56 protein-coding genes and 1 tRNA gene (2 of these 57 cut by a window edge) are annotated in these 55,208 nt (G+C 74.5%); 20 read left to right on the plus strand and 37 right to left on the minus strand.

Annotation, left to right across the window (positions count from 1 at the left end; translation table 11 throughout):
- A protein-coding gene (locus tag ABT048_RS14310) for an NAD-dependent epimerase/dehydratase family protein (RefSeq protein ID WP_350521657.1) crosses the window boundary here: on the plus strand, positions 1-348 show its end. The gene continues 693 nt to the left of window position 1, outside the view; the window shows 348 of its 1,041 coding nt (coding positions 694-1,041); the start codon falls outside the window, past its left edge; it ends in the stop codon at positions 346-348.
- 198 nt (positions 349-546) lie between these two features.
- Here ABT048_RS14310 and ABT048_RS14315 read toward each other — a convergent pair whose 3' ends face one another.
- From ABT048_RS14315 to ABT048_RS14350, 8 genes are all read right to left on the minus strand, one after another.
- The gene (locus ABT048_RS14315) at positions 547-1,596 is read right to left on the minus strand and encodes a family 2 encapsulin nanocompartment cargo protein polyprenyl transferase (RefSeq protein WP_350521658.1); all 1,050 of its coding nucleotides are present in this window, start codon (positions 1,594-1,596) and stop codon (positions 547-549) included.
- 330 nt (positions 1,597-1,926) lie between these two features.
- The gene (locus ABT048_RS14320) at positions 1,927-3,348 is read right to left on the minus strand and encodes a family 2B encapsulin nanocompartment shell protein (protein WP_350521659.1); all 1,422 of its coding nucleotides are present in this window, start codon (positions 3,346-3,348) and stop codon (positions 1,927-1,929) included.
- A gap of 328 nt (positions 3,349-3,676) precedes the next feature.
- The gene (locus ABT048_RS14325) at positions 3,677-4,222 is read right to left on the minus strand and encodes a methylated-DNA--[protein]-cysteine S-methyltransferase (protein ID WP_350521660.1); all 546 of its coding nucleotides are present in this window, start codon (positions 4,220-4,222) and stop codon (positions 3,677-3,679) included.
- Between the two features lie 152 nt (positions 4,223-4,374).
- Positions 4,375-4,608: a hypothetical protein gene (locus tag ABT048_RS14330; RefSeq protein ID WP_350521661.1), complete on the minus strand. Its 234-nt coding sequence runs from the start codon at positions 4,606-4,608 to the stop codon at positions 4,375-4,377.
- Between the two features lie 184 nt (positions 4,609-4,792).
- Entirely contained in the window at positions 4,793-5,023 is a 231-nt protein-coding gene (locus ABT048_RS14335) for a hypothetical protein (protein ID WP_350521662.1), read from the minus strand.
- Between the two features lie 29 nt (positions 5,024-5,052).
- Positions 5,053-5,910, minus strand: coding sequence for a serine/threonine-protein kinase (locus tag ABT048_RS14340; protein ID WP_350521663.1), 858 nt, complete (start codon positions 5,908-5,910; stop codon positions 5,053-5,055).
- Entirely contained in the window at positions 5,907-7,760 is a 1,854-nt protein-coding gene (locus ABT048_RS14345; RefSeq protein ID WP_350521664.1) for an ABC transporter ATP-binding protein, read from the minus strand. The genes ABT048_RS14340 and ABT048_RS14345 overlap by 4 nt, the downstream gene beginning before the upstream one ends.
- 69 nt (positions 7,761-7,829) lie before the next feature.
- Entirely contained in the window at positions 7,830-7,964 is a 135-nt protein-coding gene (locus tag ABT048_RS14350; RefSeq protein ID WP_350521665.1) for a hypothetical protein, read from the minus strand.
- 385 nt (positions 7,965-8,349) lie between these two features.
- Between ABT048_RS14350 and ABT048_RS14355 the strand changes: the two genes are divergently transcribed.
- The 5 genes from ABT048_RS14355 to ABT048_RS14375 all read left to right on the plus strand — a co-directional run bounded on the left by ABT048_RS14355 (position 8,350) and on the right by ABT048_RS14375 (position 12,805).
- Entirely contained in the window at positions 8,350-8,811 is a 462-nt protein-coding gene (locus ABT048_RS14355) for a hypothetical protein (protein ID WP_350521666.1), read from the plus strand.
- A 364-nt stretch (positions 8,812-9,175) separates the two neighbouring features.
- Entirely contained in the window at positions 9,176-9,769 is a 594-nt protein-coding gene (locus ABT048_RS14360; RefSeq protein WP_350521667.1) for a class F sortase, read from the plus strand.
- A 170-nt stretch (positions 9,770-9,939) separates the two neighbouring features.
- Entirely contained in the window at positions 9,940-10,809 is an 870-nt protein-coding gene (locus ABT048_RS14365) for a hypothetical protein (RefSeq protein ID WP_350521668.1), read from the plus strand.
- Positions 10,806-11,603, plus strand: a complete 798-nt coding sequence (locus ABT048_RS14370; protein ID WP_350521669.1) for a response regulator — start codon at positions 10,806-10,808, stop codon at positions 11,601-11,603. The genes ABT048_RS14365 and ABT048_RS14370 overlap by 4 nt, the downstream gene beginning before the upstream one ends.
- Entirely contained in the window at positions 11,600-12,805 is a 1,206-nt protein-coding gene (locus ABT048_RS14375; protein ID WP_350521670.1) for a sensor histidine kinase, read from the plus strand. The genes ABT048_RS14370 and ABT048_RS14375 overlap by 4 nt, the downstream gene beginning before the upstream one ends.
- 65 nt (positions 12,806-12,870) lie before the next feature.
- On the opposite strand, the gene ABT048_RS14380 is transcribed toward ABT048_RS14375, so the two are convergent.
- Positions 12,871-12,944: transfer RNA gene (locus ABT048_RS14380), tRNA-Thr, on the minus strand.
- A gap of 281 nt (positions 12,945-13,225) precedes the next feature.
- Here ABT048_RS14380 and ABT048_RS14385 point away from each other — a divergent pair.
- The 3 genes from ABT048_RS14385 to ABT048_RS14395 all read left to right on the plus strand — a co-directional run bounded on the left by ABT048_RS14385 (position 13,226) and on the right by ABT048_RS14395 (position 15,980).
- A complete protein-coding gene (locus ABT048_RS14385) occupies positions 13,226-14,323 on the plus strand; it encodes an ABC transporter ATP-binding protein (RefSeq protein ID WP_350521671.1) in 1,098 nt (365 codons plus the stop codon).
- A gap of 248 nt (positions 14,324-14,571) precedes the next feature.
- Positions 14,572-15,027: a hypothetical protein gene (locus ABT048_RS14390; RefSeq protein WP_350521672.1), complete on the plus strand. Its 456-nt coding sequence runs from the start codon at positions 14,572-14,574 to the stop codon at positions 15,025-15,027.
- 44 nt (positions 15,028-15,071) lie between these two features.
- Positions 15,072-15,980, plus strand: coding sequence for a nucleotidyltransferase family protein (locus ABT048_RS14395; protein WP_350521673.1), 909 nt, complete (start codon positions 15,072-15,074; stop codon positions 15,978-15,980).
- A 139-nt stretch (positions 15,981-16,119) separates the two neighbouring features.
- Here ABT048_RS14395 and ABT048_RS14400 read toward each other — a convergent pair whose 3' ends face one another.
- From ABT048_RS14400 to ABT048_RS14430, 7 genes are all read right to left on the minus strand, one after another.
- Positions 16,120-17,709: a DoxX family protein gene (locus tag ABT048_RS14400; RefSeq protein ID WP_350521674.1), complete on the minus strand. Its 1,590-nt coding sequence runs from the start codon at positions 17,707-17,709 to the stop codon at positions 16,120-16,122.
- Positions 17,710-18,069: 360 nt separating this feature from the next.
- Positions 18,070-19,062, minus strand: a complete 993-nt coding sequence (gene rlmB / locus ABT048_RS14405) for a 23S rRNA (guanosine(2251)-2'-O)-methyltransferase RlmB (protein WP_350521675.1) — start codon at positions 19,060-19,062, stop codon at positions 18,070-18,072.
- A gap of 137 nt (positions 19,063-19,199) precedes the next feature.
- A complete protein-coding gene (gene cysS, locus ABT048_RS14410; protein ID WP_350521676.1) occupies positions 19,200-20,594 on the minus strand; it encodes a cysteine--tRNA ligase in 1,395 nt (464 codons plus the stop codon).
- A gap of 96 nt (positions 20,595-20,690) precedes the next feature.
- On the minus strand, positions 20,691-21,086 hold the full coding sequence (locus tag ABT048_RS14415) for a PPOX class F420-dependent oxidoreductase (RefSeq protein ID WP_350521677.1): 396 nt from the start codon (positions 21,084-21,086) through the stop codon (positions 20,691-20,693).
- Positions 21,087-21,278: 192 nt separating this feature from the next.
- Positions 21,279-21,752, minus strand: a complete 474-nt coding sequence (ispF, locus tag ABT048_RS14420) for a 2-C-methyl-D-erythritol 2,4-cyclodiphosphate synthase (protein ID WP_350521740.1) — start codon at positions 21,750-21,752, stop codon at positions 21,279-21,281.
- 61 nt (positions 21,753-21,813) lie between these two features.
- Positions 21,814-22,539, minus strand: coding sequence for a 2-C-methyl-D-erythritol 4-phosphate cytidylyltransferase (gene ispD / locus ABT048_RS14425; protein WP_350521678.1), 726 nt, complete (start codon positions 22,537-22,539; stop codon positions 21,814-21,816).
- A 360-nt stretch (positions 22,540-22,899) separates the two neighbouring features.
- On the minus strand, positions 22,900-23,382 hold the full coding sequence (locus tag ABT048_RS14430) for a CarD family transcriptional regulator (RefSeq protein ID WP_014136563.1): 483 nt from the start codon (positions 23,380-23,382) through the stop codon (positions 22,900-22,902).
- Positions 23,383-23,809: 427 nt separating this feature from the next.
- Here ABT048_RS14430 and ABT048_RS14435 point away from each other — a divergent pair, with 427 nt between their 5' ends.
- Positions 23,810-24,499 (plus strand): copper chaperone PCu(A)C domain-containing protein, encoded by a 690-nt coding sequence (locus ABT048_RS14435; RefSeq protein WP_350521679.1) that lies wholly within the window; start codon positions 23,810-23,812, stop codon positions 24,497-24,499.
- 117 nt (positions 24,500-24,616) lie between these two features.
- Here the strand turns inward: ABT048_RS14435 and phoP are convergent, their stop codons facing one another.
- Positions 24,617-25,312 carry a two-component system response regulator PhoP gene (gene phoP / locus ABT048_RS14440; protein ID WP_031069385.1) on the minus strand — a complete coding sequence of 232 codons (696 nt, stop codon included), beginning with the start codon at positions 25,310-25,312 and terminating at the stop codon, positions 24,617-24,619.
- Between the two features lie 2 nt (positions 25,313-25,314).
- Positions 25,315-26,880, minus strand: a complete 1,566-nt coding sequence (locus ABT048_RS14445; RefSeq protein WP_350521680.1) for a sensor histidine kinase — start codon at positions 26,878-26,880, stop codon at positions 25,315-25,317.
- A 306-nt stretch (positions 26,881-27,186) separates the two neighbouring features.
- Here ABT048_RS14445 and phoU point away from each other — a divergent pair, with 306 nt between their 5' ends.
- Entirely contained in the window at positions 27,187-27,876 is a 690-nt protein-coding gene (gene phoU, locus ABT048_RS14450; protein ID WP_350521681.1) for a phosphate signaling complex protein PhoU, read from the plus strand.
- A 176-nt stretch (positions 27,877-28,052) separates the two neighbouring features.
- On the plus strand, positions 28,053-28,232 hold the full coding sequence (locus ABT048_RS14455) for a hypothetical protein (protein WP_350521682.1): 180 nt from the start codon (positions 28,053-28,055) through the stop codon (positions 28,230-28,232).
- A gap of 78 nt (positions 28,233-28,310) precedes the next feature.
- Here the strand turns inward: ABT048_RS14455 and ABT048_RS14460 are convergent, their stop codons facing one another.
- Entirely contained in the window at positions 28,311-28,901 is a 591-nt protein-coding gene (locus ABT048_RS14460) for a lytic polysaccharide monooxygenase auxiliary activity family 9 protein (protein WP_350521683.1), read from the minus strand.
- 266 nt (positions 28,902-29,167) lie between these two features.
- Positions 29,168-29,926, minus strand: a complete 759-nt coding sequence (locus ABT048_RS14465; protein WP_350521684.1) for a phosphoglyceromutase — start codon at positions 29,924-29,926, stop codon at positions 29,168-29,170.
- 150 nt (positions 29,927-30,076) lie between these two features.
- Here ABT048_RS14465 and ABT048_RS14470 point away from each other — a divergent pair, with 150 nt between their 5' ends.
- Complete coding sequence (locus ABT048_RS14470) at positions 30,077-31,399, plus strand: MDR family MFS transporter (protein ID WP_350521685.1); 1,323 nt, start codon at positions 30,077-30,079, stop codon at positions 31,397-31,399.
- A 21-nt stretch (positions 31,400-31,420) separates the two neighbouring features.
- On the opposite strand, the gene ABT048_RS14475 is transcribed toward ABT048_RS14470, so the two are convergent.
- Both ABT048_RS14475 and mshA read right to left on the minus strand, forming a co-directional pair.
- Positions 31,421-31,966, minus strand: a complete 546-nt coding sequence (locus tag ABT048_RS14475) for a type III secretion system chaperone family protein (RefSeq protein ID WP_350521686.1) — start codon at positions 31,964-31,966, stop codon at positions 31,421-31,423.
- A gap of 69 nt (positions 31,967-32,035) precedes the next feature.
- Positions 32,036-33,406, minus strand: a complete 1,371-nt coding sequence (gene mshA, locus ABT048_RS14480) for a D-inositol-3-phosphate glycosyltransferase (protein WP_396545225.1) — start codon at positions 33,404-33,406, stop codon at positions 32,036-32,038.
- A 237-nt stretch (positions 33,407-33,643) separates the two neighbouring features.
- On the opposite strand from mshA, the gene ABT048_RS14485 reads away from it, so the two are divergent.
- On the plus strand, positions 33,644-34,477 hold the full coding sequence (locus ABT048_RS14485; protein WP_350521687.1) for a class I SAM-dependent methyltransferase: 834 nt from the start codon (positions 33,644-33,646) through the stop codon (positions 34,475-34,477).
- A 233-nt stretch (positions 34,478-34,710) separates the two neighbouring features.
- Here ABT048_RS14485 and ABT048_RS14490 read toward each other — a convergent pair whose 3' ends face one another.
- Positions 34,711-35,271 (minus strand): O-acetyl-ADP-ribose deacetylase, encoded by a 561-nt coding sequence (locus ABT048_RS14490; protein WP_350521688.1) that lies wholly within the window; start codon positions 35,269-35,271, stop codon positions 34,711-34,713.
- A gap of 239 nt (positions 35,272-35,510) precedes the next feature.
- Between ABT048_RS14490 and ABT048_RS14495 the strand changes: the two genes are divergently transcribed.
- Positions 35,511-37,016 (plus strand): PP2C family protein-serine/threonine phosphatase, encoded by a 1,506-nt coding sequence (locus tag ABT048_RS14495; protein ID WP_350521689.1) that lies wholly within the window; start codon positions 35,511-35,513, stop codon positions 37,014-37,016.
- Between the two features lie 128 nt (positions 37,017-37,144).
- Here the strand turns inward: ABT048_RS14495 and ABT048_RS14500 are convergent, their stop codons facing one another.
- The 8 genes from ABT048_RS14500 to ABT048_RS14535 form a co-directional block, all read right to left on the minus strand.
- A complete protein-coding gene (locus ABT048_RS14500; RefSeq protein WP_350521690.1) occupies positions 37,145-37,495 on the minus strand; it encodes a DUF2516 family protein in 351 nt (116 codons plus the stop codon).
- A 121-nt stretch (positions 37,496-37,616) separates the two neighbouring features.
- A complete protein-coding gene (locus ABT048_RS14505) occupies positions 37,617-38,144 on the minus strand; it encodes a hypothetical protein (protein ID WP_350521691.1) in 528 nt (175 codons plus the stop codon).
- Between the two features lie 2 nt (positions 38,145-38,146).
- On the minus strand, positions 38,147-38,554 hold the full coding sequence (locus ABT048_RS14510; protein ID WP_350521692.1) for a helix-turn-helix domain-containing protein: 408 nt from the start codon (positions 38,552-38,554) through the stop codon (positions 38,147-38,149).
- A gap of 78 nt (positions 38,555-38,632) precedes the next feature.
- On the minus strand, positions 38,633-39,436 hold the full coding sequence (locus tag ABT048_RS14515; RefSeq protein ID WP_350521693.1) for an alpha/beta fold hydrolase: 804 nt from the start codon (positions 39,434-39,436) through the stop codon (positions 38,633-38,635).
- A gap of 96 nt (positions 39,437-39,532) precedes the next feature.
- Positions 39,533-40,675: a DNA polymerase III subunit beta family protein gene (locus ABT048_RS14520; RefSeq protein ID WP_350521694.1), complete on the minus strand. Its 1,143-nt coding sequence runs from the start codon at positions 40,673-40,675 to the stop codon at positions 39,533-39,535.
- 34 nt (positions 40,676-40,709) lie between these two features.
- Complete coding sequence (locus ABT048_RS14525) at positions 40,710-41,648, minus strand: RNA polymerase sigma-70 factor (protein ID WP_502894009.1); 939 nt, start codon at positions 41,646-41,648, stop codon at positions 40,710-40,712.
- 33 nt (positions 41,649-41,681) lie between these two features.
- Positions 41,682-41,882 (minus strand): hypothetical protein, encoded by a 201-nt coding sequence (locus tag ABT048_RS14530; protein WP_350521695.1) that lies wholly within the window; start codon positions 41,880-41,882, stop codon positions 41,682-41,684.
- Positions 41,879-45,184 (minus strand): SNF2-related protein, encoded by a 3,306-nt coding sequence (locus tag ABT048_RS14535; RefSeq protein ID WP_350521696.1) that lies wholly within the window; start codon positions 45,182-45,184, stop codon positions 41,879-41,881. Before ABT048_RS14535 ends, ABT048_RS14530 begins: the two co-directional genes overlap by 4 nt.
- Before the next feature lie 194 nt (positions 45,185-45,378).
- Between ABT048_RS14535 and ABT048_RS14540 the strand changes: the two genes are divergently transcribed.
- Positions 45,379-45,993, plus strand: a complete 615-nt coding sequence (locus ABT048_RS14540) for a YceI family protein (protein WP_350521697.1) — start codon at positions 45,379-45,381, stop codon at positions 45,991-45,993.
- A 192-nt stretch (positions 45,994-46,185) separates the two neighbouring features.
- Here the strand turns inward: ABT048_RS14540 and ABT048_RS14545 are convergent, their stop codons facing one another.
- On the minus strand, positions 46,186-47,166 hold the full coding sequence (locus tag ABT048_RS14545; protein WP_350521698.1) for a LysR family transcriptional regulator: 981 nt from the start codon (positions 47,164-47,166) through the stop codon (positions 46,186-46,188).
- 115 nt (positions 47,167-47,281) lie between these two features.
- Here ABT048_RS14545 and ABT048_RS14550 point away from each other — a divergent pair, with 115 nt between their 5' ends.
- Complete coding sequence (locus tag ABT048_RS14550) at positions 47,282-48,640, plus strand: MFS transporter (RefSeq protein ID WP_350521699.1); 1,359 nt, start codon at positions 47,282-47,284, stop codon at positions 48,638-48,640.
- A gap of 9 nt (positions 48,641-48,649) precedes the next feature.
- Entirely contained in the window at positions 48,650-49,129 is a 480-nt protein-coding gene (locus ABT048_RS14555; protein ID WP_350521700.1) for a macro domain-containing protein, read from the plus strand.
- A gap of 79 nt (positions 49,130-49,208) precedes the next feature.
- Here ABT048_RS14555 and ABT048_RS14560 read toward each other — a convergent pair whose 3' ends face one another.
- Positions 49,209-49,748, minus strand: a complete 540-nt coding sequence (locus ABT048_RS14560) for a GNAT family N-acetyltransferase (RefSeq protein ID WP_350521701.1) — start codon at positions 49,746-49,748, stop codon at positions 49,209-49,211.
- 183 nt (positions 49,749-49,931) lie between these two features.
- Between ABT048_RS14560 and ABT048_RS14565 the strand changes: the two genes are divergently transcribed.
- A complete protein-coding gene (locus ABT048_RS14565) occupies positions 49,932-50,732 on the plus strand; it encodes a TetR/AcrR family transcriptional regulator (RefSeq protein ID WP_350521702.1) in 801 nt (266 codons plus the stop codon).
- Positions 50,733-50,853: 121 nt separating this feature from the next.
- Here ABT048_RS14565 and ABT048_RS14570 read toward each other — a convergent pair whose 3' ends face one another.
- Positions 50,854-52,134, minus strand: coding sequence for a GNAT family N-acetyltransferase (locus ABT048_RS14570; RefSeq protein WP_350521703.1), 1,281 nt, complete (start codon positions 52,132-52,134; stop codon positions 50,854-50,856).
- Positions 52,135-52,174: 40 nt separating this feature from the next.
- Positions 52,175-52,696, minus strand: a complete 522-nt coding sequence (locus tag ABT048_RS14575; protein WP_350521704.1) for a GNAT family N-acetyltransferase — start codon at positions 52,694-52,696, stop codon at positions 52,175-52,177.
- Positions 52,697-52,825: 129 nt separating this feature from the next.
- On the opposite strand from ABT048_RS14575, the gene ABT048_RS14580 reads away from it, so the two are divergent.
- Complete coding sequence (locus ABT048_RS14580) at positions 52,826-53,149, plus strand: hypothetical protein (RefSeq protein WP_350521705.1); 324 nt, start codon at positions 52,826-52,828, stop codon at positions 53,147-53,149.
- A 51-nt stretch (positions 53,150-53,200) separates the two neighbouring features.
- On the opposite strand, the gene ABT048_RS14585 is transcribed toward ABT048_RS14580, so the two are convergent.
- On the minus strand, positions 53,201-54,592 hold the full coding sequence (locus ABT048_RS14585) for a C40 family peptidase (RefSeq protein ID WP_350521706.1): 1,392 nt from the start codon (positions 54,590-54,592) through the stop codon (positions 53,201-53,203).
- Positions 54,593-54,831: 239 nt separating this feature from the next.
- Positions 54,832-55,208, minus strand: the final stretch of a protein-coding gene (locus tag ABT048_RS14590; RefSeq protein ID WP_350521707.1) for a hypothetical protein. 697 nt of this gene lie beyond the right edge of the window; 377 of the gene's 1,074 nt are visible here — the last part of the coding sequence; the start codon falls outside the window, past its right edge; the stop codon is at positions 54,832-54,834.

Below are 55,208 nucleotides of genomic sequence, written 5' to 3' on the forward strand. Positions count from 1 at the left end.
TGCCGGGCGGTCGCGGGCGCCGTGGACACCGAGTTGGTCTGGGTCCCGGACGCGAAGCTGCTCGCCGATGGGCCGGACCGGGTCGAGCCGTGGAGCGAACTCCCGCTCTGGGCCCCGGACCTGCCCGAGCTGACCGGCATCTGGCTCGCCGACACGAACCGGGCGGAGGCCGCCGGGCTGCGCTGCCGGCCGTTCGCCGAGACGGCCCGGGACACCTGGGAGTGGCTGCGGGAACGCGGGCCCGCCGAGGACACCGACGCCGACGGGCGCAAGGGCCGGCCGGGCGCAGCCGTGCGGCAGGGCATCGAACCCGCCAAGGAGCGCAGGCTGTTGGCCGCGCTGGGGTAGGCCGACGGTCGGCCCGGGGCCGGTGCGTGGGAAGTCGGCCCGGCCGACTTACCAACCCCCACCCGCGCCCCCCCGCCGGAGCCACCCGCAACCCCCCCCCGACGGCCACCCCCTCGACCACCCCCGGGGCGTTCACGAGAGCAACTCCGCAACGAGCTGCGAGCCCGGAGCGGGGCTTCCCACGCACCGACGGCGCCCTCAGTGCGTCCGGCGCGTGACCAGCTCGGCGAGCGCCAGCAGTTCGTCCGCCGCGGACGGCTCCGGTACGGCGGCGGCCAGCTGCGCCATCGCCGCGGCCATCCGCTCGCAGGACTGCCCCTGCGCCCACCCGCGCCCACCGGCCCCCTCGACGGCCGCCGCACACTGCGCCAACTCTTCCTGGCTCAGCGGCCGTTCGAGCGCGTACAGCTCGGCCAGCCGCGCACCGTCGACGGTCCCGGAACCCAGCGCGGCGACCACCGGCAGCGACTTCTTCCGGGCGACCAGGTCCGCGCCGACCGGCTTGCCGGTCACCGCAGGGTCCCCCCAGATGCCGATCAGGTCGTCGATCAGCTGGAACGCCAGGCCGATCTCCCGGCCGAAGCCGTCCATCGCCTGCGCCGCCTCCTCGGACGCGCCGCCGTACAGGGCGCCGATCGCGCAGGCGGCGCCGAGCAGGGCACCGGTCTTGGCCTCCGCCATCGCCAGGCACTCGGGCAGCGAGACGTCGTTTCGCTGTTCGAAGGCGCAGTCGATCTGCTGGCCCTCGCAGAGCTCGACCACGCAGTCGGCGAGCCGGCGGATCGAGCCGTGGGCGGCGGGGTGGGTGTCCTCGGCGAGCAGCCGCAGGGCGAGGGAGTGCATGGCGTCGCCGGCCAGGATGGCCTCGGTGGTGCCGAACACCCGCCAGGCGGTGGGCCGGTGGCGCCGGGTGTCGTCCCGGTCGATGACGTCGTCGTGGAGCAGGGTGAAGTTGTGCACCAGCTCCACCGCGGCGGCCGCGGCGGCGGCCTCGCCGGGCGTACCGCCCAGGGCCTGGGTGGCGGCGAGGACCATGGCCGGGCGGATCGCCTTGCCGGCGGAGGCGGTGGCGGGCGTGCCGTCCGCCTCCCACCAGCCGAAGTGGTAGCCGGCGACCTTGCGCATCGTGCCGGGCAGCGAGTCGACGGCGGCCCGCATGACCGGGTCGACCAGCGCGCGGGCGCGGGCCAGGATGTCGGCCGCCTCCTGTCCCTCTTTGTGGTCCCGCTCCAGCGTGGGACTCGTCATGGGTCTCCCCCTTCTTGGCGCCTGTCGTGGAATGGCCCGGCGCGGACGGGCCGGGGTCGCACTGCGGGTGTCGGCGGCGGCCGACTCGGTGGCCGCGCACGGCGCGGGCGGCACGGGCGGCACGGGCCCGGGCGTCCCCGGGCGCACCCGGACGTATGCGGGACGTCCCCGGACGCACGCGGACGTACGCGGGACGCACCCGGAGCTACGCGGGCCGCGGCCGGGCGCGGCCGAACTGCGCCGGGACGCGCGAGGGCACGCCGCCGGCCGGGGTGCAGCGGGCACCCCCGGCCGGACGGCGCGGATCTCCGATCGGCCCCGCCGGAGCCGTCAGTGCTGCGCGATGTCCACGTTCTCCAGGACGCCGACCGCGTCCGGCACCAGGATCGCGGCGGAGTAGTAGGCGGTCACCAGGTAGGAAATGATGGCCTTGTCGTCGATTCCCATGAACCGCACCGAAAGGCTCGGCTGGTATTCGTCCGGAATTCCGGTCTGGTGCAGCCCGATGACACCCTGGTTGTCCTCGCCGATTCGCATCGCGATGATCGAGCTGGTGCTCCCGCCGACGATCGGGATCTTGTTGCACGGGAAGACCGGCACGCCGCGCCAGGACATGACGTGCCGGCCCTCGACCTCGACCGTGCCCGGGTTGATGCCGCGCTTGTTGAGCTCCCGGCCGAAGGCCGCGATGGCCCGGGGGTGGGCCAGGAACATCTTGGTGCTGCGCCGGCGGCTGAGCAGCTCGTCCATGTCGTCCGGGGTGGGCGGGCCGGAGTGGGTCTGGATCCGCTGGTCGTACGCGGCGTTCTCCAGCAGGCCGAACTCGGGGTTGTTGACGAGCTCGTGCTCCTGGCGCTCGCGCAGGGCCTCGATGGTCAGCCGGAGCTGGTGCTCGGTCTGGTTCATCGGCTGGTTGTAGAGGTCGGCGACGCGGCTGTGCACCTTGAGGATGGTCTGCGCGACGCTCAGCTCGTACTCGCGGGGCTTGAGCTCGTAGTCCACGAAGGCGCCGGGCAGTTCGTACTCGCCCTGGTGGCCGGCGGAGAGGTCGATCGCGGCCTCGCCGTGCTTGTTCTGCGCCTGCTGGAAGCCGTTCAGGTACTCGATGACCTGCAGCTGCAGCGCCTCGGAGCGGTCGTGCAGCTCCTGGAAGGAGGGCCAGGACAGCGCCATCACGGTGCCGGAGGTCGCGGCGCGAACGGTGTACGGCCAGGTGCCGCCGCCCTGCTGGACCGCTTCGTCACCGAGGTGGTCGCCGTCGGCGAGAGTGCCGACCACCGTCTCCTCGCCGTACTTGCCGGTGCCCATCCGGTCGAGCTTGCCGTGCGCGATCACGAACACCTCGGTGATCGGCGTGCCGGCCTCGACCAGGACGTCCCCCGGCTCGACCTCCCGCTGCACGAAGCGCGCGGCCAGTTCCTCCAGCACCGCGTCGTCCTGGAAGCCGCGCAGCACCGGCATCTCGCCGAGCGTCGGCGGGACGATCCGCACCTCGGCGCCGGTCTTGACGAAGCCCACCCGGCCCCGGCCGACCGAGTAGCGCAGGCGGCGGTTGACCCGGTAGGTGCCGCCGGACACCTGCACCCAGGGCAGCTTCCTGAGCAGCCAGCGCGGGCTGATGCCCTGCATCTGCGGCGCGGACTTGGTGGTCGTCGCGAGGTTCCTCGCGCCCGCCGTGCTCAGACTCTGCTGCTGCCGGATCTCCGTCTGCGCGCCCGGCGCAGGAATACCGGCATTGGTTTCGGTCGACATGAGGGGAGCCCTTCGCATACCCGATACCCGATGAAGTGTCGCCTTGCACATTCGTGTTGCAGCTTCATGGTGGGCCCATTCGAGGGCAGCTCGCAATCACTCGTTCGAGTGGTTCGGAATAGCCAAACAAATAGTACGAATAGATCACCTGATCGATATTTGTTCGACTATTTATTCGAACATACCGGGATCCGGCACCTCATCTTCCCCCATCCACCCCCTCACCCGCGCCACCCCTTGACACTCGGAGCAGCGGCGTGGCTGCCTTTCCCCGCACCCCCGCACCCCCACTCCCCCACACCCCCTACTCCCACTCCCCCTACCCCCGCTACAACGGCCCGTTCCAGTCGAGCGTCGGCTCCAGCACCCCTTCCAGGGTGAGCAGCCAGCGCTTCACCTCGATCCCGACCCGGCCGCCGCCGAAACCGCCGATCCCGTCCGCCGCCACCACCCGGTGACAGGGCACCAGCAGGGGGACGGGGTTGGCGGCCATCATCTGCCCGACCGTCCGGGCGGCCAGACCGGGCTCGGTGACGTCCTCGAACACCCCGCTGCGGGTCGCCAGTTCGCCGTACGTCACCGTCCGGCCGTAGGGCACCTCGCGCCAGAGCGTCTGCAGGACGGCGCGGTGCGGGCCGGAACTCAGGCTCCAGTCGATCGGCAGGCCCAACTCGTGGGTGCGGCCCGCCAGGTAGGCGCCGATCCGCTCAGTGACGGCGGCGATCTTCGATTCGTCGGTGCACGGCGGCGCCTCGCCGTCGTGCCCGCCGTAGCCGGCTGCCGCCACGCCCAGCGGGGTCACCGCGACGTGCATCGGTCCGCTGGGCAGTGGCGTCGGCACGGTCAGCCAGGACATCGACCAGGACTGCGGCACGCTCGGGCCCCCACCCTCCGCCGGACCGGCCGCCGGCCACCCCGGCACCCGGGGGGCGTCCCCGCCCCGCGCGTCATCGTACGGCGGCCGGGCGCCCCCGCCCCGCGCGTCATCGGCTGGGCGGCCGGCCGGTCGGCGGTGGTCGGCTCCTGTCAGAGCCGTCCCTTCAGCTGGGTGGCGAGCGCCTGGGCCCAGTGCGCCAGCTCGGCGCGGTCGGGGGTGCGGCCCTCGCACAGCAGGGCGAGCTGCGCCTCGTTGATCCGGTTCGGCCCCGGGATCTCCAGCAGGTAGGCCATTTCGGCCAGTACGACGGCGAGCCGTTCGGCGTCCGTGTGGTCCAGGGTGACCGCGGACTCGTGGTGGCTGATGGTGAGCGATCCGGGCATTGGTCGACCTCCTCCGTCACCCCCCGCACCCTCCACGGTACGACCGGGTCGGCCGCCCCGCCCGCCGCGGAGGCGTGCGTGCGCGGGTGGGGCAGCCTGTTGCACTCCGGGGCCGGCCGGGCGTGGTGCGCGGTGGGCCGCACCTGGGGCCGGGGGTGCGCCCCGGAGCCGTCCGAGGGGTTGGTCAGTACTCCGAGCCCTCCTCCCAGCGGCGGTTCCGTACGGCCGGTATGCCCAACACTACGGCTCCGGCCGTCAGTTGCCAGACTGATCCGAACACGAGTTGCGTGTCCACGCCAAATCGGCTCCCCAGCGGGCCCGCCAGCGCCAGGCCGAGCAGGCCGAGCGGGCCGAGCGGGCCGAGCGGGCCGAGCGGGCCGAGCGCGAAGGACCCGAGCACGCCGAACGAGGTCACCCGGCCGCCCGGTGCGGATGCTTCTCCGACTACTCCTCCGACCGCTCCTCCGGCGACTGCTCCTCCGACTGCTCCTCCGGCGGCACCGCGCGCCGCCCGCGGTCGAGCAACTCGTCCAGGGAGTCCGCCAGTTGCGGCAGGCCCGGCCGGTCCTCCGGGGCGAGGCGGAGGCAGCCGTCGATGGCGACGGCGAGGGGGCGCGGGAGGCGGCGGCCACGGGTCACCGGGGGGACGGGGCCGTGCGGCGACGGTCCGGGGAAGGGCTCGGTGCCGGTGGCGGCCTCGTAGAGGGTGACGCCGATGCCCCAGACGTCGGTGGCCGCCGTGAGCAGACCGCCGGAGGCCTGCTCGGGGGCGAGGTAGCCGTCCGTGCCGATGCCGGGCGTGCCCGGCCCCGGGGGCCGGGCGATGCTGAGGTCGAGCACCTTGGCGTGGCGGCAGTCGATCACGATGTTGGAGGGCTTGAGGTCGAGGTGCAGCAGGCCCTGCCGGTGCAGGTAGCGGATCGCCGAGCAGAGGTGCAGCCCGAGCACCGCCAGGTCGGTGGCGGCCGGCCGGCGCGGTCGGGTGTCCAGCAGGTGGGCGAGGGTCTCGCCGGTGAGGGTTTCGAGTACCGCGTACGGCTGCGGGCGCTCGCCCGTGCCGTAGCCGCGCACCAGGTGCGGGTGGGTGAACTCGGCCAGCCAGCGGCCCTCGCGGAGCAGGCGCTCGCGCAGCCGGCGTTCGCGGCGGCGGTCGGGCCGGAGCACCTTGACCACGCAGCGGCAGTCCCGCTCCTCGCTCCAGCAGTCGTACACGTCGAGCCAGCCGGTGCGGCACAGGTGCGCCAGGACCTGGTAGCCGGGGGCGATGGGCGCACCCGGGGGAAGCGGCTGACGGGTGCTCATCGGGGCACCTCCTGGAGCGGTGGGTGGTGCAGCCGGTCGAGCCGGGCGTAGCCGTCGTCGGCGGCCAGCAGCTCGCGGTGGGTGCCGCAGGCGGCGACGCAGCCGCCGCGGAGCAGCACGATCCGGTCCGCCTTCCGTACGGTCAGCAGGTCGTGCGAGATGATGATCGTCGTCCGGCCGCTCATCAGCCGCCCGAGCGGCTCCAGGATCCGCCGCCCCGACTCCACGTCCAACCCGGTCGTCGGCTCGTCCAGCAGTAGGACGGGCGCGTCCCGGACCATCGCGCGGGCGATGGCGATCCGCTGCCGCTGCCCGCCGGAGAGCAGGCCGCCCTGCCGGCCCACCAGCGTGTCGTAGCCGTCCGGCAGCCGGCTGACGAACTCGTGGGCGTCCGCCGCCTTCGCGGCCGCGACGACCTGGGCGTCGGTCGCGCCCGGCCGCCCGTAGGCGATGTTCTCCCGGACGGTGCCGTGGATCACCAGGGTCTCCTGCAGCAGGACCCCGATGTGCTCCCGCAGGTCGGCCAGGGCGAATTCGCGCAGGTCGATGCCGTCGAGCCGGACGGCCCCGCGCTCCGGGTCGTAGAAGCGCAACAGCAGCTTGGCGATCGTCGACTTGCCGGCCCCGCTCTCCCCCACCAGGGCCACCGTCTCGCCCGGTTCGGCGTGGAAGGACGCGTCGAACAGCGCCACCCTGGTCGTGCCCGGGTAGCGGAACCACACCCGGTCGAAGGCCACCGCGCCACGGATCCGGCGGGGGCGCAGCGGCGTCGGCGGGTCGGCCACCTGCGGCCGCTGGTCGAGCAGTTCGATGATCCGCTCGGCGGCGGCCGAGGCCGAGTAGAAACCGTTGCTGAGCCGCGAGATCCCCCGGATCGGGCCGTACAGCCGGCTCAACAGAGCAACGAAGACGAGGAGTTCGCCGAGCGTCAGGCGGCCGCTCGCGAGCTCCCAGGCGCCCAGCCCGAGCACGGTCAGCGCGCCGAACAGTTCCAGCAGCTCGACGATCGGTGCGAACAGCGCCCGCAGCCGGGTCGCGGCCATGGTCGCCCGGAACCGTGCCTGGCTCTCCCGGCGGAACCGTTCCTGCTCCCAGTCCTGCCGGTTGTACGCCTGCACCAGGGCGATGTTCTCCAGGGTCTCCTCGGCGAGCGCGCTCACCGAGCCGCTGCGCCGCCGCCGCTCCCGCGAGGCGGCCTTCACCCGCACCGAGAAGCGCCGCGCGGTGAACCAGAACACCGGCCCGACGACGAGGGCCGCGGCGGCGAGGTCCCACCGCAGGTAGAACAGCACGCCGAGGAAGACGGCGAGCTCGGCGACGTACGCGACCGCGTCGAGGATGCCCGAGAGGAGGAAGGTCTCGACCGCCTCGACGTCCCCGGTCAGCCGCGACAGGACGTCGCCGAGCCGCCGCCGCTCGAAGAAACCCAGCGAGAGGCCCTGCAGGTGTCGGAACACGTCCGTGCGCAGGGCGAGCAGGAAGCGCTCGCTGACCCAGGTGGAGGTCGTCTCGTCGGCGAAGCGCAGGCCCCCTGCCACCAGCGTCAGCCCGGCGTAGCCGAGCGCGACCGGCAGGAACAGCCCGAGCCTGCGCGGCACCAGCACCTCGTCGACGACGACCTTGAACAGCCAGATCGCGGCCGCGTCGACCACCGGCCCGAGCAGGACGAACCCCAGCAACAGGGCCAGCCAGCGCCGACCCCCGCGGGTGTAGGGCCAGAACCGTCCGAAGGTCCGCCGCAGCGGCACGACCGGGGCCTGGTCGACGACCGGGGCCGCCCGGCCGTCGCCGTCACCCGTGGCGACGGTGCCGGCGGTGCCGACGGCTGTCAGCCGCCGCAGTGACCACACGGGACGAGTCCAGCCCGAGGGAAGTGGCCGGGCCGTTGCCGGCCCGGCCCTGACAGGACGGCGGAGCCGTCAGTGCCGCGAGTTGCTTCCATGACGACGGCGGCGACGACGGTCGTTGGTCTTCGAGGTCCTGGTCTCCTTGCCGGTACCGGTCCGCTTCCGCGGATGCCGCATCGCCGGCACCAGGTTGGCCAGCATGCTCATCACTGCCACCTCTCTGTAGGTCGTTCGATCCCCACCCAGGGATACGCGCCGGCGGGCGGGAGCACTCACCGGCCGTCGATGCGATTCGGCGGCCTTCGCGAACCGGACGTGACGGGACGGCTGGCGGCCGTTACACACCCGATGGGCCGCCGTGACACGACCGGCCGAGGACCGCGACACGGCCCTCCTACCGTCACTGTCGACGCCCCGGCCGAACGGGCCGACCGAACCAGCGGGGCCGGACCTGCCGGTCCCCGGCACCGGCACCCGGCCCACCGGCCGGAGGGCGTCCGCGACGAGGACGTGCGCGTCCGGCGCCGACCGCGAACGTCCTCGGCCACGAGCGCGACCGACGTACCCCACCGATGCAGATGGAGAACACCGCATGAGCAGGAGCCGTACCGACCGCACGCCCGCCCGCCGTGTCCTGGCGGCCTGCGCCCTGACCGGCGCCGCGCTGCTGGCCGCCGTCACCGGCGGCCAGGCCTGGGCCGACGGCGCGCCGAAGACCGCCACGCCCACCCCGGGCGTCGTCGCCTCGCCGGCTGCGGCCGCCGTGCCGACCGCCACCCCGGCACCGGCCGACCCGAAGGCTCCGGCCCCCGTCGCCACCCCCTCCCCGGCCCGCGGCGCGGAGTCCCCGAAGGCCGTGCCCGCTCCGCAGGCCCCCAACGGCACCCAGCCGCAGGTCCGCGAGGTGCCGAAGGGCGCCGCGCAGGCCGGCGACGGCTCCGGTGCCACCGACGGCTCCGGCCTGATGCTCGCCGGCGGCGGCGCCGTCGCGGCCATCGGTGCCGGGGCGCTGGGCTTCGCCGTCCTGCGCCGCCGCTCCGGTGCGCGCGGCTGACACCGGTCCCGAGTCCGCCGGGCACCCCGGCGCCGTCCCCCCGCATCCGGCCGGTCGGGGGGACGGCGCCGGGGCCGCCCCCGCGGCGGGGACCGGCAGCCGCGACCTCGCCGGAGCCGGGCAGGCGGCCCGCGGCGGAGCCGGGCGCGGCCGCGCACGCGGACACGGAGACCGACACGAAGACCCGCGCGAAGACCGGCACGCGGAGCAGCACGCAGAGCAGCGTGCAAACTCGCGCGCAGACCGGCGCGAAGACCCGCGCGACGTACGGCACAGGCGCGCACGCGGGCGGCGCCGCGCCGCCCGACCCGCTCCGAGCGCCCTGCGCCGTACGGCCTTCGGCACGGCGGGACTGCTCTGCCTGGTGCTGGGCGCGTCGCTGGCCCTGTCCGGCCGGGAGACCCCGGTGGTGCGGATCGAGGCCTCCGGCCACGGCAGCACCGACACCGCACCGACGGCGCCCGCCACCGGGACCGCCGCGACGCCCGCCGCCACCGCCCCGAAGCCCCTCGCGCCCTCGCCCCCGACCCGCCTGCTGATCCCCACCGCCGGGGTGGACGCGCCGGTGGCCGACCTCGGTCTGAACGCCGACGGTACGGTCCAGGTGCCGCCGGCCGACCGCGGCGACGAGGTCGGCTGGTACCGCAACGGCCCCACCCCGGGCGAGACCGGGCCCGCCGTCCTGATCGGGCACTACGACACCGTGCACGGCCCGGCGGTCTTCCGGCAGCTGCCGAAGCTGCGGCCCGGCGACCCGATCCACGTCCGGCGGGCGGACGGCAGCACCGTGGACTTCAAGGTGCGGACGCTGCTCCAGGCCGCCAAGGACAGCTTCCCCACCGAGCAGGTCTACGGCGACACGCCCGCCCCCGCGCTGCGGGTGATCACCTGCGGCGGGCGGATCGGTTCGGACGGCCACTGGACGGACAACATCATCGTGCTGGCGGACCCGGCCTGACCCGCGCCGGGGCCCGGCCACCCCGGCCACCCCGCCGGGGCCCGGCCACCCCGCTGGGGCCTTCCGCCCCGTCCGGAACCGCCGGCCGCCGTCCGGGCGACCTACCAGCAGGACGGCCACGGGGGCGACGAACGGCACCGCGCCGCAGACCAGGAGGACGAGCACCGACCGTGGCAGCAACACCCCCACCCCGCCGCCGGCCCGGCGCCGTCCCCGTGGCGGCCCTGGCCGGCCTGGCCGTCCTCCTCGCCCTCGCCGCCCTGGCGTTCGGCCGGGCCACCCCCGGTGACCTGCAGGACCACGGCCCGGCCCGGACCGTCACGCGGCCGCCCGTCCCCCGGCCGCTCTGGCCGAACCTCGCCGCCTCACCGGCGCCGGCTCCGTCCCCCACCGGGACCGGCGGCACCGCCCAGGCGCCGCAGCCCGTACCGGACCTGACCGTCCCCGGGCGCGACATCACCGCGGTCGACGTCCGCACCGTCCTCGCCAAGGACCCGTCGCTGAGCCGGGAGGAGCGCCAGGCGCTCGACTCCTGCACCGGGTGCGAGGTCCGCGCCCCCGAGTTCCGCGACCTCACCGGCGACGGCCGGCTCTCGATGATCACCACCGTCGTCACGCCCGGGCCGGTGGTGCTGCACGTCTACACCCTCGCCCTCGCCGAGGACCGCCTCCTGCCCGTCCTGCGGGTGCAGGTCCAGTCGGCCTTCAGGGCCGAGACCATCGGCTCCGACCTGTGGCTGTACGAGTCGACCAGCCTCTACGTCCGCACCAGCAGCAACTACCACTGGGACGGGCTCCGGCTCGTCCTGCAGGAGCGGAAGGACGTGGGGCTCGGCGTGCTGCCGCCCACCGGCGCCGACCCCGCCCCGCCCACCGCCACCCCCAAGTCCGCCGCGTCCCCGGCCGTCGGCCCCCGTCCGACCGGATCGCCGGAACCGGCCCCCGGCGCGGCCGTCCCGTCCCCGCGCGCACCCCGGACGACCGCCCAGCCCACCGCCCAGCCCTCCGCCCCCGCCGTGTCCCCGGAGCCGAAGCGATGATCCCCGCCGCCACCACGCCCGCGCACCCGCACATCCTCCTGGTCGAGGACGACGAGGTGATCCGGGAGGCCACCCGGATGGCCCTGGAGCGCTACGGCTTCCCGGTCACCACGGCCGCCGACGGCCTGGAGGGGCTGGAGGCCTTCCACGCCGTCCGGCCCGACCTGCTCCTGCTGGACGTCATGCTGCCGCTGCTCGACGGGGTCGGCCTCTGCCGCCGGATCCGCGAGGAGAGCCAGCTGCCGATCCTGATGATGTCGGCGCGCACCGACCCGGTGGACGTGGTCTCCGGCCTGGAGGCCGGCGCGGACGACTACGTCGTCAAGCCCTTCGAGAGCGCCGTCCTGGTCGCCCGGATCCGGACGGTGCTGCGCCGCATCCGCGTCGTCCCGGCGACCGACGCGCCACCCGCCCCGGCTGCGCCGTCCGCGGACGCACCGCCGGCCCCGCCCGCCGCCCACCCACCGCTGCCGCCGGACGCCGCGGTGCCCGCGCCCTCCACCGCCGTCCGCACCTTCGACGGGCTGCTGGTGGACACCGACAGCATGGAGGTACGGGTGGACGGCCGCCTCGTCCCGCTCACCCCCACCGAACTGCGGCTGCTGCTGGAGTTCACCGCCGCGCCCGGCATCGTGCTGGAGCGCTCCACCCTGCTCGAACGGGTCTGGGACTACGAGTGGGGCGCCGACACCCGGGTCGTGGACGTCCACGTGCAGCGGCTGCGCGCCAAGATCGGCTCCGGCCGGATCGAGACCGTCCGCGGTTTCGGCTACAAGCTGCGGCGCCCCGCATGACCCTGCGCCGCCAGATCGCCACCGCCGTCGCCGCCATCTCCGTCCTGGTCGCCGTGGCCGTCGGCCTGCTGGTCCACCAGGCGATGATCCGTCAGCACGTCGACCAGGCCCGCGCCGCCGCGCTCACCGCCCTCGACTCGGCCCTGACCGGCTACGCCGACAACCGCGAGGTGGCCGGCCGGGCCGCCGCGACCGACGACCCCGCCCTCCCCGACCGGCTGCGCACCCTGGCCCGCAGCGGCCGGCAGGGCACGCTGCTCGCGGCCGACGGGACGGGCGAATCGATGTGGGCGGCCGGCCCGGTCCCGGACGGAGTGGTCTCCGTACGGGTGGACTTCACCCAGGACCGGCAGGCCATCGCCGACCTGGACCGGATCATCCTGCTCACCGTCGTCGCCGCGGTCTTCACCACCGTGCTGGCCGGCGTCCTCGTCGCGGACCGGATCAGCCGCCGCCTGCGCACGGCCGCCACCGCCGCCCGGGGCATCGCCGCCGGCGGGACGGACACCCGGATCGGCGAACTCGTCGACGGCAAGGACGAGGTCGCCGACCTCGCCGCCGCCGTCGACCTGATGTCCCGCACCCTGCACCGCCGTCTGGCCGACGAGCAGCGCTTCACCGCGGACGTCGCCCACGAGCTGCGCACCCCGCTCACCGGCCTGGTCACCGCCGCCGAACTGCTGCCGCCCGGCCGCCCCACCCAGCTCGTCCAGAACCGGGTCCAGGCCCTGCGCGTCCTGGTCGAGGACCTCCTGGAGGTCTCCCGCCTGGACGCCGACGCCGAGTCCCCCGACCTCGCCGCCGTCCCCCTGGAACGCGCCGTGCGCCGAACCGTCTCCCTCACCGGACTGGACGTCACCGTCGAGGTCACCGCCGACCGGCAGGTCCGCACCGACCTGCGCCGGCTGGACCGCATCCTCGGCAACCTGCTCCTCAACGCCCACCGCCACGGCGCCGCCCCCGTCCACCTCCGCGTCGACGGCCCCCGCATCACCGTCCGCGACCACGGCCCCGGCTACCCCGACGACCTGCTCCGGCACGGCCCCCAGCGCTTCCGCACCAACGTCCCCGAACGCGGCCGCGGCCACGGCCTCGGCCTCACCATCGCCACCGGCCACGCCCGCGTCATCGGCGCCACCCTCACCTTCACCAACCACCCCACCGGCGGCGCCCTCGCCACCCTGACCCTCCCACCGGACTGACACCCCCTCCCCCGAACGCCGAAGGGCCGGCCCGACAACACGTCGGACCGGCCCTTCCCACACGGAGCCCCCTGTCGGGTTCGAACCGACGACCCCCGCTTTACAAGAGCGGTGCTCTGGCCAGCTGAGCTAAGGAGGCACGGTGGCCGTCCGCGAGGTATCACGGCGGCACCGGGGGCAGTCTACCGGGCCGGGCTGGCGGGGTGGTGGGATATCCGGGGGTTGGTGGGGCGGGGCGGGCGTGATGGAACCGATGCCGAAATCGGGCCGGTGGGGGCTGACAAGCCGCGGAACCGCAGGTAGCGTCGCCGGGAGTCGGCTTCGTGTAGTGGTTCAGACCACTGACGGGACGACGGACAACTACACCCCCTTTACTCGGATCGTCCGGCACGTTCCTGCCGGTGAAGGAGAGCAACAACCATGGCTTCTGTCACGTACGACCAGGCGACCCGTATCTACCCCGGGGCCGACAAGCCCTCGGTGGACGCGCTGGACCTGGAGATCGCGGACGGCGAGTTCCTCGTGCTGGTCGGCCCCTCGGGCTGCGGCAAGTCGACCAGCCTGCGCATGCTGGCCGGCCTGGAGGACGTCAACAGCGGCGCGATCCGGATCGGTGACCGGGACGTCACGCACCTGCCGCCGAAGGACCGGGACATCGCGATGGTGTTCCAGAACTACGCGCTCTACCCGCACATGACCGTCGCGGAGAACATGGGCTTCGCGCTCAAGATCGCCGGCGTGAACAAGTCGGAGATCCGCACCAAGGTCGAGGAGGCCGCGAAGATCCTCGACCTCACCGAGTACCTGGACCGCAAGCCGAAGGCGCTCTCCGGCGGTCAACGCCAGCGCGTCGCGATGGGCCGCGCGATCGTCCGCCAGCCGCAGGTCTTCCTGATGGACGAGCCGCTGTCGAACCTGGACGCCAAGCTCCGCGTCTCGACCCGTACCCAGATCGCCGGCCTGCAGCGCCGCCTGGGCATCACCACGGTGTACGTCACCCACGACCAGACCGAGGCGCTCACCATGGGCGACCGGGTCGCGGTGCTCAAGGACGGTCTGCTGCAGCAGGTCGACACCCCGCGCAACATGTACGACAAGCCCGCCAACCTGTTCGTGGCCGGCTTCATCGGCTCGCCGGCCATGAACCTGGTCGAGGTGCCGCTGGTGGACGGCGGCGTGAAGTTCGGCGGCTCGGTCGTCAACATCTCGCGCGAGAACCTGGCCGGCGCCGGCACCGACAAGACGGTGACCGTCGGCATCCGCCCCGAGCACTTCGAGATCGTCCCCTCGGGCGGCATCGAGGGCGTCGCGGTGACCGTGAACGTGGTCGAGGAGCTCGGCTCGGACGGCTTCGTCTACGGCACCACCAAGATCGGCGGCGAGGACAAGGAGCTGGTCGTCCGCGTCCCCGGCCGCCAGATCCCGGCCCGCGGCGAGACCGTCCACGTGGTGCCGATCGCCAACGAGGTCCACGTCTTCGCGACCAGCACCGGCAAGCGCCTGAGCGTCTGCGACTGACGCAGCCCAGCCCACGCACGAACGCAGCGAGCGGACGCAACGAGCGAACGCAGCAAGCGGACCCCGCAAGCGAGCGATCAGCGAGCGAACCCACCGGAGCCCGTCGGACCCTCCCCGGTCCGGCGGGCTCCGCCCGTACCCCCTCCCCCCCGGGCGTCAACACGGCGCGGGGACGAACCCGGACACCGTGTCACTCGATGGTGTAACGGAGGGCGATCCGCCCCGTACCCACCGCTACTCTCCTGAGGGTGAAGCAGCTTGTGCGCCGTATCGGCCAGACCTTCGCCCTGACCCTGCCGGTCGTCCTGGTGACCACCGGCACCCTCGCCGTGACCCGGGTCCCGTGGGCCCCGCCGACCGGGCTCGACCAGCAGGTCGTGGCGGCGTCCAGCGGCGACGGCGCCGGGATCGGGCGCTCCGACAGCGCGGCCGCCACCGCGGCCAAGCCCGCCGACGGGCTCGCCCCGCAGGAGTCCCTGCGGGTGGTCCTGCTGGACGAACTGCGGGCGAAGAACCCGTCCGCCGCGCTGGACCTGCTGGAGCGCTCGATGCGCGAGCAGCCCTCGTTGACGCCGTACTGCACCTCGCTGGCCACCGAGTTGGGCAAGGCCGCGGTGCGCAAGTACCAGGGCGACGTCCAGCGGGCCCGCTCCTTCGCCCGTCCGGTCTGCGACGGGGCGTTCGCGGCGGGTGTGACGGGCTGACGCTCGCCGGTCCGTGGCCGGGGCGGCGGGCCTATCGTTCAGACATGACCGCTGACTCCGGCCCCACCGCCGACCCCGCGTCCCCCAACTCCCGGCTGTCCCAAGGCACCTCGCCCTCCGAGAGCTCCGCGGACGCCCCGGACGCCCCGGGCTCCGGGGGCTCCCCGGGCTCCCCGAGCGCTCCGCAGCCCCAGGGCTCCCCGCAGTCCCTCCCGCCCCGGCCGACCTCGACGCCGGTCACCCAGGCCGTCATCCTGGCCGGCGGCCAGGGCTCCCGGCTGCGCCCCTACACGGACGACCGCCCGAAGCCGCTGGTCGAGATCCCGGGCACCGGCACGCCGATCCTCGGCCACCAGCTGGCCTGGCTGGCCGAGGAGGGCGTCACCGACGTGGTGATCTCCTGCGGGCACCTCGCCGACGTGCTGGAGGAGTGGCTGGGCAAGGCGGACCTGCCGCTGCGGGTGCGTACGGTGGTCGAGGCGGAGCCGCTCGGGCGCGGCGGCGGGCTCAAGTACGCGGCCAGGGCGCTGCCCCGCCCGGACGAGCCCTGGTACGCCACCAACGGCGACATCTGGACCCGCTTCAGCCTGCGTGAGATGGCCGCCTTCCACCACGAGCGGGACGCCGTCGCGACGCTCGCGCTGGCCCGGCCGCGGATCCCGTGGGGCGCCGTGGAGACCGACCAGTTCGGCAACGTGCTGGACTTCATCGAGGCGCCGCCCTCGCCCTTCCTGATCAACGCCGGCCTGTACGTGTTCAGCCCGGAGTTCGCCGAGCTGCTGCCGGACGTGGGCGACCACGAGCGCACCACGTTCCCCCAACTCGCCCGCGGCAAGCGGCTGGCGGGCTACCAGCTGCCGCAGGGCGTGTACTGGCGCGCGATCGACACCGCCAAGGACCTCACCGAGGCGGCCAAGGAGCTCGCCGCCGGCGCCGGCCGCACACCCCAGTAGCGGCCGAAGCCCAGGGGCCGCCGCACCACCGGCAGCCACAACACCGACGGCGACTGCAGCACCGACCACGGCGCCGGGAAACGCCGGTCGGCCGAGTGCTCCCCCACGGAGCCCCCGGCCGACCGGCGCGTCAGCGGCCTCAGGTCGCCGTCGGCGCCCCCGGACGGGAGGCGCGGCCGTCGCCCGACAGGTCGGCCAGCGGCGCGCTGCCCAGCACCCCGCCGAGCAGCCCGGGGCCGGAGCTCGGGCTGGTCTTGGGCGCCGAGCCCGAACCGCCGGGGCCCGGGGTGCTGCGCTGGGCGGGCGCGGAGCCGCCCGCCCCGGCGGACGGGGCGCCGGTCGCCGGGGCGGAGCCCCCGCCGGTCTCCGACTTGCCGGAGTGCCCCTTGCCGCTCGGCGTCGGGGTGGCCGGCTTGGAGGTCGGCGCGGTGGACGGGGTGGTCGCGCTCGGCGTCGGGGTGGCCGGGCGCGGGGCGGCGGGCGAGGGCGTGGTGGACGGCCCCTTGCCGGCCGGGGCACCGGACGGACTGCCGGACGGCCACACCGGGGTGCCGTAGTCGGTGGCCGGGCGGGTCGGCGCCTCGTGCGCGCGGGCGCCGGTGCGGACGGCGGCGCCGAGCATCGAGCCGAGCAGCAGGGTCAGGCCGACGACGACCGTGGTGACCATCGCGCCCCGGCGCAGCACCCGGCGGCGCAGCGCCCCGGAGGCGTCCGCGCCGAACCGCCGCCAGGCCTCCAGGTTGAGCCGGCCGTCCAGCGAGGCGAACGGCGCCCCGGCGATCAGCAGCGGGCTCCAGGCCGCGAGGAAGATCAGGTCGGGCGTGTCGTAGACCGGTACGGCCCGCCAGCTGACGGTGAACAGCAGCGCGGCGGAGAGCACCATCGCGGCCCCGGCCGCGAGCCGCTGCCAGAGGCCGAGGACGGTCAGCACGCCGACCACGATCTCGGTGAACGAGACGACCAGGCCGGCTCCCACCGGGTGCGCCATGGCGAAGGCCAGGAGCGGCTCGGCGACCTTCCAGGGGTGCAGCGAGGACAGCCAGCGCATCATCGAGCCGCGCTCGCCGCCGTCGAAGTACACCGGGTCGCACAGCTTGCTGAACCCGGCGTAGACCGAGAGCGAGCCGAGGACGGCGCGCAGCGGCAGCAGCACCAGGCCGAGGTCGACCCGGCGGCCCGGGTACCAGGGCTGCCGGCCCTCGGCGTCGGCGGCGGAGACCTCGGGCAGCTCGCCGCTCGGGGTCCAGCCGTGCGGCTCGCCGACCGGGCCGACGCCGGCGTCGGTGGCGGTGCCGTTGCCCTCCCGGGGCTGGCGCGGGACGGTCCGGGCGCCGGCCAGGGACGGGATCACCTGGGTGTCCGCCTCGGCCAGGCCGACGCCGCCGCGCCCCGGCGCTCCGCCGTGGCGCACGGCCTCCAGCAGTTGGGTGGCCGCGAGGTCCCCGGGGGGCGCCTGGCCGGTCCAGGTGACGGCGGTGACCCGGCCCTTGCGGCGCTGTGCGCCACCGGCCACGGCCCCGGCCAGCGCCGGGACGGCGGAGGCGGGCACGACGACCTGCGGGGTGACCAGCGGACGGCGGATCAGGCCCTGGTTGGCGTACGGGTCGCCGAACGCGGCGCCGGTGGACAGCAGTCCGACCGGTGCATCGATCAGCGGCGCCACCGGCGCGCCGAGCCGGAGCCGGAAGCTCGCCTGGGTGCTGCTGAGCCGCGCGGGGTCCGACTCCACCTTGACCGTGTTGAGACCGGGGCCCGCGTCTATCCCGGTACTGCCGCCGCCGAACAGGGGGCGCCGAGGTGTTCTGGTGTCCACGCCCGTCTAACCGGGTGACGGCCGCTTAGGACACTCTCCCGGGTGGATGTCCGGCGCACACTTGAAGTGATCATGAAAAAAGCGATCGGGCCCGGTCGGACCCGATCGCCTTCCATTCGGACTGCGGGCAATTCGGAAGATCGCCTGCGCCCCGCCCGTCACCCGTGCTCAGGGCCCCGCCCGTCACTCGCGCTCAGGGCCCCGCCCGTCACCCGTGCTCAGGGCCCGGCGCGCACCGCCACCTTCCCGACCGCCTCCGCAGCCGCTCCGGCCGCCTCAGCGCTTGGCGCGCAGCCGAGCGGCCTCGTACAGCACGATGCCCGCCGCGACACCGGCGTTCAGCGACTCGGTCAGGCCCGACATCGGGATCCGCACCCGCATGTCGCAGGTCTCCGAGACCAGCCGGGACAGGCCCTTGCCCTCGCTGCCCGCGACGACCACCACGGGGCCGGTCAGCAGCTCCAGGTCGCCCAGCTCGGCCTCGCCGTCGGCGGCCAGGCCGACCACCATCAGGCCGGCCTTCTGGTAGGCCTCCAGGGTGCGGGTCAGGTTGGTGGCCCGGGCGACGGGCAGCCGGGCGGCGGCGCCGGAGGAGGTCTTCCAGGCACCGGCGGTCATGCCGGCCGCGCGGCGCTCGGGGATGACCACGCCGTGCGCGCCGAAGGCGGCGGCGGAGCGGACCACGGCGCCGAGGTTGCGGGAGTCGGTGACCCCGTCCAGGGCGATGATCAGCGCGTCCTGGCCGGCGTCGGCGGCGTCCGCCAGCAGGTCGTCGGGGTGCGCGTACTCGTACGGCGGGACCTGGAGCACCAGGCCCTGGTGGTTCATCCCGCCGGTCATCTGGTCCAGCTGGGCGCGCGGGGCCTCCATCAGCGGGATGCCGCGGTCGTTGGCGGCCTGGAAGGCGTCGCGGACGCGGTCGTCGGTGTCGATGAACTGCTGGACGTACAGCGCGTTGGCCGGCACGTCGCCCTGCAGGGCCTCGACGACGGAGTTGCGGCCGAAGACCAGCTCGGCGCTGCCCGCGCCGCCGCGGCCGCCCCGGCCGCCGGCACCGGCCCGGCGCATGCCGGCGCGGGCCTTGGCGTCCCGCTCGCGCTTGATCGCGGCGTTGGCGGCGCGCTGCTTCGGGTGGCCCTTGCGCTCCGCGCCGGGAGGGGTCGGGCCCTTGCCCTGGAGCGCCTTCCGGCTGTGCCCGCCGGTACCGACAGACGCGCCCTTCTTCGATCCGGGGTTGCGGCGGTTCCTGCGCTGGCTGTTGCCGGCCATGGCTGTACTTCCTGTCTGTCCGGCATGCCCGGCCGCCCCGCTTCTGTCCGGCGGCGGCCGACGGCATGCGCTACGTCATGCGGGAGGGCCGCACCGGTGCGGTACGGCCCACCCATCACCCCGATCGTCAGATGGGGTTACTGGCTGTTGATCGTCCAGCGCGGGCCGGACGGGGTGTCCTCGATGGCCAGCCCGGCCAGGCCGAGCTGGTCGCGGATGGCATCCGCGGTGGCGAAGTCCTTGCGCTGGCGCGCCGCCTGCCGCTGGTCCAGGACCAGGCGGACCAGCGAATCGACCACACCGTGCAGGTCCTCGCCGCGGTCCGTCCCGGCCCACTGCGGGTCGAGCGGGTCGAGGCCCAGCACTCCGAGCATCGCACGGACCTCGGCCAGTCGCGCCACCACGCTCTCCTTGTCGTCCGCGTTCAGGGCGCTGTTGCCCTGGCGGACGGCGGTGTGCACGACGGCCAACGCCTGCGGCACACCGAAGTCGTCGTCCATCGCCTCGGCGAAGGCCGGCGGCACCTCGGGCGCCGCGTCGACCGTGCCGCAGCGCTCGACGGCGCGCTGGACGAAGCCCTCGATCCGGCCGAAGCCGGCCTCGGCCTCGCGCAGCGACTCCTCGCTGTACTCGATCATCGAGCGGTAGTGCGGGGCCGCCAGGTAGTAGCGGAGCACGATCGGCCGCCAGGCACGGACCATCTCGGAGACCAGCACCGAGTTGCCCAGCGACTTGCTCATCTTCTCGCCGGCCATGGTGACCCAGGCGTTGTGCACCCAGAAGGCGGCGAAGTCGTCACCGTAGGCCTTGGACTGGGCGATCTCGTTCTCGTGGTGCGGGAAGATGAGGTCCAGCCCGCCGCCGTGGATGTCGAAGGCCGCGCCCAGGTACTTGTGGGCCATCGCCGAGCACTCCAGGTGCCAGCCCGGACGGCCGCGGCCCCACGGGGTCTCCCAGCTCGGCTCGCCGGGCTTGGTGGCCTTCCACATCGCGAAGTCGCGCTGGTCCCGCTTGCCGGTCTCGCCCTCGCCGCTCGGCTGGCGCAGGTCGTCCAGCTTCTGGTTGGAGAGCGCGAGGTAGTCCGGGTAGGACTTCACGTCGAAGTAGACGTTGCCGTCGGCCGCGTAGGCGTGGCCCTTCTCGATAAGGCCCTGCATCATCTCGATCATCTCGGGGATGTGCCCGGTGGCCCGCGGCTCGACGGTCGGCGCGAGGCAGCCGAGCGCGGTGTAGCCGTCGTTGAAGGCGCGCTCGTTCTCGTAGGCGATCTGCCACCACGGCGTGCCGAGCTCGCGCTCCTTGGCGATGATCTTGTCGTCGATGTCGGTGACGTTCCGGGCGAAGGTCACCTGGTAGCCGCGGTAGGCGAACCACCGCTGCATGATGTCGAAGTTGAGCCCGGAACGGATGTGCCCGATGTGAGGCGCCGACTGGACGGTAGCGCCGCACAGGTAGATCGAGACACAACCCGGTACAAGCGGGACGAAGTCGCGTACCTGGCGGGTGCTGGTGTCGTACAGACGAATGCTCACAGCGTCAAGCGTAGTGGGCAACGGGGGGTGCCCCGCCACATTCCCCGGGACGACGGTGCACGATCCCGGGGAACGGCAGGTCGCGGGCGGAACGGATCAGAGGCTGCCGACCACCTTGCGCGGGGTGAGCCGCACGATCACCCGGACGTCGTCCGGGCCGTCCCAGGTGTACTTGTCCACCCCGCGGTACTTGGCGGCCAGCTCGTCGATCAGGTCCCGGCCGCCCTCGGTGGTCATGGTGACCTCCCCGCGCGCCTCCAGGTACTCGTACGGGCTGTCCGCCGGGTTGAGCAGGATCGAGACGCGCGGGTCCCGCACCAGGTTGAGGTGCTTGCGACGGCCCTCGACGGTGGAGAACAGGATGTCGTCGCCGTCCCGCTTGACCCAGACCACCGAGGACTGGGGGCTGCCGTCGGGCTGGATGGTGGAGACCACGGCGAAGCTCTTGCCGTCGATCAACGCCTTGGCACGGTCGGAGAGTTGGGCGGTCATCTGGCGAACCTCATCTCGTCGGCGGCGGTAACGGCCCGAGGGGGAAGCCCCGCGCGGGCCCGAAGCCGAACAGTATCGACTCAGGCCCCCGCGCCAGCTGGTGAACACCCGTCAGGTGCGGATTTCTTCCGCGCCCCGCCGCTCACCGGTCCGCTCGACCGCCGCCCCACCGGTCCGCTCGACCGGCCGGCCTCAACGCCGCTCGTACACCAGGGCGGTGGCGATCGCGGCCAGCCCCTCGGCCCGGCCGGTCAGGCCCAGGCCGTCGGTGGTGGTGCCGGAGACCGAGACCGGTGCACCGGCGGCCTCGGACAGCGCGGCCTGCGCCTCGGCCCGCCGCTTGCCGATCTTCGGCCGGACCCCGACCACCTGGACCGAGATGTTGCCGATCTCGAAGCCCGCCTCGCGGACCAGCCGGGCCGCCTCGCCGAGCAGCTTCACCCCGGAGGCACCGGACCACTCCGGACGGTCGGTGCCGAAGTGGGCGCCCAGGTCGCCGATCCCGGCGGCCGAGAACAGCGCGTCGCAGGAGGCGTGCGCGGCCACGTCGGCGTCCGAGTGCCCGGCCAGCCCGACCCCGGCGTCCGGCCACTCCAGGCCGGCGACCCACAGCGGGCGGCCGGCCTCGAAGGCGTGCACGTCGGTGCCGATCCCGACGCGGGGCATCACGACGGCGGGGGCGCCGGGGGCGGCGGGGGCCTGGGGGTCAGCGGCGGGGGTCTGCGGGTCAGTAGGCATCGGCGGCCCTCCGGCGGGCGAGTACGGCCTCGGCGAGCACGAGGTCCAACGGACGGGTGACCTTGAACGCCTCCTCGTGGCCGGGCACCACGACGACCCGGTCGCCGTAGCGCTCGACCAGGCCGGCGTCGTCGGTGACCGGCGGTGCGCCGGCGGCGCCGGCGCTCTCCTCGGCCAGCGCCTTGGCGTGCACCTCGACCAGGGTGGCGCGGTCGAAGCCCTGCGGGGTCTGCACCGCGCGCAGGGTGGACCGCTCGGGCGTGTCGAGCACCGGCTCGGGGCCGCCCGGGTTCGGCTCGACCCGCTTCACGGTGTCGGCCAGCGGCACCGCGGGCACCACGGCCCGCGCCCCGGCCCGCACGGCGGCCGCGACGGCGTCCACCACCTCGACCGGCACCAGCGGACGGGCCGCGTCGTGCACCAGGACGATCTCCACGTCCTCCGGGATCGCGGCCAGGCCCAGCCGGACCGACTCCTGGCGGGTCACGCCGCCGGCCACCACGCGGATGTCCTTGCCGTCCAGCCCGTGGCTGTCCAGCAGGGCGACCACCTCGGCCACCCCGTCGGCGGGTGCGGCGACCACGACCAGGCCGACCGCCCGGCTGCGGGCCAGTGCCCGGACGGCGTGCACCAGGAGCGGCACACCGCCCAGCTCCCGCAGGGCCTTCGGGGCCCCGGGGCCCAGGCGCTCACCGCGCCCGGCGGCGGGCACCACTGCTGCTGCGACTGCTGCTGACGCGTTCAGGTTTCACTCCTTCGGCGAAGTGGGTATGGCCATGGCGTGCCCGGCGGGCGCAAGGGCCCCTTCCGAAGAACCACGGTCCGCTGCCCGCCGCACAGCTCCGCAGGACCCGTGTCCGCGCTCCGCGGGAGATCCGCGAAAGGGCGGGTACGGGAACGGTCCCACAGGCCCCGGCCGGTTCGGTGGGCCCGGGCGGGAGGCGTCGTCCGGACACGCCTCAGCGCCCGGAGTGCCACTGCACCACTCCCGGACGGTTCGTCCGAGGAGCGGCGCGCCGGCACCGGGCGCTGTGAGCGTTGGGCGGCAGCCCGACCGCATGCGGTGACGCGTGCGCTACGAGGCGAGGACCTCGTCGAGCAGCGTTTCCGCCTTGTCCTCGTTGGTGTTCTCCGCCAGCGCGAGCTCGCTGACGAGGATCTGGCGCGCCTTCGCGAGCATCCGCTTCTCGCCGGCCGAGAGGCCGCGCTCGCGCTCGCGACGCCAGAGGTCGCGCACAACCTCGGCGACCTTGATAACGTCGCCCGAGGCGAGCTTCTCCAGGTTCGCCTTGTAGCGACGGGACCAGTTGGTCGGCTCTTCCGTGTACGGTGCGCGCAGCACCTCGAAGACCCGGTCCAGACCCTCCTGGCCGACTACATCGCGCACGCCGACGAACTCCGCGTTCTCGGCGGGCACGCGGAGCGTCAGGTCTCCCTGCTGCACCTTGAGCACCAGGTAGGTCTTGTCCACACCTTTGATCTGGCGAGTTTCGATGGCCTCGATCAGCGCGGCCCCGTGATGGGGGTAGACCACCGTGTCGCCAACCTTGAACGTCATGTGACAGGACCCCTTCCGTGGCTTTCCAGAATAACACGCTTCTCGGCGCACCCGAAGGGCGTTTTCGCAGGTCAGGGCAGGTCTCGGGGCTTGACAAGCACCCCCATGACGTGCTGCGACCGGTGTTCGAGAGGGGCTTCCCGCAGGTCGGAGGCGGTTCCGGGGTTCGACGAAACCCTTGCGCAACACCCCCGCAACCATGATTGGATCTTGAGCTTTCACCCCTTTTCCGGTCGCGACCCAATCGTTATTCGATCTTGGTCGAAGCTTGTCCGCGATGTGACCTGGACATGGCGGACGTACCGCCGGACGGCTCCCGGCGGCCCCCGGGAGTGCGACACGGGGACCACCCCGTGAGGAGCGCATAAGTGAGGTCGATAATCTGAGACCTGACCTACCGACACGTGACTTAGGAGAAGCCGCCGCCGTGAGCCGCAGCCTTCGACGCGGCAGCATCGCCGCCATCGCCGCCATCGCCATCGCCTCGCTGTCCTCCTGCGCCGCCGGCAACACGCCGGACACCCTGCAGGTCAAGCCCGACAACGCGGCGGCAACCATCGGGACGCACCTGAAGCTGAACAACATCGTGGTCGTCACCGGGGAGGGCACCTCCGGCGACTACACCGGGCCCGCCAACGTGGTCGTGAACATCGCGAACACCTCGGACGTCCCGGCCGAGCTGCAGTCCGTGACCGTCGACACCGCCGCTGCGACCCTGGCCGACGCCGCGGGTGCCCCGCTGACCGGCCTCGTCATCCCGGCCGGCGGCGCCGTCGCGATCGGTGGTCAGGGCAACCCGACCGCCACCGTCCCCAACGCCACCGTCCACGTCGGCGGCTTCGCCGCCACGACCTTCACCTTCAAGGACGGCCAGAAGGTCGACGTCCAGGCCGGCGTGAGCCCGGACGGCAAGGGCCTCTACAAGGGCTACGGCCCGACCCCCTCGCCGACCGTCGCGCCCGTCAAGACCACCCCCGGCGCGACCGCCCCGGCCGCCGGTGCCACCACCACCCCGGGCGCCACGACCACCCCCGGTGCCACCACCGCCCCGGGCGCGGCCACCGGTACGGCCGTCCCGGCCGGCGCCACCACCCCGGCCGTCCCGGCCTCGCACTGACCCTGTGCACCGCCTCCGGTGGGCCCGCCCGGGCCCGCCGGAGCGACGCGAAGGCCCCCTCCGGCGACTGCCGGCGGGGGCCTTCCGCGTAGGACGCGCAGGAGGGGAGGCTACGGCTTACGGCTCGAACTTGTAGCCCAGGCCGCGCACGGTGACCAGGTAGCGCGGCGCGCCCGGGTCCGGCTCGATCTTGGCCCGCAGGCGCTTCACGTGGACGTCCAGGGTCTTGGTGTCGCCGACGTAGTCCGCGCCCCAGACCCGGTCGATCAGCTGCATGCGGGTGAGCACCCGGCCCGCGTTGCGCAGCAGCATCTCCAGCAGGTCGAACTCCTTGAGCGGCAGGTCGACCTTGGCGCCGTCCACGGTCACCACGTGCCGGTCCACGTCCATCCGGACCGGGCCCGCCTCCAGGGCGCCCGGGCCGCCGCCGTTGTCGCCCGCGCCGCCGTCCTCGCCGCGGCGCCGCAGCACCGCGCGGATCCGGGCGACCAGCTCCCGGGTGGAGTACGGCTTGGTGACGTAGTCGTCAGCGCCTATCTCCAGCCCGACGACCTTGTCGATCTCGCTGTCCTTGGCGGTCACCATGATCACCGGGACGTTCGACCGCACCCGGAGCTGGCGGCAGACCTCGGTGCCGGGCAGGCCCGGCAGCATCAGGTCGAGCAGGACGAGGTCGGCACCGTTGCGTTCGAACTGCTCCAGGGCGTCGGGGCCGGTAGCGGCCACGGCCACCTCGAAGCCCTCCTTGCGGAGCATGTACGAGAGGGCGTCGCTGAACGACTCCTCGTCCTCGACCACCAGTACTCGGGTCACGATCAGGCCTCCGGGGCAAACTGCGGGGTTGTGTCTGACAGGTGTTGTTCCCGCTCCCCGGCGGGGAGCGAACGGCCGGTGCGGTCCGTGTGGGCCGTACGGTCCGTGGTGAGGGTCCGGGGTGCCGCGGCGGGCGCGGCGGCGTGCGACTCGTGGTCGGGCTCGGCGTCCGTCCCGGCCGACCGGTCGTGGCCGGCGCGCTCGTCGGAACGGCCGTGGTCGTCGGGACGGCCGTGGTCGTCGGGACGGCCGTGGTCGGCGGGACGGCCGTGGTCGGCGGGACGGCCGTGGTCGGTGCGCTCCGCGGGCTCGTCGTACTCGTCGGGCTCGTCGTACTCGTCGGGCTCGTCGGCGGGCACCTGCGCGGCGGGCAGGCGGAGGGTGAAGGTCGACCCCTGGCCCTCGACGCTCCACACCGACACGGTTCCGCCGTGCGAGGCGGCGACGTGCTTCACGATGGAGAGGCCGAGGCCGGTGCCGCCGGTGGCCCGGGAGCGGGCCGGGTCGACGCGGTAGAAGCGTTCGAAGACCCGCTCGCGGTCCTTCTCGGAGATGCCGATGCCCTGGTCGGTGACCGAGATCTCGATGAGCTCGCCGTCCGCCTCCCCGAGCGCCGCGGCGCTGGAGATCCGGCGGGTGGCGATCGCCACCCGGGTGCGGGGCGGACTGTAGTTGACGGCGTTCTCGACCAGGTTGCCGAGCGCGGCGGCGAGCTGGCCGCGGTTGCCGTGCAGGTAGAGGCCGGCGATGCCGCCCGCCGCGATGAGGATCTGCTTGGCGGCCGCCTGCTGGCGGCAGCGGTCGATCGCCTCGGCGATCAGCTCGTCCACCGCGACCGGCTCGGGGTCGACCATCAGCCGGTCGTCCTGGACCCGGGAGAGGTCGATGATCTCCTGGACCAGGCTGGCCAGCCGGGCGGCCTCGACCTGCATGCGGCCGGCGAAGCGCTGCACCGCCTCCGGGTCGTCGGACGCGTCGACGACCGCCTCGGACAGCAGCGACAGGGCGCCGACGGGAGTCTTGAGTTCATGGCTGACGTTGGCGACGAAGTCCCGGCGGACCGCCTCCACCCGGCGCCGCTCGGTCTGGTCCTCGACCAGCACCAGCACCAGCCGGGAGCCCAGCGGGGCGACCCGGACGGAGACCGCGAGCGGCTCGGCCGCGCGGGCCGCGCCCGGTCGGGGCACCTCCAGCTCGACCTGGCGGATCTCGCCGTCCCGGCGGGTGCCGCGGGCCAGTGCGAGCATCTGGTCCACGGCGACCGCGCCTCCGCGCACCAGGCCCATCGCGTACGCCGCTGAGCTGGCCTTGACCACCTCGTCGCCCTCGCCGAGCACGATCGCGCAGGAGCGCAGCACGGAGAGCACGGTGTCGACCCCCGGCGGCAGGGGCGGCTCGGGGTTGCCGGTGCCCAGTGCCTGGTACCGGCTGTGGTTCCTGCCGCTGGTGCCGCTGTACTTGCCCCTGGCCTGCTCGCGCTCGCTCCAGCGGAATGCGATGGAGGCGGTGAGGCCGACGCCGAGCCCGGCTATGGCGCAGGCAGCGGCGGCGGCCACGTTCACGTCCATGTGGCCAGCGTAAGCGCACGGCCAGGCCACTCCCCAAGGGCTGGGTCAAGGCATCGATCACACGTTGCCGAGAATTCACCTTCATGTAGCTGTCGATTCACCGCACTGGCCGTGCTGCGTCGCCCTGGCGGCGGAAAGTTGGCCGGGCAGCCCGTGTGGGAGAGACCGGTGTGCCGTTCGACGGCCACCGGCTCAGGTGTGCGCGTACGATGCGCGCCACCAGCAGCGGTCGCCCGGACGCCGCAACGGCGGTCGGACGGGTCGGCCGGTCGGCACCGCCACCGACACAGCTTCTGAGGAGAGAACATGCGCGACGCGTACCACGAGGAACTCGATGCGATCGGCGACAGCCTGGTCGAGATGGCCCGGCTGGCCGGCTCCGCCCTCGGCCGCGCCACCACCGCCCTCCTCGACGCGGACCTGGCGCTGGCGGAGAGCGTGATCGCCGCCGACGAGAACATCAACGAGCTGCACCACGAGCTGGAGAACCGGGCGATCGACCTGCTCGCCCGCCAGCAGCCGGTCGCCACCGACCTGCGGATAGTCGTCACCTCGCTGCGGATGAGCGCCGACCTGGAGCGCTGCGGCGACCTCGCCCGGCACGTCGCCAAGGTCGCGCGGATGCGCTACCCCGACACGGCCGTGCCGCGCGACCTGCACTCGACCGTCCTGGAGATGGGCCAGCTCGCCCAGCGCCTGGTGGCCAAGGCCGGCCTGGTGATCGCCACCAAGGACGTCGACAAGGCCCTGGAGATGGAGCAGGACGACGACGCCATCGACACCCTGCACCGCGAGCTGCTGTCGCACCTGATCGACGAGCGCTGGCACCACGGCATCGAGACCGCCGTCGACATCACCCTGGTCGGCCGCTACTACGAGCGCTTCGCGGACCACGCGGTGTCGGTCGCCAAGCGCGTGGTGTACCTGGTGACGGGCGAGCACGTGGCCGAGTTCGTGGCCGCCTCCGAGACCTCGGAGGCCGGCTCGGCGGAGTGAGCCCCGTTCCGAGGGCCACTCCCCCGAGGGGCGGGTAAACCCGTGGCGGCGGTGGTGCGGGCGCACGGTCTTCCGTACGCCCCACCACCGCGCGCCCGTTGACGCTCCCTCCGTCCGGCGGTTTCACTCGACGTATCGGGCGCCGCAGTGCGCCCGCTTCACGGAGGGAACGCTCGATGAAGGCCAACCCGACCCGCCCGGCACCCGCCCGCGACACCGTCGAGCCACCCGCCCCGAAGCTGCTGCCCGTCCTCGCCGCCGGCTGCGGCTGCGGCCCGGGTTGCGGCTGCGGCTGCCAGTCCGGTGCGCCCTGCCAGTGCGGCGGCGCGGACGGCGGCTGCTGCGGCGGGCACTGACGGCCTCGGGTGCACGACCGCCGTGGGCGACGGCCGTGCACCCGGTGGCCCGCGCCCGGTCCGCACCCCTGCCGGGCGTCAGAACGTGACGTCGGTGCAGGAGTAGAAGGCGTTCCCGGTGTCGGCGATCTCCCAGACCGCGACGACCACCTGGTGGCCGGTGCGCCCGCCCGGGACGGTCGCGGTGTGGCTGAGCGTGCTCGGCACCTGCTTCCCGCCGTACGGGACGGTCAGGAAGGGCGTCAGCTCCAGGCTCGCCCGGGTGACCGGTCGGCTCGCGTCGTAGCCCGGCTTGGTCAGGTAGTACGTGAAGTTCGTGGTGGCGTGCCGGGCGGTGAACCGCCAGGTGAAGGTGAGCTGTCGGCCCGCCGTCACCGGTGTGGTCGGCCAGGCACCGCCGTGCGGGTCGTCCAGCTCGGCGAAGCGCGCGTTGCCGCCGGCGCAGATGGTGCCGTCGGACGGGCCTGCCGACGGGAAGCCCTTCGGCCCCTCGACGCTCTGCGGCTCCCACTGGATGTCGCCGCAGTCCCAGGCGACCGCGTCCGCGGCGCAGAGCGCGGCCCGGCTGGGCGGGGTCGAGATGTACCCGTGCGAGGACGCCGGGAGGGCGAAGGTGAGCGGGATCGCCAGTGCGGCGACCGCCGCCCCGACGATGTGACGTGTGCGCATGGTGCTCCTCCGTGGGGGTGGATGGAGAGTGCGCCGGGGCGCGGACGCGCACGTGGGGGTGCGGGCCCGGACGGGGAGGTCCATGGCATGCCCGCGCCGGCCCGGTGCCCTCACGGTAGGAGCCGCCGCCACCACCCGTCAATGGTCTGAACCACTTTCAGATCCGCCCAACTCGCCTGCCGGACAAGCCCGTTGAATGCAAAAGGCCCCGCCCCGGCGAACCGGGTGGCGGGGCCTGCTCGCCCTCTCGGGCGCGCTGCTCGGGCTTACTTCTTGCCCTGGTTCTTGACCGCCTCGATGGCCGCCGCGGCGGCGTCCGGGTCGAGGTAGCGGCCGCCCTTGGTGACGGGCTTGAAGTCGGCGTCCAGCTCGTAGACCAGCGGGATGCCGGTCGGGATGTTCAGGCCGGCGATGGCCTCGTCGGAGACGCCGTCGAGGTGCTTGACCAGCGCGCGCAGGCTGTTGCCGTGGGCGGTGACCAGGACGGTCTTGCCGGAGGCGAGGTCCGGGACGATGGCGTCGTACCAGTACGGCAGCATCCGCTCGACGACGTCCTTCAGGCACTCGGTGCGCGGACGCAGCTCGCTCGGGATGTCGGCGTAGCGGGCGTCACCGGCCTGCGAGTACTCGGAGTCGTCGGCCAGCACCGGCGGCGGGGTGTCGTAGGAGCGGCGCCACAGCTGGAACTGCTCCTCGCCGAACTCGGCCAGGGTCTGGGCCTTGTCCTTGCCCTGCAGCGCACCGTAGTGCCGCTCGTTCAGGCGCCAGCTGCGGCTGACCGGGATCCAGTGGCGGTCGGCCTTGTCCAGGGCGATCTGCGAGGTGCGGATGGCGCGGCGCAGGAGCGAGGTGTGCAGCACGTCGGGGAGCAGACCCTCGGCGGCCAGGAGCTCGCCACCACGGGCGGCCTCCTTCTCACCCTTCTCGTTGAGGTCGACGTCGACCCAACCGGTGAACAGGTTCTTCTGGTTCCACTGGCTCTCGCCGTGACGGAGCAGGATGAGTCGGTACGTCGTGTCAGCCATGGGCCCCAGCTTAGTGGAGGGCCCGAAAACCCCTGGTGGGGACCTTGCCGAGCTGTGTAACGTGTGCTCCGCGCATCTGCCACTTACATGCGTCGGCTGACCGGGCCTGCCCGCGCCGCTCAGCGGACGCCTGCCCTCGGGAGCCCCCACATGCTCGTCGCCGCCCGGTTCCGACGAATGATCCAGGAGACGGCGGGCGGACTGCCGCGCCGGTTCTGGTGGCTCTGGGTCGCGACCCTGGTCAACCGGCTCGGCGCCTTCGTCGTCACCTTCCTGGCGCTCTACCTCACCAGCAGCCGCGGGTACTCCCCCGCCTACGCGGGCCTGGTCGCCTCCCTGTTCGGCCTGGGCTCGGCGGCCTCCTCGATCGTCGCCGGGGTGCTGACCGACCGGATCGGGCGCCGGCCCACCCTGCTCGCCGCCCAGCTCGGCACCGCACTGTTCACCGTCGTGCTCGGCTTCACCGACGGCCGGGTGGCGATCGCGGTGGTGGCCTTCCTGGTGGGGTTCTGCAACAACGCCACCCGGCCGGCCATCTCGGCGATCATCGCGGACATCGTCCCCGCCGCCGACCGGGTCCGCGCCTACTCGCTGAACTTCTGGGCGATCAACCTGGGCTTCGGCCTCTCCTCGGCGGTCGCCGGCCTGATCGCCACCCACGGCTACCTGATGCTCTTCCTGCTGGACGCGGTCTCCACGGTGCTGTGCGCCGTGGTGATCTTCCTCAGGATCCCGGAGACCAAGCCCGACACCCCGGCGGGCGCCAGGGCCGACGAGCCGACGGTCGGCCTCGTCACGGTGTTCCGCGACAGCCGCTTCATGGCCGTGGTCGGCCTCACCCTGCTGCTCGCCCTGGTGCTGCAGCAGGGCGCCACCACCCTCGCGGTGGACATGGACCGCCAGGGGATCACGTCCTCCGAGTACGGCCTGGTCATCGGACTGAACGGACTGCTGATCGTGCTGCTGCAGATCCCGCTCACCCGGTGGGTGGAGAGCCGCAGCCGCTCGGCCATGCTCGCGGCGGCCTCGCTGTTCATCGGCTGGGGATTCGGGATGACGGCCCTGGCCGGGTCGTCCGCGTGGTTCTACGCCTTCACGGTGGCGGTCTGGACGGTCGGCGAGATCCTCTACACCCCGACCCTGATGGGCCTGATCGCCGAGTTGTCGCCGACCCACGCCCGCGGGCGCTACCAGGGCGTCTACGGGCTCTCCTGGTCGCTCGCCTCGTTCCTCGGCCCGGCCGTGGGCGGTGTGCTGCTGGAACGGGCCGGCGGCGGGGCGCTGTGGGGCGCGTGCGGGGTCGTCGGCACGGTCGCCGCGGTCGGCTACGTGACGCTGGGCGGGCGGACCGGTACCGCTGTCGCCGCCCGCTCCGGCGAGGTCGTCGCAGTCGCGGCTCCCAGGACGGAGGCCGTCCCGGCACCTGCCGCGGAGCCCGCCTCGGAGGCCGCGAAGGCCCCCGCGGGCGCCTGAGCCCCGGCGGCCGACCCGCCGTCAGCCGGCGGCCGGGGCGGAGCCCGGAGCGCCGTCCCGGGTGTTCGGTTCGGCGAGGTGGGCGAAGGCGGCCAGGTTGCGGATGGACTCCCCGCGCTTGGTGCGCCACTCCCACTCGCGCCGGATCGCCGAGGCGAAACCCAGCTCCAGCAGCGTGTTGAAGGGCTCGTCGGCGTTCTCCAGCACCGTCCCCAGCAGCCGGTCCACCACCACCGGGGTGAGCGCCTCCAGCGGCAGCCGGCCCGCCAGGTAGACGTCGCCGAGCGCGTCGACCGCGTAGGCCACGCCGTACAGCTTGGTGTTGCGCTCCAGGAGCCAGCGGTAGACGGCCTCGTGGTTCTCGTCCGGGCGGCGGACCACGAAGGCGTTCACCGACAGGGTGTGGTCACCGACCCGCAGGGCGCAGGTGGTGCTCAGCTTCCGGGTGCCCGGGAGGGTCGCCACCAGCGTGTACGGGTCGGTGGCGGCCGGCTCCCAGGCCACCCCGGCGTCGTCCAGGGCGGTGCGCAGGAGGGTCAGGGCCTCGTCCTTGGTGCGGATTGCCATGAAGGTGACGTTACTCGCCGGTACCGGGCGGGCGCAGCCTCAGGTGAGCCAGTCCGGGCGGACGCAGCCTCAGGTGAGCCGGCGCCGGGCGGCGGCCAGCCGACCGGCCGGGCGGGCCAGGCTGCCGGCGTACACCTCGGCGGTGGTCGCGGCGGCGGTGTCCCAGCCGAAGCCCGCCGCGTGCCGGGCCGCCGCCGCACCGCGCCGGGCCACCAGCGCCGGATCGGTGACGTACGGCTCCAGCGCGTGCGACCACTCCAGCGGGTCGTGGCCGCGTACCAGGCTGCCGGTCTCGCCCTCCCGCACGGCGACCGGCAGGCCGCCGACCGCGGCCGCCACCACCGGGGTGCCGCAGGCCTGGGCCTCCAGCGCCACCAGGCCGAAGGACTCGCTGTACGAGGGCATCACCAGGGCCGTCGCCGCGCGGTACCACTCGGCGAGCCGCTCCTGGCCGACCGGAGGGTGGAAGCGCACCACGTCGGAGATGCCGAGCTGGGCGGCGAGCTTGTGCAGGCTCTCCGGCCGGGCGAGCCCCGTGCCGGACGGCCCGCCGACGACCGGCACCACCAGGCGCTCGCGCAGTTCGGGGCGACGGGCCAGCAGCGCGGCGACCGCCCGCAGCAGCACGTCCGGGGCCTTGAGCGGCTGGATCCGGCCCGCGAAGAGCAGCACGGCGGCGTCCTGCGGCAGGCCCAGTCGGGCCCGGGCGGCGGCCGGCGCCGCGGCGCCGGCGGGGCGGAAGACGTCCAGGTTGACCCCGGGGTGGACGACGGCCAGCTGGTCCGGCCGGGCGGAGTAGTGCAGCGCCAGCTCGGCGGCCTCCTCGGTGGTGTTGGCGATCAGCCGGTCGGCCGCCTCCACCACCTGGGTCTCGCCGATCACCCGGGCCACGGGCTCGGGCGTGTCACCCTCGGCCAGCGCGGCGTTCTTGACCTTCGCCATGGTGTGCATCGTGTGCACCAGCGGGACGCCCCAGCGCTGCGCGGCCAGCCAGCCGACCTGGCCGGAGAGCCAGTAGTGCGAGTGCACCAGGTCGTAGTGGCCGGGGCGGTGGCCCGCCTCGGTGCGCAGCACCCCGTGGGTGAAGGCGCAGAGCTGGGCCGGCAGGTCCTCCTTGACCAGGCCCTCGTACGGCCCGGCGGTGACGTGGCGGACCAGCACGCCCGGCGCCAGCTCGACCGTCGGGGCGTCGTCCGAGCAGATCGCCCGGGTGAACACCTCGACCTCGATGTTGAGGTCGGCCAGGCGCTTGGCCAGCTCGACGATGTAGACGTTCATCCCGCCGGCGTCCCCGGTGCCGGGCTGGTGCAGCGGCGAGGTGTGGACGCTGAGCATGGCTATCCGGCGCGGCCTGCGGCGGCCCGGGACGAGCGACTGGAGCCGGCCGCGCGCGGGCACGGCGGACTGGGCACGGCGTACCGAACGGACGGGGTGCTGGATCACCTGGCTGAAGCCTCCTCTGTGCGGCCCGTCTAGGCGGTCCGCGCCGGGCCGCCCGTTGTCCGGTGTGCGCTGCCCCGTCCGGGCACACATCACCACCAGTGTGCCAACCACGCGGGCGGCGCCCGGCATTCCCGCTTCGGCACACGAGCATCACCGGACCGTCCGACCGGCCGACCGGACCGGCATCACCCCAGGTCAGCACGGTGCCGCCGGGCCCCGACTACCCTTCTGGGCATGGCTGCCTCCTTCGACCCCGCGACCGCCGCGCCCTCCCGCGGGCGGACCGGGCGCCCGGTGGGGACCGTCACCCGGGGCACCACCAACACCAACCGGCTGCGCCGGATGGACCGCTGGATCGCCCACACCCTGGGCCGCACGCTGCGCGCCGCCGCGCTCCCGCCGGTGGCGGTGGACCTCGGCTACGGCGCCGCGCCGTGGACGGCCGTCGAGCTGGCCGCCCGGCTGCGCGCGGTGCGGCCGGACGTCCGGGTGGTCGGGATCGAGATCGAGCCGGAGCGGGTCGCGGCCGCGCTGCCGTACGCCGAGCCGCCGCTGCTCACCTTCCGGCGCGGCGGCTTCGAGGTGCCGCTGGACGGCGGCGCGCCGGCCCGGCTGATCCGGGCGGCCAACGTGCTGCGGCAGTACGACGAGGCGGCGGTGGCCGGGGTCTGGGAGCGGCTGTGCGCGCGGCTCGCCCCGGACGGCCTGCTGGTCGAGGGCACCTGCGACGAGATCGGGCGGCGGCACGTCTGGGTCGCGCTCGGCCCCGAGGGGCCCCGGACGGTGACCTTCGCGGCCCGGCTCGGCGGCCTCGGGCAGCCCTCCGACCTCGCCGAGCGGCTGCCGAAGGCGCTGATCCACCACAACGTGCCGGGCCGGCCGGTGCACGCCTTCCTGGCCGACTTCGACCGGGCCTGGGCGGCGGCCGCGCCGTACGGGGCGTTCGGGGCCCGGCAGCGCTGGGTGGCGGCCTGCACGGCGCTCGCGGGCAGCTGGCCGCTGGTGGACGCGCGCGGGCGGTGGCGGCAGGGCGAGGTCACGGTGCCCTGGTCGGCGCTCGCCCCGTAGGTACCGCGGCTTCCCGTGGCGGTCGCGGTGGTGGCGGCCGCGGTCGCGGGCGTGGTCGTGGGCGTGGGCGTGGGGCCGCGGCGCCGGCGGGAGCTGGTGAGCGACCCGATACATTCACTCGAACGAGTTATCGAATATCTCTGGCGTGTTGACGCCTCGTCACGCCACGATGGACCCGACCGAGCGGCGACACCACACGCCGCCCGGTGCGCCCCACGCCCCGCCGTCAGCCGTCAGTCGTCCCGCCCGAGCAGCTCCCGCCGGGCCCGCTCGAACACCTCGTACATGTCCGACCCGAACAGCACGAACCGCACCTCCACCGGCTGCGCGCCCGCCTCCGCGTCACCGCTGTCCAGCACCTCCGCGACGGTGCCCAGCGCGATCCGGGCCGCGTCCGCCGGCGGCCAGCCGTAGATCCCGGCCGACACGGCCGGGAAGGCCACCGTGCGCGCGCCCAGCTCCGCCGCGACGCGCAGCGACTCGCGATAGCAGGAGGCCAGCAGCTCCGCCCGCTCCTCGTACTCCTCCGCCCGGTACACCGGCCCGACGGTGTGCACCACCCACCGGGCGGGCAGCCGTCCGGCCGTCGTCGCCACCGCGTGCCCGGTGGGCAGCCCCTTGCCCCAGTGCGAGGCGCGCAGCCGGCGGCACTCCTCCAGGATCTGCGGCCCGCCCCGGCGGTGGATCGCACCGTCCACCCCGCCACCTCCCAGGAGGGACGAGTTCGCGGCGTTCACCACCGCGTCCACCTGCTGTTCCGTGATGTCACCCTCGACCAGGGTGATCCGTGTCACCACCGTCTGCCCCCTTCTCCGCCCCGCGCGGCAGCCGCCGCACCGGGCATCCGAGCCGTCGTCCGAGTCCGATCACCACACCGCCACCGGCGTGGCAATAACCACAACGGCGCCGGTCGGCCGAAGAAATCCCCGGAGATCACGTTATGGTCGCGAGAAGTTCCCCGACGCACGGTGCCAGCCGGGCACTGCGGACGGACGTCGACCGTTACGCAGTCGGGGAAAGGGAGGAACCACCGATGCCCGCAACGGGAGACGGGCGGGCACCTGGTGCCGCGGACCTGCCGGGCGCCCACGGCGCCCCCGTCGGCCATGCCCGCAAACGCCCGGCCACGACCGGCCCGGTGACGGCTCCCCCGATACCTCACCCCCGCTCGCAGGCGCTCCGGGCCGCGCACGCCGCCCACCCCTCCCACATCGCCGAGGTGGCCCCCGCACCGGGCCCGGAGGGCCCCGCCGACGGCGCCGCGCCGCTGCGGCTGCTGGTCATCGAGGACGACGCCTCGGACGCCCAGCTGATCAAGGCGGCGGCGGCCGACAGCGGCACCTCGATCGAGATCCACTGGGCCCGCGGACTCGACCAGGCCATCGCCCAGCTGGCCCGGCCCGCGCTCGCGAACCGGCGCGGCCGCTCCCGCGGCCCCGAGTTCGGCTGCGTGCTGCTCGACCTCGCCGCACCGGCCGACCTGCCGCACCCGTCCGACTCCTCCGACGGGCTGGAGGGCCTGCACGAACTGCTCCGCCGGGCCCCGCACATCCCCGTCGTGGTGCTCACCGACGCGGCCGGGGCCGAACTCGGCGCGGCCGCCGTCGCCGCCGGTGCCCAGGACTTCCTGATCAAGCACGAGACGGACGGCCCGCTGCTGGCCCGCGCCCTGCGCTACGCCGTCGAGCGCAAGCGCGCCGACGAGTCGCAGCGACGCCTCGTCGAGGCCGAGCTGCGCGGCCAGGAGAACGCCCGCCTCCAGCGCCACCTGCTGCCCACCCCGCTGCTGGACGGTGCCGGCCTCTCCTTCACCCGGCGCTACCGCCCCGGCCGCCGCCGCGCCCTGCTCGGCGGCGACTTCTACGACGCCGTGCGCACCGACGACGGCACCGTCCACGTCGTGATCGGCGACGTCTGCGGGCACGGCCCGGACGAGGCCGCGCTCGGCGTCGCCCTCCGGATAGCGTGGCGCACCCTGGTCTTCGCCGGCCTCACCGGCGAGACCCTGCTCACCACCCTCCAGCACGTGCTGGAGCACGAGCGGCGCAGCGACGAGATCTTCGCGACGCTCTGCATGCTCGTCATCGCACCGGGCGGCTCCGACAGCGCGCTCGACTCGCTCGGCACCGGCGAGACGGCCCGGCTCTACCTCGCCGGGCACCCGGCCCCGCTGCTCCTCGGCCGCGACCACGAGCCGGTCACCCTGCCCGCCGACCTCGCCGGGCCCGCGCTCGGCCTGCTGCCGTGCCACGACGGGCAGGCCGCCTGGCCCGCCCACGAGGTCGAACTCCGGCCCGGCTGGCGGCTGTTGCTCTACACCGACGGCCTGATCGAGGGCCGGGTCGGGGCCGGCTCCCGCCGGCTGGGACAGGACGGGCTCGCCGGGCTGGTCGGCGACCACCAGGCCGCCGGGCTGACCAGGGGGCGGCTGGTCGACAGCGCCATCGCCGAGGTCGAGGAGCTGAACGGCGGCGCACTGACCGACGACGTCGCGGTGCTGCTGCTGGAGCGCAACCCGGTGCAGCTGATCCTCGGCTGACGGACCGACAGATCGACAGGCCGGCAGCTCGACGGACCGGCAGACCGGCGGACCGACGGGGCACCGGACACGCAGCGGCCCGGGCGGGTGAACTCCCCGCCCGGGCCGCTGCGTTGTCGCTTTCCGGCCTACCAGGGGCCGTACGGGCCGGTGTTGCTCCGGCCGCCCCGGCCGCCGCCTCCGGTCAGCGCCCGGATCGCGGGGCGGACGTCCACCACGTAGACGATCGAGGCGACCAGACCGGCCAGCGTGCCGATGCCGGTGAAGAAGTTCACCCCGAACAGGAAGTCCCAGCCGAAGGAGATCGCGAGGATCGCGACCCAGAACCCCTTGGTCTTCTTGTCCGCCGCCCGGTACGCGTCCTCCCGGCGGGTGGCCGCGTCGACCAGGGCGAACAACTTGTAGGCCAGGATGGCGATCGTGGCCCACCAGATCGGGTTCAGGTAGGAAAAGGCCAGAATCTGGAGCACTCCGACCATCACGATCTCCTCAGTCTCTCGATTCCGGCGTCACGACCGCCGTCCATCCTGGCACGGCGGCCACCCGCACGGGTGTCAACGTTCCGTGGCCACCGGATGTGCCCTCCGTGGAGGGCCGTGCTCACTCCGCGTCGGCGGCGACGGACTTGCGGGCCCGGGCGGACTTCTTCGGCGCCGGCTCGGCGGCCCCGTCCGCCACCGGTTCGGCCTCGACGACCGGCTCGTCCTGGGCCGGCTGCGCGGCCGGTTCGGCGGCCTCGGCCGGCGCGGCCGGGCGGGCCTTCTCCACCACGACCTTGCCACGTTCGGCCAGCTCGTCGTACGTCTCCTTGGCCTTCACCGCCAGCTCGACCGCGCGGCCCACCTGCTGCAGGGCGAAGCCCTGGGCGCGCTCCTGCAGGGTCTTGAGATCGGTGGGCAGGGCGTTGACGGCTTCGCCGACCTTGGCCGGAGCCCCGATCAGCAGTGACTGCGCCTCCTGGAGCCTGGCGCCGGCCTTCTCCTGGGTGCCCTTGCGGTCCGCCGCCAGCGCCTCGACCTTGCCCGGCACCTCGCGCAGCTTCTCGTACGCGAGGTCGCCGGCGCCGGCCAGGGCGTACAGCGGGGTCGGGTCGCTGAGGGTCTTCTTGATCTCGTCGGTGATCGGCATGGTTACCGGTCCTCCCGGTGGGTGTTCTGGGTGGCTGAGCCGTCGGTCGTCGCACCGGGGACCGGAGCGGCGTTCTCCTTGAGGAAGGCGTCGTAGACCGCGAGCAGCGCCTGCTTCTGCTGCTCGTTGATCAGCGGATCGGCCAGGATCGAGGCCCGCAGTTCCAGGCCCTCACCCCGCCGCTCCTCCAGGATCCCGGCCTGGACGTACAGCGTCTCCGCCGAGATCCGCAGCGCCTTGGCGATCTGCTGCAGGATCTCCGCGCTCGGTTTGCGCAGCCCGCGCTCGATCTGGCTGAGGTACGGGTTGGACACGCCGGCGGCCTCCGCCAGCTGCCGCAGCGAGTACTGCGCGTTGCGGCGCTGCTCCCGGATGTACTCGCCGAGCGAGCCGACGTTGAGTGAGGCCATGCGGACAGCGTGCAGCACCCTGCTTGCAAATGCAAGCAGGGTGCTAGCGCGAGCAAACGTGTCGGGCCGGCGGGCCGGTCAGGACAGGTGGGCGAGCAGCAGCTCGGTGAGCCGTTCGGGGGTGCGCAGCGGGAGGTAGTGGTCGGCGGCCGGGACGAGGTGGCCCCGGGCGCCCGGGATGCCGGCGGCGAGCCGCTCGGCGATCGCCGCGATCTCGGGGTGGTCCCGGTCCCCGTGGACGACCAGGGTGGGGGCGCCGACCTCGCCGAGGCGGGACTCCGCGGACCGCTCGGGCGCGCCGGCCAGGTGGCGCTCGCTGACGATGCGGCGGGCCGCGTTCTCCTCGACCATCGCCGCGATCAGCTCGCCGCCCGGCGCCGTCCGGCCCATGGCGGCCCAGACGGACAGCTCCAGTTCGGCCAGGGCCGCCGCGTCGCCCCGTCGGCGGGCCTCGGCGTAGGCGGTGGTCCCGGGGGACGCCGGCCAGTCGTGGCCACTGACCGAGGCGCCGACCAGCGCCAGGGCGGTCACCCGGCCCGGATGGGCGAGGGCGAAGTCCAGCGCCGTCTCCCCGCCCATGCTGAGGCCGACCAGCGCGGCGCTCGCGAGGCCGAAGTGGTCCAGGACGGCGCGCAGGTCCTCGACGTCGTCGAACGGCCGCTCCGGCTCGGTAGAGCGGCCCAGCCCGCGGGCGTCGTAGCGGATCACGTCGTGGTGTCGGGCGAGCTCCGGGAGGACGGCGTCCCACAGCCGGGAATCCATGCCGGAGCCGTGCAGCAGCACCACCGGGCTGCCGGAGCCGTCGCGCGCCGCCCACATCCGGCCTCCGCCGGGGGCGGGGACGTGGACCTCGGACCCGGGGCGACCGGTGCGCTGGCTCATGCGGCGATCCTGTCAGAGCTCCGCGCGGCCGGACCGGTCCGGCCGGGCACCGTCGGCCGGGCGGGCAGGCGGGCAGGCAGGACCTGACCGGTGCGGTCAGGCGGGCTCGGGGAGCCGGATGGGCATCAGAACGGAGAAGGTGCCCTCCCGGCCTGGGGTGCGGATCGCCAGCGGGGCGATGGGGCCGCCGAGTTCGAGCCGGAGCTGCTCGGGGCGCCCGGCGTCCAGTGCGTCGAGGAGGAAGTCCCGGTTGACGGCCACCCGGAACCCCTCGGGGGCGTCGTCGTCGGCGACGGCCAGCCGGCCGTCACCGGTCAGGGTGAGGACGGTGACCTCGCACGCGGCGCCGTGCGGGCCGGAGGGCAGGGTCCGCGTGGCCCCGGCCTCGACGGCGGCGCGCAGGTCGGCGGCGGGGAGGGTGATCCGGTGTTCCGGTTCGAACCTGGTGACGGCCCGGTGGTCGGGGTAGTCGAGGTCCGGGGCGGCGCCCTCGATGCGGTGCCCGCCCGTCTCGGCGCGGACCAGGCCGCCGCCGAGGGTGAGCGCGACCTCGGCGTCCCCCGGGCCCAGCAGGGCGCGCAGCGCGTCCACCAACGGGGTGGGGACGATCGTGCCGGCCACGGGCTCCTCCGGCACGTCGCCGGAGGCGGGCACCTCGGCGAAGGCCATCCGGTAGCGGTCGGTGGCGACCAGGCGCAGTACCGGGCCGTCCGGCTCGAACAGCACCCCGGCGAGGGAGGGCAGCTCGGGATCGCCGCCGACCGCGAAGCGGACCGCGTCCAGGGCGGCGGCCAGCGCACCGGCCGGGACGGTGAGGCGCGGGGCGGCGGGGCCCGGGGTGGTGGAACTCGGGGCGGTGGAGCGGTGGTCGGCGGGGTCGGTGGTCATCGGCTGCTCCCTCTGGTCGATCATCGCGCGGATCAGGGAGAGCTCGCGGCGGGCGTCGGCGAGGCCGTCCTCCAGCCGGCGCAGGTGCGCGTCGAGCACCCGGCGGGCGTCGCCGCTGCCGGGGGCGGCGCCGAGCACGGCGCGGATGCCGGCCAGCGGCAGGCCGACCCGGCGCAGCCGGGCCAGCAGCCGGGCGTCGGCGAGCTGGCCCGGCCGGTACCAGCGGTAGCCGGTCTGCGGGTCGACCCAGGCGGGCGCGAGCACCTCGGCACCGTCGTAGTAGCGCAGGGTGCCGACGCCGAGGCCGCTGGCTCGGGCCAGCTCGCCGATGCTGTGCAGCTCGCTCTCCATGCCGGTGACTCTGCGGGCTCGACCTGGTCGAGGGTCAAGCCCGCTCGGCGCCGGTGCCGGGGACGGTCAGGTGGGTCAGCTTCTGCGGGTTGCGGACGGCGCGGATCGCGGAGATCAGGAGCGTGCCGTCCGTCCCCGCGACGAAGTCGAACACCGAGACGGAGTCGACCGCGCCGTCCACGGTGACCAGCAGGCCGGGCTCGCCGTTGACCAGGACCGGGTGCACGGCGGCATCCTCGCCCAGCTGGCGGAGCACGCCGAGGGTGAAGCGGGCCACGTTCTCGGCACCGGTGACCGGGCGCAGCGCGGCGCGGATGACGCCGCCGCCGTCGCTCCAGGTGGTGACGTCCGGGGCGAGCAGTTCCAGCATCCGGTTGAGGTCGCCGCCGACGCAGGCCGCCAGGAACCGGTCGGTGGCGCGTCGGCGCAGCTCGGGCGGGGCGTCGTAGCGGGGCCGGCGGGCGCGGACGTGCGCCCGGGCCCGGCTGCCGACCTGCCGGCAGGCGGTCTCGGTGCGGTCCAGGGCCTCGCCGATCTCCTGGTAGGAGAAGCCGAAGGCCTCCTTGAGGACGAACACCGCCCGCTCCAGCGGGGACAGGCTCTCCAGCACCACCAGCAGGGCGAGCGACACGGTCTCGGCCCGCTCGACGCCGTCGGTCGCGTCCGGCTCGGCGACCAGCGGCTCGGGCAGCCACGGGCCGACGTAGGACTCGCGGCGGACGACGGCCGAGTCCAGCCGGTTGAGGGCGAGGTTGGTGACCGTACGGGCCAGGAAGCCGCCGGGGCTGGCGACCTCGCCGGTGACCCGGCTCCAGCGCAGCCAGGTGTCCTGGACGAGGTCCTCGGCGTCGGCGACGCTGCCGAGCATCCGGTAGGCGATGCCGAAGACCATCCGCCGGTGCCGCTCGAAGTCGGCCAGCCGGGTGTCGGCCGGCCGGTCGCCGGACGGCCGGGTGTCGTTGCTGTCGGTCACCCCCGGGACGTTACCGCACGGTAGTGGCGGCCCTCAGTCCAGGAAGGCCTCGTACGCGGGGGCGAGCAGGACGGCGAGGTCCCGGCCGTGGACGGTGATGCCGGAGCGGCCGAGCCGGCGCGGCGAGGGCTCGTCCGGCCGGTCCGGGCCGTCCTCGGGCGGGGCCGGGTTCAGGGTGAAGTCGCCGCGCCAGTAGGCGGCGACGTTGACCACGGGGGCCGGCTGCTCGGTCACGCGTTCTCCTCCGTCACGGAACCCCGGGCTGCGCTGTCCCGAGCTGCGGCGCCCCGGGCCGGAACGTCGAGGGCCGGGGCGTCGTCCTCGGCCACGGCGTCCTCCCGGGCGAGGGCGACCAGTTCGCGCAGCGCGTCGGTCGGCAGGTCGGTGAGCCAGTGCTCCCCCTCCCCCACCACCGTCTCGGCCAACGACCTTTTGGTGGTGAGGAGTTCGTCGATCCGCTCCTCGACGGTGCCGACGCAGACCAGTCGGCGGACCTGGACGTCCCGGCGCTGGCCGATCCGGAAGGCGCGGTCGGTGGCCTGCTCCTCGACCGCCGGGTTCCACCAGCGGTCCACGTGGATCACCTGGTTGGCGGCGGTCAGGTTGAGACCGGTGCCGCCGGCCCGCAGCGAGAGCAGGAACACCCGCGGCCCGTCCGGGGATTGGAAGCGCTCGACCAACTCCTCGCGACGCGCCCGGGGCACACCGCCGTGCAGGTAGAGCACCTCCTCGCCGAGCCTGCGCTCCAGGTACGGGCGGAGCATCGCACCGAACTCGGCGTACTGGGTGAAGACCAGCGTCCGGTCACCCTCGGCCGACGCCTCCTCCAGCAGCTCGGCCAGCCGGACGACCTTGCCCGAGCGCTCGCCCAACGCCGATCCGTCGTGCAGCAGTTGGGCCGGATGGTTGCAGACCTGCTTGAGCTTGCCGATCGCCGCCAGCACCGTGCCGCGCCGCTCCACGCCCCGGATCCCCTCGACCCGGCGCAGCAGGTCGGCGACCACGGCCTGGTAGAGGCCGGCCTGCTCGGCGGTGAGGTTGCACCAGACGGTCATCTCCTGCTTCGCGGGCAGCTCGGCCGCCACCGCCGGGTCGGACTTGAGCCGCCGCAGCACGAACGGCGCGGTGCGGCGCCGGAGTTCGGTGGTGCGCTCGGGGCTGCGGTGCAGCTCGACCGGGATCGCGTAGCGCTCCTTGAAGCGCTCGGCCGGGCCGAGCAGACCGGGGTTGGCGAAGTCCAGGACGGCGTGCAGTTCGGAGAGCCGGTTCTCCACCGGGGTGCCGGTGAGCGCGATCCGGTGGCGGGTGACGGGCAGGGCGCGGATCGCCCGGGACTGCGCGGTGCCGGTGTTCTTGATGTGCTGGGCCTCGTCGGCGACCACCCGGCGCCAGCGGATCGCCCGCAGGGCGGCTAGGTCGCGCTGGACCAGCCCGTAGGTGGTGATGACGAGGTCCGCGGACCGTACGGCGTCGGCGAGTTGCCCGGCGCCCAGGCGGCCGGCGCCGTGGTGGACGTACCGCCGCAGGGAGGGGGCGAAGCGCTCGGCCTCGCGCTGCCAGTTGCCGACCAGGGACATCGGGCAGACCAGCAGGGTGGGGCCGGCGCTGCCCCCGGACGGCTCGGCCTGCTCGGCCCGCCCGGCCCGCTCGGCGTGCTCGGCCTGCTCGACGGCCAGCAGGGCGAGGGTCTGGACGGTCTTGCCGAGCCCCATGTCGTCGGCCAGGACGGCGCCGAGGCCGAGCCCGGACATCGTCCGCAGCCAGGCCAGCCCGCGCTCCTGGTACGGGCGCAGCACGGCCCGGAAGTCCGGTGGCAGCACCGGTGCGGGCGCGGCGTCGGCGCGCCCGGCGAGCAGGTCGCCGAGCGGGCCGTCGAGCTGCACGGACACGACCGGCAGCCCGGCGACCGAGGCCTGCGGGTCGAGGGCGAGCCGCAGGACGTCGGCGGTGGCGGGCACGCCGTCGCGCCGGTCGGCGAGGAAGGCGAGCGCGGCGGCGATCTGGGCCGGGTCGGCCTCCAGCCAGGTGCCGCGCACCCGCACCAGCCCCTGCTTGGCGGCGGCCAGTTCGGCCAGCTCCTGCTCGGTGAGCGGGGCGCCGTCCGGGCCGAGCGCGGCCTGCCAGCGGAAGGCGACCACGGTGTCCCGGTCGACCTGGGCGGAGACCGCGAGCGAGCCGGGCGCGGGTGGGGTGGTGGCGCGCAGGGCGAGCCCGAGCCGGGGGCGGCGGCGCCACCAGGCGGGCAGCAGCACACCGAAGCCGCCCTCGGCGAGTTCGGGCGCGCCGGTGCGCAGGAAGTCCAGTGCGCCCGCCCGGTCCAGCGGCAGCGCGGACGGGCGGGAGCGGTGGCGCAGGGCGTCCAGGGCGGGCCAGCGGTGGGCGGCGCGGGCGAGTTCGGCGACCAGGACGTCGGCCGGGTCGTCGGCCTTGCGGGCGAGGGCGGCGTGCGCGGCCCCGCCCTCGTGCAGGTCCGCGGCGCGGACCAGCAGGGACGGCTCGTCCACCGCCTGGAGCAGGAACTCCAGCCGCCAGGCGTCGTCGGAGGGGCTGCCCGCGGGGTCGTCGGGGTCGGGGCCGAGCGGCTCGACCAGGCGGAAGCAGAGCCGCAGTGCGGGGTCGGTGGGCTCGGCGGCGGCGTACCAGGCGGCGACCCGGCGGCGCAGCTCGGCGAAGCCCTCGGCCGGGACGTCGCCGAGGAGGCCGTCGGGGGTGGTGAGGGCGTGCAGCCAGCGCTCGGCGACGGCTTCCCGGGGGGCCGTCCCGCCCTTGCCCGGGAGGAGGGGCGGCGCGGAGGCCAGGGCGGCGCGGGCCTCGGCGTCCACCAGCGCACCCAGCGCGGCACCCAGCAGTGCCTCTCCGGTGCCGGCGCCGTGCGGCCACTCCCCCAGCAGGACGGGCGGGCACCCGGCGGCGAGCGCGGCGGCCTCGCGGCGCCCGGCCGGGGTGGGGTCGGGCCGCCAGCGGGCCTGCGGGCGGCGGTCGGCCAGGACGGGCAGCGGCAGCACCCGGCCCCGGCCGACCGCCCGCCAGGCGAGGTCGTGCACCCCGGTGAGCCAGCGCAGTGAGGGGCCGTGGACGACCTCGACGCGCCCGGCACCGGGCAGGTCGGTGCTGGTGACGGCCCAGTGCGGGTCGAAGACCTCGCCGAGCAGCTGGGCGGCGGCGCCGGCGTCGAAGAGCAGGGCCGGCACCCGCCAGGGGGCGAGCACCGCACCGCCGCGCGGCGGGGTGACGGGCAGGTCGGGCGAGGGCGCGGGGGCCGAGCCGATGGTGGGCAGCAGCAGGGTGGCCCAGCGCTCGGGGGCCTGTCCGGCGAGCCAGCCGAGGCCGGGGCCGATGCCGCCGAGCACGGCGGCCAGTTCGCCGGGCGGGCAGGCGTACGGGTGGGCGCGCGGGAGGGGCCGGTCGGGCGGCGACTCGGCGGTGCCGGGGTGGGCGGCGGCACCGGGGTGGGCGGTGCCGGGGTGGGCGCGGGCGTCCTCGGCCCAGAGCGCCAGCTGCCCGTCCGTCCGCCAGAGCGCGTGCAGGACGAACATCGGGGGCCTTCCGAGCGGGTGGGGACCGTCCTTCGCAGCCTAGTCGGGAGGGCTGACAGAGCCGGTCCGCTGGGCCGTTCGGATGAAGTCCGGGACTCGCCCGAGACTCATGGTTGAAAGTTGAACGAAACTGTCCTACGCTGGAGTCAACAAGTTGAAGCCTAAACAAATGGCTTCGGACCCGAGGAGGAGCCATGGGCCTTTTCAACCGCACCAAGACCGCCGTTCCCGCCACCGCCGCCGCTGTCCAGACCCCGGCCGGCACCGACCTCGCCCACCTCACCGGCGACTGGGCGGTCGACACCACGCACAGCGAGATCGGCTTCTCGGTGCGCCACGCCATGGTGACCAACGTCAAGGGCCGCTTCACCGAGTACGACGGCAAGCTGCACCTGGACGGCACCACGCCGCACAACTCCTCGGCCGACCTGGTGATCAAGGTCGCCAGCATCGACACCAACCAGACCCAGCGCGACGAGCACCTGCGCACCGGCGACTTCTTCGCCGCCGACGCCCACCCGGAGATCCGCTTCCGCAGCACCTCCGCCGAGCCGCTCGGCGACCACGCCTACCGGATGACCGGCGAGCTCACCATCAAGGGCACCACCCGCCCGGTCGTCCTGGACCTGGAGTACACCGGCAGCGCCACCGACGCCTACGGCGCCGAGCGGGTCGGCTTCGAGGGCAAGGCCGTCGTCGACCGCACCGAGTTCGGGCTGACCTACAACGCGGCGCTGGAGACCGGCGGCGTGCTGATCGGCGAGAAGGTCAAGCTCAACTTCGACATCTCCGCCGTCAAGGCCGCCTGACCCGGGCCCCCACCGGCGGGCCCAGCCCGCCCCCGTACGCCGCCCCTGCCCCTCCCCCCGAGGCAGGGGCGGTTCCCTTGTCCCGGTCGGGGCCCGTGCCCCCGTGCCCCTGCCGGCTCCCTCGTGCCCGCCGGCCCCCGTGTCCCGGTCGGGCCCGGCACGGGCCGGCTCCGCGCGTCAGGCCGAGCCGCGTCACCCGGCCGGGAGCAGCGCCGCGTCGGCGTCCGGCAGCCAGCTGCCCGGCGGGCGGCGCAGCCAGCCCTCGACCGCGCCCAGTCGGGCGGCCGCGTCGGCCAGCGCGCGCAGCCCCGGGTGGTGCTCGTCGGGCCGGTGCACCAGGCTGACCAGGCTCAGCGGCACCGGGTCCACCAGCGGCACGTTCACCGTGCCGGGGATCCTCGGCCCGCCGACCGTGGTCAGCATCGGATCGCCGTGCCGGGCGAGGTAGCGGGCGGTCTCGTCCACGCCGACCGGCGGGACGTACGGGTCCGCCGCCGTCAGGCCGTGTTCGCGCAGCAGCCGGGCGCCGAGGTCGGCCCACTCGGTGGTGGCCGGGTTGCCCGCGCAGATGTCGACGGGGTGCCCGACCAGGTCGGCCGGGCGCAGTGCCGGGCGGTCGGCCAGCGGATGGGTGTCCGCCATCATCACCGAGACCCGTTCCAACCGGACCGGCAGCTGGACGAGTCGGCCGCGCACCGGGGCGGGCAGCCCGGCGAACCGGCCGAACGAGGCGTCCAGCCGGTGGGCCAGCAGTTCGGCGGCGGCCGCGGCCAGGCCGCCGTGGAAGCGGGCCAGCAACTCGCCCTCGGGCCAGGCGGCGCGGGCCCGTTCGAGCACCCGGTCGGCGGTGAGGTCCGGGCCGGTGACGTCGCTGTTGAGGTCGAGCAGCAGCGGCCGGGCCGCGGTGCCTCCGCCGGCGTCGGCGAGGATCTCGTCGTGCAGGGCGAGGAGCCGGCGGACCCGGGGCAGCAGTCGCTGTCCGGCCGGGGTGAGGTCGACGCTGCGGGTGGTCCGGGTGAACAGCGCGGTGCCGAGCAGCCCCTCCAGTGCGCGGATGTCCCGGCTGAGCGCCTGCTGGGCGATGTGCAGCCGCTCGGCGGCCCGGCCGAAGTGCAGGGCCTCGGCGGTCGCGACGAAGCCGCGGAGCAGGCGGGGGTGCAGGTCACGGGGCATGGGCGGCAGATTAACAACAGCGTGTTGTCAGTGCGGCGGAACAGGTGTTGGACGGCGCCCCTCCGCTGCCGCGAGGCTGTGGGGCATCCCCCCTTCTTCCTGTTCAGGAGCCCGATTGCCCCCGCGCGCCGTCCCCGCCGGTCCCCGCCCCGCCCGTATCTCCTACCGGCGGCTGTTCGCGGCCCCCGGCGCCGCCGCCTTCACCCTGGCCGGGCTGTTCGGCCGGGTCGCGCTGTCGATGACCGGCGTCTCGCTGGTGGTGCTGCTCTCCGAGCGGCGCGGCTCGTACGGGCTGGCCGGGACGGTCTCCGCGGCCGGACTGGTCACCGGCGCGATCGGGATGCCGCTGATCGGACGGCTCGTGGACCGGTACGGGCAGGCGCGGGTGACGGTGCCGGCCGCGCTGTACAACGCCGTCCCGCTCACCGGGCTGCTGCTCTGCGTCCGGTTCGGCGCGCCGGACTGGACGCTGTACCTCTGCTCCGCGGCCTGCGCCGCCACGCCCAACCTCGGCGGCATGGCCCGCTCCCGGTGGGCGCACCTGTACCGGGACGACCCGGCCGCCCGGCACCTGGCCAACTCCTTCGAACAGGCGCTGGACGAACTCTGCTTCATGGCCGGGCCGGTGCTCGCGATGCTGCTCTGCACCACGCTCGCCCCGGAGGCCGGGCTGGTCACCGCCGGCACGCTCGGCACCGCCGGCGCCCTGCTGTTCGCCGCCCAGCGGCGCACCGAACCGCCGCTGCCCCCCGCCACGACCGCGCGGCGGACGCCGGCCGGGCAGCGGCACGGCTCCCCGCTGCGGGTGCCCGGGCTGCGCGTCCTGGTGCTGACCTTCCTGGCGACCGGCATGGTCTTCGGCGCGACCGAGATCACCACCGTGGCGTACGCCGACGCGCTGGGGCACAAGGCGGCGGCCGGCGCGCTGCTGGGCCTGGTCGCGGCCGGATCCTGTGTGGCGGGGCTGCTGTTCGGGTTGCTGACGCCGCGCCGGGCGCCGGGCACGCGCTTCCTGGCGGGGGCGTCGGCGATGGTCGGGGTGCTGCTGCTGCCGCTCGCCGCCGGGCTGGGCGGAGCCGGGCTCGGCGTGCTCGGGGTGGTGCTGTTCGCGGCCGGCACGGCCACCGCGCCGACCATGGTGACCGGGATGACGCTGGTCCAGGAGCTGCTGCCGCAGCGGCAGTTCAACGAGGGGATGGCGATGGCGGTGTCCGGCATCGTGGTCGGCATCTCGGCCGGCGCGGCGCTCGCCGGAACGATCGCCGAGCACGCCGCCCCCGGCACCGGCTACGCGCTGCCCGCCTCGGCCGCCGGGCTCGCGCTGCTGATCGCGCTCGCCGGTCGGCGACACCTGCGGACAGCCCGGCCGTCGACGGCGGCTCCGGAGGACTCGGCCCCGGAGGGCGCGACTCCGGGTCGCGCGGCTGACGCCGCGGCGAAAAATCCCGAGCGGGTTGTCAGTGCCTCCGTCTAACTTCGAGTCATGGCGGAAATCACCTACGTCCGAGGCGATGCCACCACGCCCCTCGGCAAGGGCGTGAAGGTGATCGCGCACGTCTGCAACGATCTCGGCGGCTGGGGCAAGGGCTTCGTGCTCGCGCTCTCCAGACGCTGGCCCGAGCCCGAGGCCGCGTTCCGACGCTGGCACCGGGAGCGGGCGAAGAACGACTTCGGCCTCGGCGCCCTGCAGTTGGTGCAGGTCGAGCCGTACGTCTGGGTGGCCAACCTGGTCGGCCAACGCGGCATCCGGACGGGGCGCTCCTCCGGGGTGCCGGTCCGGTACGAGGCGATCGACACCGGGCTGGCCGCCCTGGCCGAGCACGCGCTCGGGCTCGGCGCCTCCGTCCACATGCCGCGGATCGGCTGCGGACTGGCGGGCGGGCGCTGGGCGAAGGTCGAGCCGCTGGTCACGGCCCGGCTGGCGGCGCGCGGCGTGCCCGTGACCGTCTACGACGTCGACTGACCTCCCCGCTCGGGGCCCTTCCCGGCCCTGAGCCCCGTCCCTGAAATCCCGAACTCCGCCCCTGTCCCCGTCGGCCCGGCTACGACTCCGACCGACCCGGCCAGGCGTACACGTACTCGGGCAGCAGGAAGCCGCCCGGGAAGACACCCTCCTGTGCCCGGACCCGCACGGCGCCCTCGCGCTCGTAGAAGGCGATCGCGCGGGTGTTGTCGCGCAGCACCTCCAGGAACAGCTCCGCCCCGGGGTGCCGCTCGGCGACGAAGGCACGGGCCGCAGCCAGCAGCACGCGGCCGATGCCGCCACCAGTCAGACCGGGGCGCACGTGCAGGTTGTCGATCAGCACCCGGCCGTCCGGCTGCGGGACGAGGTAGACGAACCCGGCCGGCTCCCCGTCCCGTTCGGCCACCAGCAGTTCGGGCGTGTTCTCCGGCTCGCCGTAGTCCGCGTCCAGGCGCAGCTCCCACAGTTCGCGCCGCTGGCCGACCATCCCGTCGCCGAGCGCCTCCTCCGGGACGATCCCCAGGTAGGCGGTACGCCAACTGTGGGCGTGCAGCTCGGCGATCGACTCCGAGTCCTGCGTCCCGCCGCGCCGGATGACGACCTCTCCTGCCCTGATCATGTGACCACCCTCCCACACAGATGGAGTTGAACATGTTCAACCGAAGCGTCTACAGTTCTGCCAACCTTTTGAACGTGTTCGAATCACGGGGGGTGGTGGTCGTGGCACCGGGTACGGAGGGGACACCCGGTGCCACGAACACCGACACCGGCTGGAACCTGGTCTCCGGCTAGGCTCGTTCCCGTGGACGACCTGGCAGCGACGAACCGAACGGACGGCGAGAACGGTACGGCCGAGGACTCGGCCGCGCCCGGCACGGAGGGCGGGCCCATGCCCGGCGGCCGGGCGCAGCCGAAGACCGACAAGAGTGAGGCGACCCGGGCGCTGATCCTGGAGACGGCCATGCGGCTGTTCCAGGAGCGGGGCTACGAGAAGACCACCATGCGCGCCATCGCCACCGAGGCGGGCGTGTCGGTGGGCAACGCCTACTACTACTTCTCGGCGAAGGAATTCCTGATCCAGGGGTTCTACGACCGGATGACCTACGACCACGCGGAGGACGCCAGGCGTCGCATGGCCCACACCCGGGACTTCTCCGAGCGGCTGCAGATCGCGCTCACCTCCTGGCTCGACACCGCCGCGCCGTACCACGAGTTCTCCGCGCAGTTCTTCCGCACCGCCGCCGACCCGACCAGTTCGCTGAGCCCGTTCTCCAACGAGTCCCACCCGGCCCGGGCCACGGCGGTCGCACTGTTCCGCGAGGTCCTGCAGGGCTCGGAACTGGCGCCCAAGCTGGACGCCGAACTGGTCGAGCTACTGCCCGACGTGCTGTGGCTGCACCTGATGATCGTGGTGCTCTACTGGGTCTTCGACCGCACCCCGGACACCGAGCGGACCAGGGAGTTCGTCCGGCGCTCCACGCCGCTGGCGGCCCGGGTGATCAACCTGTCGCGCTACCGGGTCTTCCGGCCGATCGTCCGGGACGCCAAGGGCCTGATCCAGGACTTCATCCTGCCGACCATCGGCAAGACGGCCGTCAAGTAGCGGCCGACGGAGACGAATCGGAGACGACGGAGGCCGGCCCCACGGCGGGGCCGGCCTCCGTCGCGTCCCGCCGGATTCCCGGGATGTCGCGTCCCGGCGGATCGGGGGTGATCGATGCGGCTCAGAAGTTGTCCGGGTTCCAGGCCTGCAGCGGAGTGCGCAGCAGCAGGTCCGCTGCGGCGGCCGCCCCCGGGCGCAACTCGGTGACCAGCGCAGCAGCGGCCAGTCTCGGGGCCGTCTCCGCGCCGAGGTAGAGCGAGCCCAACTCCGTCGCCCCGAGGGCGAGGTCGGCGTCGTCCGTGGTGCGGGTGCAGCGGCCGGTGCCGTCCGCAGCGGCCTCCAGCGCCCAACGGCCGGACGCGAAGCCGAGCTTGTCGTCGACCTCCAGCACCACCCGGCCGGGGGCGGCGTACGTCCGGGCGGCGAAGGCGGCCTCGACGTCCAGCACGCGCAGCCACAGGTAGTCCGAGCTCTCCTCGTGCGGGGTGGCCGCGCGCCGGTCCCGGAGCAGCAGCGGCAGCGGGTCGTCCGGGGAGGCGTTGGCCACCGCGATCCGGGCCACCCAGTCGACGGAGAACAGGAAGCGCCAGAGCTCGACCGTGGTGGGCAGGTCGAGGGCGGTGAACTCCTCGACGGTGAGCGTGCAGTCGGGGTAGTCGCCGTCCCACTTGTCGTCGACCCGGTAGACCACCAGACCGGTGACCGCGCCGTCGGCGTCCCGGTGGACGGCCGCGAACGGCTCCTTGAAGTCGAAGCCGGGCACCCGGAGCTCGCCGGTGCTGCGCTGCCACCACAGCTCGTCGCGGTCGATCGCGCCCGGCTGGGTACGCCGCCAGCGGTCGTGCAGGCCGGGGCCCAGTTCGCGCAGCTCCGCCATGGTGACGAAGTCGATCCGGCCGCCGGGGACGCCCGGCAGGCCCTCGCGCAGGCCGCGGGCGCGGCGCAGGTCGACCCGGAAGCCGGCGCCCCGGGTGGCCGGGCCGAAGCCGAACCGGCCGTAGATGCCGTACTCCGCGGCGATCAGGATGGCGACGGCCGTACCGCGCCCGGCGGCGGCCGCGAGGTCCCGGCGCATCATGGTGCTGAGCAGGCCCCGGCGGCGGTGGGTGGCACTGACCGTGACGTGGCTGATGGCGTCGGCCGTGATGACGGCCCCGCCGGGGACGGTCAACTCGGCGTCGAAGCTGCGGAAGGTGGCGATCTGACGGTCGCCGTCGAAGCCGGCCAGCAGCCGGCCCGGCTGCCACTGCCGACGGCGCACGTCCGCCGCGCTCGCCACGTGCGGGCGCAGGAATCCGAGGGCCAGCGCGCGGTCCCAGGCCGGCACCTCGTCCTCGGAGACGGCCCGAACCCGGAGCCCGTCCACGGTGTCGACGGTCGCGTGATCGATGCTGTTGCCCATGGGGCCACGGTACGGCGGCCCCCCGGCGGCAGCACCCGATTTATTCCGTGTCCGACCCGACGTGCTCCCCCGGCACCACCACCCAGTGGTTGGTCCGCAGGACCCGGTCCGCGAAGCCCAGGTCCCGCTCGCCGAGCAGCCGGAAGCCCAGCGCCCGGCAGATCCCGTTGGACGGGCCGTTGGCCACCCCGGGGTTGGCGTGCACCTCGCCCCAGCGGCCGTCCGCGGCCGCGGCGTCCAGCACCCGGCGGACGGCCCGCTTGGCGAGCCCGCGGCCCTGGTAGGCGGGCAGCACCATCCAGCCGATCTCGGAGACCGTCTCGCCGTCCTCCTCGCCCGACCAGAGGTTGACCGTGCCCGCGGCCTCGCCGTCCCCGGAGCCGTCCGGGACGATCATCTTGACCCAGCAGCGGTCCGCCGCCGCCTCGACCACGTCCTTGCGCAGCCGCTCCTCCACCCGTTCCCGGGGCAACGGCCCGCCCAGCTCGGCCATCATCACCGGGTCGCAGCGCATCCGGATGTAGGCCTCGACATCCTCCGCCCGAACATCGCGCAGCAGCATGACGCCTCCTCAGAACGGTCGAGCGGCCACGCTAACCCCGACCACCGACATTGGTGGCGGGGATCGCCTTCCTGCCATCCTCGTGCCCTCATCCACGTGACGGACGGACGATCTCCCGAGGGGGGAGCCATGGACGACGAGTACCTCCGCAGGCTGAAGGAGTACGAGGGCCGGAGCACCACGGTGAAGGCGCTGGGCGCACTGACGGTCGCCGGCTGGCTCTGGGCGGCCTGGCTGCTCCTCTCCTCGGCCGGCGGGGACTGCGGCTCCCCGGCCTTCTACGCGCCGGGCAGCTTCCACCTGCAGGAGGTCTGCGACTCCGAGGTCATCGGCCGGATCGGCGGGGCGGTCGCGGTCGTCCTGCTGACGCTCCCGCTCTGCGCGGCCTGGATCTGGACCGGCCTCGGGCTGCGCGCCCGCCGGGAGGAACTGGGCGTCCTGCTCGACCGATGACGCGATCGGTGATCACAGCCGGTGCTCGCGGCCGGTGCTCACGGCCGGTGCTCACGGCCGGGCGTAGAAGTCCGGGGTGCCCATGATCCAGAGGCTGGCCTGCTTGATCGGCATGCCCGCCCGCGGGGCCTCGATCATCTGGTCGTCGCCGATGTAGAGCCCCACGTGGTAGATGTCGGCGGCCTGCCCGGTGTCCGTCCAGAAGACCAGGTCCCCGGGGCGCAGCTGGCGGTAGCCGATCCGCGTGCTCTGAGCGTACTGGTCGGCCGCGAAGTGGTTGAGCTGCCGACCGCCCTCGCGCCAGGCCATCATGGTCAGCCCGGAGCAGTCGTAGCCGCCCGGCCCCTCGCCGCCCCAGACGTAGGGCAGGCCGATCTTGGACTTGGCGAAGGCGACCGCCGCGGCCGCGCCCTCGGCGGACCACGGCCGCTCGGCCGGCGGTTCGGCGGACGGCATCGCGGACGGCTCGGCGGAGAGCTCGGCGGACGCCGGTGCGGGCGGAACGTCGGGCGCCGGTGCGGGCGGGAGTGCGGGCGCCGGTGCGGCCGGTTCGACCGGCGGCACGGCGGAGGCCTTGGCGGCGGCTGCCGCGGCGTCGGCGGCCTCCGCCTCCCGGGCGGCCTGCTCGGCGGCGGCCCTGGCTGCGGCCTCGGCCTCGCGGGCGGCGATCGCCTCCAGCGCCTCGCGGCGCCTGCGTTCCAGCTCGACGGTGGTGTTCCGGGCGCCGGCCAGCTCGGTGAGCAGCTGCTCGCGGTGCCGGGTGGCGGCGGCCACCTCGCCCTGCTGGGCGGCCAGCCGTTCCTCGGCCCGGGCCCGGGCCGCGCCGACCTCGGCGGCGGCCTTCTCGGCTGCCCCGGTGGCGGTGCGGGCGGCGGCGGAGGCGCTCCGGGCGACGGCGGCCGTGGAGGTGGCGGCGTCCAGGACCTGCCGGGTGCGCTCGCTGGCCTGGCGGACCGCGGCGGCGCGGTCACCGGCCTCGCGCGCGCCGTGGGAGCCGAGCAGCGCGTTGAGCGCGGACAGTTCGGCGCCCGCGCCCTGACGGTACGTCTCGGCGGCGAGCCGGGCGGCGTCCTCGGCGGCGGCCGACCGTTCGGCCTCGGCGACGGCGGCGCGCCGCGCGGCGGCGCTCTCCTCCGCCCGGGCCCGGGTGAGGGCGAGCCGGGCGCCGTTGTAGGCCTCGATGGCGTGTCCGGCGCTGCGCCCGGCCCGGTCCAGGTCGGTCCGAGCGGCGGTGAGCGCCGTCTCCAGAACGGCGACCGAGGAGGCCTTGCCGTCGGCCTCGGCCCGAACGCGGTCGATCGCCCCGGTGCTCGGGTACGGCTCCTCGCCCCGGGCCCGGCCGGCCGCCGGATCGCCGTCGGCCGCGACGGCCTGGGCGGTGGGGAGCAGCCCGAACAGGGCGGTGAGCGACAACAGGAGGGTCGGCAGGAGCCTGCGCGCCACGCGACGTCCCTTCTCACGGGTCCGGAGGGGACGGCGGCGGACGGCGCACGGCGCACGGGCGGCGGGCGGCCGGGCGGCAGGGAGTCCGACGAATCATCCCCTCATGTGACAGAACGGTCACATGGCGTCATGTTCTCAATTCCGGCGGCCTGCGCATCGGCAAAGCGCTCCGCCGGTCGAGTGACCATCAGATGATCCGATCCGAACGCGACTCCGGCCGGACGGCCGCGGTGCACGAACTACCGGCGGACCCGACGGGTGTGCGTCCGCAGCCGGGGGTGTCGCTCGGGACGGCGCTCCAGCCCGGTCGGACCGACGGCGTAGGTCCGGCTGCGCCCGGCCCGGACCGTACGGCGGCGCTGCTGCGCCCGGTGGGTGCGGACCGGACCGGCCGTGGACGTCTGGCCGTCCCCGGTCGGGGGCTTGGCCGTGGCGCCGGCGGCGGCCGCCGAGCGGCGGTCGGCCAGCCTGGCCCGGCGGCGGGCCAGCCCCCGCGCGGCGTGCGCATCGAGGTGGGCGGTGGCCCGGGCGGCCATCCGCTCGGCGACCCGGTGGGCGGCGGGGTGGTTGGCGGGCACCTTGTCGGGGGCGCCGGCGATCAGGTCGAAGAGCCAGG

It is taken from the genome of Kitasatospora sp. NPDC096140, assembly GCF_040303045.1.
Lineage (GTDB): Bacteria > Actinomycetota > Actinomycetes > Streptomycetales > Streptomycetaceae > Kitasatospora.

What these genes read in the sequence shown, in the direction of transcription:
- ABT048_RS14315 (WP_350521658.1), bottom strand. Translation starts at nt 1,596, where the DNA reads ATGACGAGTCCCACGCTGGAGCGGGACCACAAAGAGGGACAGGAGGCG.
- ABT048_RS14320 (WP_350521659.1), bottom strand. Translation starts at nt 3,348, where the DNA reads ATGTCGACCGAAACCAATGCCGGTATTCCTGCGCCGGGCGCGCAGACG.
- ABT048_RS14330 (WP_350521661.1), bottom strand. Translation starts at nt 4,608, where the DNA reads ATGCCCGGATCGCTCACCATCAGCCACCACGAGTCCGCGGTCACCCTG.
- ABT048_RS14340 (WP_350521663.1), bottom strand. Translation starts at nt 5,910, where the DNA reads ATGAGCACCCGTCAGCCGCTTCCCCCGGGTGCGCCCATCGCCCCCGGC.
- ABT048_RS14350 (WP_350521665.1), bottom strand. Translation starts at nt 7,964, where the DNA reads ATGAGCATGCTGGCCAACCTGGTGCCGGCGATGCGGCATCCGCGGAAG.
- ABT048_RS14355 (WP_350521666.1), top strand. Translation starts at nt 8,350, where the DNA reads ATGAGCAGGAGCCGTACCGACCGCACGCCCGCCCGCCGTGTCCTGGCG.
- ABT048_RS14370 (WP_350521669.1), top strand. Translation starts at nt 10,806, where the DNA reads ATGATCCCCGCCGCCACCACGCCCGCGCACCCGCACATCCTCCTGGTC.
- ABT048_RS14375 (WP_350521670.1), top strand. Translation starts at nt 11,600, where the DNA reads ATGACCCTGCGCCGCCAGATCGCCACCGCCGTCGCCGCCATCTCCGTC.
- ABT048_RS14385 (WP_350521671.1), top strand. Translation starts at nt 13,226, where the DNA reads ATGGCTTCTGTCACGTACGACCAGGCGACCCGTATCTACCCCGGGGCC.
- ABT048_RS14395 (WP_350521673.1), top strand. Translation starts at nt 15,072, where the DNA reads ATGACCGCTGACTCCGGCCCCACCGCCGACCCCGCGTCCCCCAACTCC.
- rlmB (WP_350521675.1), bottom strand. Translation starts at nt 19,062, where the DNA reads ATGGCCGGCAACAGCCAGCGCAGGAACCGCCGCAACCCCGGATCGAAG.
- ABT048_RS14415 (WP_350521677.1), bottom strand. Translation starts at nt 21,086, where the DNA reads ATGACCGCCCAACTCTCCGACCGTGCCAAGGCGTTGATCGACGGCAAG.
- ispF (WP_350521740.1), bottom strand. Translation starts at nt 21,752, where the DNA reads ATGCCCCGCGTCGGGATCGGCACCGACGTGCACGCCTTCGAGGCCGGC.
- ABT048_RS14430 (WP_014136563.1), bottom strand. Translation starts at nt 23,382, where the DNA reads ATGACGTTCAAGGTTGGCGACACGGTGGTCTACCCCCATCACGGGGCC.
- ABT048_RS14445 (WP_350521680.1), bottom strand. Translation starts at nt 26,880, where the DNA reads ATGGACGTGAACGTGGCCGCCGCCGCTGCCTGCGCCATAGCCGGGCTC.
- phoU (WP_350521681.1), top strand. Translation starts at nt 27,187, where the DNA reads ATGCGCGACGCGTACCACGAGGAACTCGATGCGATCGGCGACAGCCTG.
- ABT048_RS14455 (WP_350521682.1), top strand. Translation starts at nt 28,053, where the DNA reads ATGAAGGCCAACCCGACCCGCCCGGCACCCGCCCGCGACACCGTCGAG.
- ABT048_RS14460 (WP_350521683.1), bottom strand. Translation starts at nt 28,901, where the DNA reads ATGCGCACACGTCACATCGTCGGGGCGGCGGTCGCCGCACTGGCGATC.
- ABT048_RS14465 (WP_350521684.1), bottom strand. Translation starts at nt 29,926, where the DNA reads ATGGCTGACACGACGTACCGACTCATCCTGCTCCGTCACGGCGAGAGC.
- ABT048_RS14470 (WP_350521685.1), top strand. Translation starts at nt 30,077, where the DNA reads ATGCTCGTCGCCGCCCGGTTCCGACGAATGATCCAGGAGACGGCGGGC.
- ABT048_RS14475 (WP_350521686.1), bottom strand. Translation starts at nt 31,966, where the DNA reads ATGGCAATCCGCACCAAGGACGAGGCCCTGACCCTCCTGCGCACCGCC.
- ABT048_RS14485 (WP_350521687.1), top strand. Translation starts at nt 33,644, where the DNA reads ATGGCTGCCTCCTTCGACCCCGCGACCGCCGCGCCCTCCCGCGGGCGG.
- ABT048_RS14495 (WP_350521689.1), top strand. Translation starts at nt 35,511, where the DNA reads ATGCCCGCAACGGGAGACGGGCGGGCACCTGGTGCCGCGGACCTGCCG.
- ABT048_RS14500 (WP_350521690.1), bottom strand. Translation starts at nt 37,495, where the DNA reads ATGGTCGGAGTGCTCCAGATTCTGGCCTTTTCCTACCTGAACCCGATC.
- ABT048_RS14505 (WP_350521691.1), bottom strand. Translation starts at nt 38,144, where the DNA reads ATGCCGATCACCGACGAGATCAAGAAGACCCTCAGCGACCCGACCCCG.
- ABT048_RS14510 (WP_350521692.1), bottom strand. Translation starts at nt 38,554, where the DNA reads ATGGCCTCACTCAACGTCGGCTCGCTCGGCGAGTACATCCGGGAGCAG.
- ABT048_RS14515 (WP_350521693.1), bottom strand. Translation starts at nt 39,436, where the DNA reads ATGAGCCAGCGCACCGGTCGCCCCGGGTCCGAGGTCCACGTCCCCGCC.
- ABT048_RS14520 (WP_350521694.1), bottom strand. Translation starts at nt 40,675, where the DNA reads ATGGAGAGCGAGCTGCACAGCATCGGCGAGCTGGCCCGAGCCAGCGGC.
- ABT048_RS14535 (WP_350521696.1), bottom strand. Translation starts at nt 45,184, where the DNA reads ATGTTCGTCCTGCACGCGCTCTGGCGGACGGACGGGCAGCTGGCGCTC.
- ABT048_RS14540 (WP_350521697.1), top strand. Translation starts at nt 45,379, where the DNA reads ATGGGCCTTTTCAACCGCACCAAGACCGCCGTTCCCGCCACCGCCGCC.
- ABT048_RS14545 (WP_350521698.1), bottom strand. Translation starts at nt 47,166, where the DNA reads ATGCCCCGTGACCTGCACCCCCGCCTGCTCCGCGGCTTCGTCGCGACC.
- ABT048_RS14555 (WP_350521700.1), top strand. Translation starts at nt 48,650, where the DNA reads ATGGCGGAAATCACCTACGTCCGAGGCGATGCCACCACGCCCCTCGGC.
- ABT048_RS14560 (WP_350521701.1), bottom strand. Translation starts at nt 49,748, where the DNA reads ATGATCAGGGCAGGAGAGGTCGTCATCCGGCGCGGCGGGACGCAGGAC.
- ABT048_RS14570 (WP_350521703.1), bottom strand. Translation starts at nt 52,134, where the DNA reads ATGGGCAACAGCATCGATCACGCGACCGTCGACACCGTGGACGGGCTC.
- ABT048_RS14575 (WP_350521704.1), bottom strand. Translation starts at nt 52,696, where the DNA reads ATGCTGCTGCGCGATGTTCGGGCGGAGGATGTCGAGGCCTACATCCGG.
- ABT048_RS14580 (WP_350521705.1), top strand. Translation starts at nt 52,826, where the DNA reads ATGGACGACGAGTACCTCCGCAGGCTGAAGGAGTACGAGGGCCGGAGC.